The 54,578-nt window shown below is 71.3% G+C and carries 56 protein-coding genes and 3 pseudogenes (2 of these 59 cut by a window edge); 32 read left to right on the top strand and 27 right to left on the bottom strand.

Features of this window, described 5'->3' with window-relative positions; translation table 11 throughout:
- On the bottom strand, positions 1–619 hold the 5' portion of the coding sequence (locus ACIG87_RS02925; RefSeq protein ID WP_396847548.1) for a Clp protease N-terminal domain-containing protein. It extends 131 nt beyond the left edge of the window; only the first 619 of its 750 coding nucleotides appear in the window; the start codon lies at positions 617–619; the stop codon falls past the left edge of the window.
- A 363-nt stretch (positions 620–982) separates the two neighbouring features.
- Here ACIG87_RS02925 and ACIG87_RS02920 point away from each other — a divergent pair, with 363 nt between their 5' ends.
- The 7 genes and pseudogenes from ACIG87_RS02920 to ACIG87_RS02890 form a co-directional block, all read left to right on the top strand.
- The gene (locus ACIG87_RS02920) at positions 983–1,729 is read left to right on the top strand and encodes a class II aldolase/adducin family protein (RefSeq protein WP_396847546.1); all 747 of its coding nucleotides are present in this window, start codon (positions 983–985) and stop codon (positions 1,727–1,729) included.
- A gap of 47 nt (positions 1,730–1,776) precedes the next feature.
- Positions 1,777–2,784 carry an ABC transporter substrate-binding protein gene (locus ACIG87_RS02915; protein WP_396847544.1) on the top strand — a complete coding sequence of 336 codons (1,008 nt, stop codon included), beginning with the start codon at positions 1,777–1,779 and terminating at the stop codon, positions 2,782–2,784.
- Positions 2,781–3,599 (top strand): ABC transporter permease, encoded by an 819-nt coding sequence (locus ACIG87_RS02910; RefSeq protein ID WP_396847542.1) that lies wholly within the window; start codon positions 2,781–2,783, stop codon positions 3,597–3,599. The genes ACIG87_RS02915 and ACIG87_RS02910 overlap by 4 nt, the downstream gene beginning before the upstream one ends.
- Complete coding sequence (locus tag ACIG87_RS02905) at positions 3,596–4,408, top strand: ABC transporter permease (RefSeq protein WP_396847540.1); 813 nt, start codon at positions 3,596–3,598, stop codon at positions 4,406–4,408. The genes ACIG87_RS02910 and ACIG87_RS02905 overlap by 4 nt, the downstream gene beginning before the upstream one ends.
- Positions 4,405–5,238 (top strand): ABC transporter ATP-binding protein, encoded by an 834-nt coding sequence (locus tag ACIG87_RS02900; RefSeq protein WP_396847539.1) that lies wholly within the window; start codon positions 4,405–4,407, stop codon positions 5,236–5,238. The genes ACIG87_RS02905 and ACIG87_RS02900 overlap by 4 nt, the downstream gene beginning before the upstream one ends.
- A complete protein-coding gene (locus ACIG87_RS02895) occupies positions 5,235–6,194 on the top strand; it encodes an MBL fold metallo-hydrolase (protein WP_396847537.1) in 960 nt (319 codons plus the stop codon). The genes ACIG87_RS02900 and ACIG87_RS02895 overlap by 4 nt, the downstream gene beginning before the upstream one ends.
- Positions 6,194–7,087: pseudogene (locus tag ACIG87_RS02890) on the top strand (amidohydrolase family protein); the annotation flags it as partial. The gene ACIG87_RS02895 and the pseudogene ACIG87_RS02890, both read left to right, overlap by 1 nt.
- 123 nt (positions 7,088–7,210) lie before the next feature.
- Here ACIG87_RS02890 and ACIG87_RS02885 read toward each other — a convergent pair.
- A complete protein-coding gene (locus ACIG87_RS02885; protein ID WP_396847535.1) occupies positions 7,211–7,870 on the bottom strand; it encodes an HNH endonuclease family protein in 660 nt (219 codons plus the stop codon).
- A 256-nt stretch (positions 7,871–8,126) separates the two neighbouring features.
- Between ACIG87_RS02885 and ACIG87_RS02880 the strand changes: the two genes are divergently transcribed.
- The 6 genes and pseudogenes from ACIG87_RS02880 to ACIG87_RS02855 all read left to right on the top strand — a co-directional run.
- Positions 8,127–8,882, top strand: a complete 756-nt coding sequence (locus ACIG87_RS02880; protein WP_396847533.1) for a dienelactone hydrolase family protein — start codon at positions 8,127–8,129, stop codon at positions 8,880–8,882.
- 150 nt (positions 8,883–9,032) lie between these two features.
- The gene (locus ACIG87_RS02875) at positions 9,033–9,302 is read left to right on the top strand and encodes a GlsB/YeaQ/YmgE family stress response membrane protein (RefSeq protein ID WP_396847531.1); all 270 of its coding nucleotides are present in this window, start codon (positions 9,033–9,035) and stop codon (positions 9,300–9,302) included.
- A 123-nt stretch (positions 9,303–9,425) separates the two neighbouring features.
- Positions 9,426–9,695, top strand: coding sequence for a metal-sensitive transcriptional regulator (locus ACIG87_RS02870; protein WP_357767769.1), 270 nt, complete (start codon positions 9,426–9,428; stop codon positions 9,693–9,695).
- Positions 9,696–9,821: 126 nt separating this feature from the next.
- Positions 9,822–11,222, top strand: coding sequence for a rhodanese-like domain-containing protein (locus ACIG87_RS02865; RefSeq protein ID WP_396847529.1), 1,401 nt, complete (start codon positions 9,822–9,824; stop codon positions 11,220–11,222).
- 199 nt (positions 11,223–11,421) lie between these two features.
- Positions 11,422–12,021: a rhodanese-like domain-containing protein gene (locus tag ACIG87_RS02860; protein ID WP_396847527.1), complete on the top strand. Its 600-nt coding sequence runs from the start codon at positions 11,422–11,424 to the stop codon at positions 12,019–12,021.
- Positions 12,018–12,818 (top strand): annotated as a pseudogene (locus ACIG87_RS02855) (sulfite exporter TauE/SafE family protein); the annotation flags it as partial. The gene ACIG87_RS02860 and the pseudogene ACIG87_RS02855, both read left to right, overlap by 4 nt.
- An 89-nt stretch (positions 12,819–12,907) precedes the next feature.
- Here ACIG87_RS02855 and ACIG87_RS02850 read toward each other — a convergent pair.
- Positions 12,908–14,149 (bottom strand): PucR family transcriptional regulator, encoded by a 1,242-nt coding sequence (locus tag ACIG87_RS02850; RefSeq protein ID WP_396847525.1) that lies wholly within the window; start codon positions 14,147–14,149, stop codon positions 12,908–12,910.
- Between the two features lie 83 nt (positions 14,150–14,232).
- Here ACIG87_RS02850 and ACIG87_RS02845 point away from each other — a divergent pair, with 83 nt between their 5' ends.
- Together ACIG87_RS02845 and ACIG87_RS02840 are read left to right on the top strand one after the other, a co-directional pair.
- Positions 14,233–15,324: a ferredoxin reductase gene (locus ACIG87_RS02845; protein WP_396847523.1), complete on the top strand. Its 1,092-nt coding sequence runs from the start codon at positions 14,233–14,235 to the stop codon at positions 15,322–15,324.
- A gap of 14 nt (positions 15,325–15,338) precedes the next feature.
- Positions 15,339–16,484, top strand: coding sequence for a fatty acid desaturase family protein (locus ACIG87_RS02840; protein WP_396847521.1), 1,146 nt, complete (start codon positions 15,339–15,341; stop codon positions 16,482–16,484).
- A 91-nt stretch (positions 16,485–16,575) separates the two neighbouring features.
- Here the strand turns inward: ACIG87_RS02840 and ACIG87_RS02835 are convergent, their stop codons facing one another.
- From ACIG87_RS02835 to ACIG87_RS02825, 3 genes are all read right to left on the bottom strand, one after another.
- Positions 16,576–17,580 (bottom strand): Acg family FMN-binding oxidoreductase, encoded by a 1,005-nt coding sequence (locus ACIG87_RS02835; RefSeq protein ID WP_396847519.1) that lies wholly within the window; start codon positions 17,578–17,580, stop codon positions 16,576–16,578.
- 94 nt (positions 17,581–17,674) lie between these two features.
- Positions 17,675–18,562 carry a hypothetical protein gene (locus ACIG87_RS02830; RefSeq protein ID WP_396847517.1) on the bottom strand — a complete coding sequence of 296 codons (888 nt, stop codon included), beginning with the start codon at positions 18,560–18,562 and terminating at the stop codon, positions 17,675–17,677.
- The gene (locus ACIG87_RS02825) at positions 18,547–18,690 is read right to left on the bottom strand and encodes a hypothetical protein (RefSeq protein WP_396847515.1); all 144 of its coding nucleotides are present in this window, start codon (positions 18,688–18,690) and stop codon (positions 18,547–18,549) included. The genes ACIG87_RS02830 and ACIG87_RS02825 overlap by 16 nt, the downstream gene beginning before the upstream one ends.
- A 212-nt stretch (positions 18,691–18,902) precedes the next feature.
- On the opposite strand from ACIG87_RS02825, the gene ACIG87_RS02820 reads away from it, so the two are divergent.
- Complete coding sequence (locus tag ACIG87_RS02820) at positions 18,903–19,223, top strand: DMT family transporter (RefSeq protein ID WP_396847609.1); 321 nt, start codon at positions 18,903–18,905, stop codon at positions 19,221–19,223.
- Positions 19,224–19,311: 88 nt separating this feature from the next.
- On the opposite strand, the gene ACIG87_RS02815 is transcribed toward ACIG87_RS02820, so the two are convergent.
- Both ACIG87_RS02815 and ACIG87_RS02810 read right to left on the bottom strand, forming a co-directional pair.
- A complete protein-coding gene (locus tag ACIG87_RS02815) occupies positions 19,312–19,491 on the bottom strand; it encodes a hypothetical protein (RefSeq protein ID WP_396847514.1) in 180 nt (59 codons plus the stop codon).
- 149 nt (positions 19,492–19,640) lie between these two features.
- Entirely contained in the window at positions 19,641–20,369 is a 729-nt protein-coding gene (locus tag ACIG87_RS02810) for a spermidine synthase (protein WP_396847512.1), read from the bottom strand.
- A 260-nt stretch (positions 20,370–20,629) separates the two neighbouring features.
- Between ACIG87_RS02810 and eccB the strand changes: the two genes are divergently transcribed.
- Positions 20,630–22,015, top strand: a complete 1,386-nt coding sequence (gene eccB, locus ACIG87_RS02805) for a type VII secretion protein EccB (protein WP_396847510.1) — start codon at positions 20,630–20,632, stop codon at positions 22,013–22,015.
- Between the two features lie 119 nt (positions 22,016–22,134).
- On the opposite strand, the gene ACIG87_RS02800 is transcribed toward eccB, so the two are convergent.
- Positions 22,135–22,740, bottom strand: coding sequence for a class I SAM-dependent methyltransferase (locus ACIG87_RS02800; RefSeq protein WP_396847508.1), 606 nt, complete (start codon positions 22,738–22,740; stop codon positions 22,135–22,137).
- A gap of 83 nt (positions 22,741–22,823) precedes the next feature.
- Entirely contained in the window at positions 22,824–23,438 is a 615-nt protein-coding gene (locus tag ACIG87_RS02795; RefSeq protein ID WP_396847506.1) for a methyltransferase domain-containing protein, read from the bottom strand.
- A gap of 610 nt (positions 23,439–24,048) precedes the next feature.
- Between ACIG87_RS02795 and ACIG87_RS02790 the strand changes: the two genes are divergently transcribed.
- A complete protein-coding gene (locus ACIG87_RS02790) occupies positions 24,049–24,867 on the top strand; it encodes a sugar phosphate isomerase/epimerase family protein (protein WP_396847504.1) in 819 nt (272 codons plus the stop codon).
- A gap of 170 nt (positions 24,868–25,037) precedes the next feature.
- Entirely contained in the window at positions 25,038–26,369 is a 1,332-nt protein-coding gene (locus ACIG87_RS02785; RefSeq protein WP_396847608.1) for an MGH1-like glycoside hydrolase domain-containing protein, read from the top strand.
- A 133-nt stretch (positions 26,370–26,502) separates the two neighbouring features.
- Here the strand turns inward: ACIG87_RS02785 and ACIG87_RS02780 are convergent, their stop codons facing one another.
- Both ACIG87_RS02780 and ACIG87_RS02775 read right to left on the bottom strand, forming a co-directional pair.
- A complete protein-coding gene (locus ACIG87_RS02780; RefSeq protein WP_396847502.1) occupies positions 26,503–27,903 on the bottom strand; it encodes a hypothetical protein in 1,401 nt (466 codons plus the stop codon).
- Between the two features lie 41 nt (positions 27,904–27,944).
- Positions 27,945–28,460: an NUDIX hydrolase gene (locus ACIG87_RS02775; protein ID WP_396847500.1), complete on the bottom strand. Its 516-nt coding sequence runs from the start codon at positions 28,458–28,460 to the stop codon at positions 27,945–27,947.
- 42 nt (positions 28,461–28,502) lie between these two features.
- Between ACIG87_RS02775 and ACIG87_RS02770 the strand changes: the two genes are divergently transcribed.
- From ACIG87_RS02770 to ACIG87_RS02755, 4 genes are all read left to right on the top strand, one after another.
- On the top strand, positions 28,503–29,345 hold the full coding sequence (locus ACIG87_RS02770) for a class I SAM-dependent methyltransferase (protein WP_396847498.1): 843 nt from the start codon (positions 28,503–28,505) through the stop codon (positions 29,343–29,345).
- Between the two features lie 93 nt (positions 29,346–29,438).
- Positions 29,439–29,858 (top strand): YciI family protein, encoded by a 420-nt coding sequence (locus ACIG87_RS02765; protein WP_396847496.1) that lies wholly within the window; start codon positions 29,439–29,441, stop codon positions 29,856–29,858.
- A 5-nt stretch (positions 29,859–29,863) separates the two neighbouring features.
- On the top strand, positions 29,864–31,150 hold the full coding sequence (locus ACIG87_RS02760) for an RNA polymerase sigma factor (protein ID WP_396847606.1): 1,287 nt from the start codon (positions 29,864–29,866) through the stop codon (positions 31,148–31,150).
- A 30-nt stretch (positions 31,151–31,180) separates the two neighbouring features.
- Positions 31,181–31,675 (top strand): type II toxin-antitoxin system PemK/MazF family toxin, encoded by a 495-nt coding sequence (locus ACIG87_RS02755; protein ID WP_396847495.1) that lies wholly within the window; start codon positions 31,181–31,183, stop codon positions 31,673–31,675.
- Positions 31,676–31,718: 43 nt separating this feature from the next.
- Here the strand turns inward: ACIG87_RS02755 and ACIG87_RS02750 are convergent, their stop codons facing one another.
- The gene (locus tag ACIG87_RS02750; protein ID WP_396847493.1) at positions 31,719–32,369 is read right to left on the bottom strand and encodes a GGDEF domain-containing protein; all 651 of its coding nucleotides are present in this window, start codon (positions 32,367–32,369) and stop codon (positions 31,719–31,721) included.
- Positions 32,370–32,639: 270 nt separating this feature from the next.
- Here ACIG87_RS02750 and ACIG87_RS02745 point away from each other — a divergent pair, with 270 nt between their 5' ends.
- The 4 genes and pseudogenes from ACIG87_RS02745 (at position 32,640) to ACIG87_RS02730 (ending at position 35,872) form a co-directional block, all read left to right on the top strand.
- Positions 32,640–32,879, top strand: a complete 240-nt coding sequence (locus ACIG87_RS02745; RefSeq protein WP_396847491.1) for a DUF397 domain-containing protein — start codon at positions 32,640–32,642, stop codon at positions 32,877–32,879.
- 147 nt (positions 32,880–33,026) lie between these two features.
- A complete protein-coding gene (locus tag ACIG87_RS02740) occupies positions 33,027–33,908 on the top strand; it encodes a helix-turn-helix domain-containing protein (RefSeq protein ID WP_396847604.1) in 882 nt (293 codons plus the stop codon).
- Between the two features lie 97 nt (positions 33,909–34,005).
- Positions 34,006–34,359, top strand: a pseudogene (locus ACIG87_RS02735) (SAM-dependent methyltransferase); the annotation flags it as partial.
- Positions 34,360–34,414: 55 nt separating this feature from the next.
- Complete coding sequence (locus tag ACIG87_RS02730) at positions 34,415–35,872, top strand: recombinase family protein (RefSeq protein ID WP_396847489.1); 1,458 nt, start codon at positions 34,415–34,417, stop codon at positions 35,870–35,872.
- A 1,153-nt stretch (positions 35,873–37,025) separates the two neighbouring features.
- On the opposite strand, the gene ACIG87_RS02725 is transcribed toward ACIG87_RS02730, so the two are convergent.
- Entirely contained in the window at positions 37,026–38,717 is a 1,692-nt protein-coding gene (locus ACIG87_RS02725; RefSeq protein WP_396847487.1) for a replication-relaxation family protein, read from the bottom strand.
- An 803-nt stretch (positions 38,718–39,520) separates the two neighbouring features.
- Here ACIG87_RS02725 and ACIG87_RS02720 point away from each other — a divergent pair.
- Positions 39,521–40,387 (top strand): hypothetical protein, encoded by an 867-nt coding sequence (locus ACIG87_RS02720; RefSeq protein ID WP_396847485.1) that lies wholly within the window; start codon positions 39,521–39,523, stop codon positions 40,385–40,387.
- A 13-nt stretch (positions 40,388–40,400) separates the two neighbouring features.
- On the opposite strand, the gene ACIG87_RS02715 is transcribed toward ACIG87_RS02720, so the two are convergent.
- The 5 genes from ACIG87_RS02715 to ACIG87_RS02695 form a co-directional block, all read right to left on the bottom strand.
- Positions 40,401–41,054 carry a hypothetical protein gene (locus ACIG87_RS02715; protein WP_396847483.1) on the bottom strand — a complete coding sequence of 218 codons (654 nt, stop codon included), beginning with the start codon at positions 41,052–41,054 and terminating at the stop codon, positions 40,401–40,403.
- A 110-nt stretch (positions 41,055–41,164) separates the two neighbouring features.
- A complete protein-coding gene (locus ACIG87_RS02710; protein ID WP_396847481.1) occupies positions 41,165–42,238 on the bottom strand; it encodes a hypothetical protein in 1,074 nt (357 codons plus the stop codon).
- A 70-nt stretch (positions 42,239–42,308) separates the two neighbouring features.
- Positions 42,309–42,944, bottom strand: a complete 636-nt coding sequence (locus tag ACIG87_RS02705; RefSeq protein ID WP_396847479.1) for a hypothetical protein — start codon at positions 42,942–42,944, stop codon at positions 42,309–42,311.
- A 66-nt stretch (positions 42,945–43,010) separates the two neighbouring features.
- Positions 43,011–43,553: a hypothetical protein gene (locus tag ACIG87_RS02700; protein ID WP_396847477.1), complete on the bottom strand. Its 543-nt coding sequence runs from the start codon at positions 43,551–43,553 to the stop codon at positions 43,011–43,013.
- Positions 43,554–44,004: 451 nt separating this feature from the next.
- A complete protein-coding gene (locus ACIG87_RS02695) occupies positions 44,005–44,907 on the bottom strand; it encodes an FkbM family methyltransferase (RefSeq protein ID WP_396847475.1) in 903 nt (300 codons plus the stop codon).
- Between the two features lie 76 nt (positions 44,908–44,983).
- On the opposite strand from ACIG87_RS02695, the gene ACIG87_RS02690 reads away from it, so the two are divergent.
- On the top strand, positions 44,984–45,484 hold the full coding sequence (locus ACIG87_RS02690) for an AAA family ATPase (RefSeq protein WP_396847473.1): 501 nt from the start codon (positions 44,984–44,986) through the stop codon (positions 45,482–45,484).
- Here ACIG87_RS02690 and ACIG87_RS02685 read toward each other — a convergent pair.
- The 7 genes from ACIG87_RS02685 to ACIG87_RS02655 form a co-directional block, all read right to left on the bottom strand.
- Entirely contained in the window at positions 45,421–46,326 is a 906-nt protein-coding gene (locus tag ACIG87_RS02685; RefSeq protein ID WP_396847471.1) for a glycosyltransferase family 2 protein, read from the bottom strand. The two genes, ACIG87_RS02690 and ACIG87_RS02685, sit on opposite strands and share 64 nt — an antisense overlap.
- Positions 46,286–47,563: a hypothetical protein gene (locus ACIG87_RS02680; RefSeq protein WP_396847469.1), complete on the bottom strand. Its 1,278-nt coding sequence runs from the start codon at positions 47,561–47,563 to the stop codon at positions 46,286–46,288. The genes ACIG87_RS02685 and ACIG87_RS02680 overlap by 41 nt, the downstream gene beginning before the upstream one ends.
- Positions 47,560–48,252, bottom strand: a complete 693-nt coding sequence (locus tag ACIG87_RS02675; protein ID WP_396847467.1) for a hypothetical protein — start codon at positions 48,250–48,252, stop codon at positions 47,560–47,562. The genes ACIG87_RS02680 and ACIG87_RS02675 overlap by 4 nt, the downstream gene beginning before the upstream one ends.
- The gene (locus ACIG87_RS02670; protein ID WP_396847465.1) at positions 48,249–49,436 is read right to left on the bottom strand and encodes a hypothetical protein; all 1,188 of its coding nucleotides are present in this window, start codon (positions 49,434–49,436) and stop codon (positions 48,249–48,251) included. Before ACIG87_RS02670 ends, ACIG87_RS02675 begins: the two co-directional genes overlap by 4 nt.
- A 256-nt stretch (positions 49,437–49,692) precedes the next feature.
- Positions 49,693–50,451 (bottom strand): helix-turn-helix domain-containing protein, encoded by a 759-nt coding sequence (locus ACIG87_RS02665; protein WP_396847602.1) that lies wholly within the window; start codon positions 50,449–50,451, stop codon positions 49,693–49,695.
- A 2-nt stretch (positions 50,452–50,453) separates the two neighbouring features.
- Entirely contained in the window at positions 50,454–51,038 is a 585-nt protein-coding gene (locus ACIG87_RS02660; RefSeq protein WP_396847463.1) for a hypothetical protein, read from the bottom strand.
- Between the two features lie 184 nt (positions 51,039–51,222).
- Complete coding sequence (locus ACIG87_RS02655) at positions 51,223–51,477, bottom strand: hypothetical protein (RefSeq protein ID WP_396847461.1); 255 nt, start codon at positions 51,475–51,477, stop codon at positions 51,223–51,225.
- Positions 51,478–51,852: 375 nt separating this feature from the next.
- Here ACIG87_RS02655 and ACIG87_RS02650 point away from each other — a divergent pair, with 375 nt between their 5' ends.
- A complete protein-coding gene (locus ACIG87_RS02650) occupies positions 51,853–52,704 on the top strand; it encodes a helix-turn-helix domain-containing protein (protein ID WP_396847459.1) in 852 nt (283 codons plus the stop codon).
- On the top strand, positions 52,701–52,895 hold the full coding sequence (locus tag ACIG87_RS02645) for a DUF397 domain-containing protein (RefSeq protein WP_396847457.1): 195 nt from the start codon (positions 52,701–52,703) through the stop codon (positions 52,893–52,895). The genes ACIG87_RS02650 and ACIG87_RS02645 overlap by 4 nt, the downstream gene beginning before the upstream one ends.
- Positions 52,896–53,096: 201 nt before the next feature.
- On the opposite strand, the gene ACIG87_RS02640 is transcribed toward ACIG87_RS02645, so the two are convergent.
- Positions 53,097–53,921, bottom strand: a complete 825-nt coding sequence (locus ACIG87_RS02640; protein ID WP_396847455.1) for a DUF2637 domain-containing protein — start codon at positions 53,919–53,921, stop codon at positions 53,097–53,099.
- Positions 53,922–54,179: 258 nt separating this feature from the next.
- On the opposite strand from ACIG87_RS02640, the gene ACIG87_RS02635 reads away from it, so the two are divergent.
- Positions 54,180–54,578: the 5' portion of an SAM-dependent methyltransferase gene (locus tag ACIG87_RS02635; RefSeq protein ID WP_396847453.1), read on the top strand. Its footprint extends 96 nt past the window's final position; the window shows 399 of its 495 coding nt (coding positions 1–399); it begins with the start codon at positions 54,180–54,182; its stop codon lies off the right edge, out of view.

Here is a 54,578-nt window from a genome sequence, read left to right as displayed (position 1 = left end):
AGAGCGCGGACAGGACGGCCGGGGTGACGGCCTCGGTGACGCCCACCTGCCGCAGCACCTGACCTGCGGCACCCGGATCCTCCAGCAGCCCGAGCAGCAGGTGGCTGCCGGCGGTGACGGTCGATCCGTGGGCGCGGGCCTGGGCGGCGGCGACGGCCAGGGCCGCGTGGGTCCCGGTGGCCATCGTGGGGGCGTCCCCGCCGGCCGAGGAGCCCGGCGGGCCCTGCCCGGCGGCGGTGGTCCGGGCGTCGACCTCGGCGGTGACGGCGGCCTGGATCGAGGCGACCGGGAAGCCCAGCAGCTCGACGGTGTTCAGCACCAGGCTCTCCCCCTCGTCGAGGAACGCCTGCAGGACGTCGGTGGTCTCGACGGCGGCGGAGCCCCGGGCCGCGGCGACGTCGTAGGACTGGCGCAGGATCGCCGCGACGTGGTGGTTGGGCGGTGGTGTCAGCGCCACCTGTTCCGGGAGCGCGAGCTCGGCGGGTGCGTCGTGCGCGGCGTTGTCGTTGCCGTCCAGCGCCTGGGTCAGCGCGACCTGACAGATCCGCGAGACCGGTAGTCGTGCCTCCCGTACCCGGTCGGCGAGGGCGTCCGGCAGATAGACGTTGATCTTCGGCACGTGCTGATCCTGTCACGAGGGGTCGGCGGCGGTGACGTGGGTGGGGCGTAGATCACGGGTGGCTGCATCTTGATTGCCTACAAATCCTAGGGGCATACTGGGGTTATGTCGACGCTGCTGACCGCCTGCCGGGCGGTCGACTACGGCCGCACCGGCAGCGCGCTCTGTTGTAGCCGCTGACCCGGCCGGCCATCCCGGCCGGACCACCGAGCCACGACGTCGCCGTCGACCCCGGCCCCGCTCACTCCTCCCGTGCCAACGCGTGGGGTCCGCGTGCCCGCGATCCGACGATCGCGAGCACGAACTCCTCCTTTCCCCGTGTGAGTCCGCACGACCGCCTAGACGACAGGGTGTCGCCCCGCCATGACCGAATCCCACCCTCCCGCCATCCCGACCGGACGCTCGACGTTCGCCGCCGACGAGTTGGCCGCCGCCAGAGCCGGCCTGACGACCGGCATCAACCGGATCTTCGCTGCCTCGGCGATGTCCGCCAGCGGACACGGCAACATCAGCGTCCGGCTGCCCGGCCACGACGATCTCCTCGCGATCAACGCCGGTGAACTGCTGCGCCCGTGGCCGGCCGACGACCTCCGGGTCGGGCAGTCGGGCCTGCGTACCGTCAACGACGAGGTCGTCGTCGTCGACCTCGACGGCGAGGTCCGCTACGGCACGCCGAGCCCGTCGGTGGCCGCGATCCTCAAGATGCACGTCGGCGTCTACCGGACCCGACCGGACGTCAACGCGGTCATCCACACCCACTCCCCGTACGCCACGAGCTACGCGCTGGCCTCGGTCAGCCTGCCCGCCCGGTACGAGGCGCTGCTGGTCCACGGTCAGGCCGTCGACCTGCCGGTCGCGCCGTGGGCACCGCGCGGCACGGCCGAGGCCGTCCGCGCCATCGCCGAGACCTACCGGGCCCACCCACGGACGTACGGGGTGCTGCTCGGCAACCACGGCCTGCTCGTCGCCGGCGACTCGGCCACCCACGCCGCGAGCCTGGTCGTGGCGATCGAGGAGGCGGCCGTGTCGAGCCTCGGCGCGCTCGCCCTGGGCGGGCCGACGCCCTTCCCCGACCACGTCCGCGACCTGGACCTACGCCTGCGCTTCTGACCCGAACAGCCGCTGTCTGAACCCCCCTGCCGAAAGTGAGAACGACCGTGTCACCGACCTCCTTCACATCCCTGCGCTCCCGTCGCCGCTCCGGACGCGGCCTGGCCGGCCTGCTGACGGCCGCGCTGCTCGTCACCCCGCTCGTCGCCTGCGGCGAGGAGGACGCGGCCGCCGGTGCCGACGCCGACGGCCTGACGACCGTCACGTTGGCCTCGGCCCCGCTGGCCCACCTCGCCCCGATCTACCTCGCCCAGGACAAGGGCATCTTCGCCAAGCACGGTCTGCGCGTCGAGGTGGACACCGAGACCTCCGACCTGACGTCCGTGCCGTCCGTGCTCGCCGGCAAGGTCACCTTCGCCACCGGCGACCTCACCACGCTGATCGTGGCCCGGTCCAAGGGGCTGGACGTCAAGGCGGTGCTGCCGGCCTCCGCGTCGACCGGCAAGGCGGGTGCCGACTACGGCGCCCTCGTGGTGGCCGGCAAGTCCGGGATCACCAGCCCGAAGCAGCTCGAAGGCAAGACCGTCGCGGTCAACATCCTCACCAACATCGCCGCCGCGGCGGCCCGCGAGTCGATCCGGGCCGACGGCGGCGACCCGACGAAGGTGAAGCTCGTCGAGATCCCGTTCCCGCAGGCGCCGGCCGCCCTCAGCGAGGGGCGCGTCGACGGCGCGTGGGTGGTCGAACCGTTCCTGTCGGCGGCCAAGGCCCAGGGCGCGGTCCCGATCGGCTGGGGCTTCACCGACCTGGCCGAGGACCTCACGGTGTCGGCCTGGTACGCCTCCGGCGCGTACGCCCGGCAGGAGCCGAAGGTCACCACGGCGTTCCGGGACGCGGTCCGGGAGGCGTACGCCTACGCCCGCGAGCACGAGGACGAGGTCCGGGCGAAGATCCCGACGTTCACCCAGATCACCCCCGAGGTCGCCAACCGGATCACCATCACCGGATGGCGGGACCAGGTCAGCCGCCAGGCGGCCGAGAAGCTGGTCGGGTACGCGCAACGCGACGGCCTGATCACCGACGCGCCGAACCTCGACGAGCTGATCCTGCCATGACCACCCCCGGCCACGGCGATCCGCCGGCCGACCGGCGCGACGGCGGCAGGTGGAGCCACCGACAGCTGCTGGGCGCGGTGGGGCTGGCGGCGACGGCGGTGACGTACGAACTGGTGAGTCGAACGTTCTTCTCGCCGCTGCACGTGCCGCCGTTGACCGCCGTCGTCCCGGAGGCCGTCGGTCTGCTCACCGGGGCGAGGTTCTGGACGGCGACCGGCCGTACCCTGCTGGCCGCCGTCGAGGGCCTGCTGATCGCGGTGGTCGCGGGGATCCTGGTCGGGTTCGCGGTCGGCTCGGTGCCGGTGCTGCTCAGGGTGACCTCGTCCACCCTGGACTTCCTGCGACCGGTGCCGTCGATCGTGCTGATCCCGGTTTTGATCCTGGTGCTGGACGTCGGGCAGATCACCGTGCTGCTGGTCGCCGTCTCCTGCTTCTGGGTGGTGCTGTTCCAGGTGCTGTACGGCCTGCGCGAGGTCGACCAGGTGGCCGTGGACACGGCCCGCAGCTTCCGGCTGGGCCGGCTGCGGCGGATCGTCCACGTCACCTGGCCGACGGTGCTGCCGTACCTCGGCACGGCGCTACGGCTGATCGTGTCGGTGGCGCTGGCGCTGGCGCTGACCGGCGGGCTGGTGATGGGCGCCGCCGGCCTCGGTGAGCTGATCTGGAGCAGCCAGGAGTCCGGCGAGTCGACCGGCATGTTCGCGCTGGTGCTGCTCACCGGCGGCATCGGGGTCCTGCTCGACCTGCTCGCCCGGCTGGCCGAGCGGCGGCTGCTGCACTGGCACGTGGCCACCCGACGGGAGCTGGCCCGGTGAGCGCCGAGGGTCGACGGCGGGCGGTCCGGGCCGATCTCGGCCGGGGCGCGTCCGCGGTGGGTCGCGCGCTCGGCCTGCCCGTCGTCCTGCTGGTGCTGTGGTGGGTGGCCAGCGCGAACAGCACGAACATCTTCCTGCCGCCGCTGCGTGTCATCGTCGCGGCGTTCCGCGAGGTGTGGCTCTCCGAGGTGTTCCTCCGGGACGTCGTACCGAGCCTGTGGCGGCTCGCCGTCGGCTACGGCGCGGCGCTGCTGCTCGGCGTCGCCGCCGGGTACGTGATCGGGCGGTGGTCGGTCGTGCGCGACCTGACCGGCCCGCTGCTGGCGTACTTCCGGGTGCTGCCGTCGCCGGTGCTGATTCCGGTGCTGCTGGTCGCGGTCGGCATCGGCGACGGCACCAAACTGATCGTCATCGGGCTGGGCGCGCTCTGGCCCGTCCTGCTCAACACCGCCGACGGGGTCCGGGCCGTGGACGACGTCGGGCGGGAGACCGCCGCCGTGTTCGGCCTGCCGAGGTGGACCCGGCACCGGCTGCTCCTGCACGCGGCCCTGCCGCAGGTCTTCGCCGGCGCCCGCCAGGCGCTCGGTGTCTCGATCATCGTGATGGTGGTCAGCGAGATGCTGATGAGCACCGACGGGCTGGGCTTCACCGTGATCCGGTTCCAGCGCAGCTTCGCGATCCCCGAGATGTGGAGCGGCGTGCTGCTGATCGGCGCGCTCGGATTCGGCCTGGCGAAGCTCCTGGAACTGGTCGAACGCCGGGCCCTGCGCTGGCATCGCGGCGCCACCGGACGAGAGGGATCATCATGACCACACCAACCGGCGACACCCTGCTGAGCATCGTCGACCTGGGCCGGTCGTACCGCTCCCGGGAACGCACCGTCGACGCGCTGACCGGGATCACCCTGTCGATCCGCGACGGCGAGTTCGTCGCGGTCGTCGGGCCGTCCGGTTGCGGCAAGACCACCCTGCTGAAGATCGTTGCCGGGCTGCTGCCCGCCTCGGTCGGCGCCGTCCACCTGGGCGGGCAGCGGGTCACCGCGCCGCCGGCCGACCTCGCCGTGGTCTTCCAGGAGTACGGCCGCAGCCTGTTCGCCTGGAAGACCGTCCGACAGAACGTCGAACTGCCGCTGCGGCACCGGGGCTTCACCCGGGTCGAGCGCCGGGCCCTCGTCGCGGAGGCCCTCGACGCGGTGGGGCTTGCCGGGGCCGCCGACGCGTACCCGTGGCAGCTCTCCGGCGGCATGCAGCAGCGGGTCGCGATCGCCCGAGCGATCGCCTACCGGCCCCGACTGCTGCTCATGGACGAGCCCTTCTCGGCCGTCGACGCCCAGACCCGGGGTGAGCTGGAGGACCTCCTGGCCGGGCTGTGGCAGCGGTACGGGATGACCGTCCTGTTCGTCACCCACGACATCGACGAGGCGGTCTACCTCAGCCAGCGGGTCGTCGTCCTCGGCGCGTCCCCGGCGGGCCTGCGGGCGGACATCCCGATCGACCTGCCGGCCGCGCGCGACCAGCTCGGCACCCGTTCGCTGCCCCGGTTCGCCGAACTGCGGGCCCAGGTCCACACCCAGGTCCGTGGCGTGCCGCAGCATCCCGACAAGCAACCATCCGACCGACTGGAGAACGTGGCACCGTGAGCACACCAGCAGCAGACCGGCATGGGCACACCGACGCGTCGACGGACCCCCGGTGGGTCGACACCGGCGGGGGAACGGGCCCGCTGTGGTCGTTCCACGTCGGCGAGGTCGAGGTCTTCCCGATCCGGGAGGTCGACTACTTCCCCGTGCCGACGGACTTCTTCCCCCAGTTGGAGTCCGAGTCGTGGACCGAGGGGGCCTTCTACACCCGGGAGCCGTTCACCCACCAGGGGCGGCTGCGGCTCAACCAGGAGGCCCACCTGCTCCGGACCGCGGACCGGCTCATCCTGGTCGACGCCGGTGGCGGCAACGGCAAGCCGCGCCGGGGCGGCGTGTTCGACCGCGCGGACCGGCCGTTCCTGGAACAGTTCGCCCGGGCCGGGGTCTCCCTCGCCGACGTCGACACGGTGGTCTTCACCCACCTGCACGTCGACCACGTGGGCTTCGCCACCAGCGCGGACGGGGCCGGGGGCTGGGTGCCGACCTTCCCCAACGCCCGGTACCTGGTGGTCCGGGAGGAGTTCGAGTGGTGGACCGGCCCCGAGGGCGCGGCGGCGCTGGAGCGGACCGGGGACTACCTCGCGGACAGCATCCTGCCGCTGCGCGACGCCGGGGTGCTCGATCTGATCCCGGCCGATCAGGTGCTCACCCCGGAGATCCACCTCGTCCCGGCGTTCGGCCACACCCCCGGCAACGTCTACCTGGTCGTCGAGTCGGCCGGGCAGCGGGCCCTGTTCGCCGGGGACATGCTGCACCACGGCGTCCAGCTGGAGCGTCCGGAGTGGAGCATCCGGTACTGCGTCGTGCCGGGCGACTCGGCCGACCAGCGCCGTCGGCTGCTGGAGCGGGCCGCGGACTCCGGTGACCTGCTGGTGCCGGCGCACTTCCCGTTCCCGGCCGCCGGCCACGTGCACCGGGCCGAGCGCGGCTTCACCTACACCTTCATCGAGGTCTGATGGGCGCGGAGGGTGCCGGGCCGTTGTACGTCGCCGACTTCCACACCCACCACGCCGCTGCGGACTACCCGGCGCTGCCGCCCCGCAACAGCGCCGTGGAGCTGGCCGGGCAGTGGCGGGTGCTGGCCCGCCGGATCGCCGACCTGGACGACCTGCTCGCCGAGTCCGATCGGTACGGCGTCGACCTGCGGGTGCTGAGCGCGCCACCGGCGTTGGTGACGCCGCACGGCGAACGTACCCGCCCGGCGGATCTGCGGCGGCTCAACGACCGTCTCGCCGAGACGGTGGCGACGGCGCCGGACCGGCTCAGCGGGCTGGCCACCATCGACGCGTTCGGCGGCGACGCGGCGGCCGAGGAGGCGGTCCGGGCGATCCGGGAGCTGGGGCTGTCCGGGCTGGTCGTCGACTGCGCCACGGACGGACACCTGCTCGGCGCGGCAGCAGCCCGACCCACCCTGACGGCGGCGGCCGAGCTGGGGGTGCCGGTCTTCGCCCACCCGGTTAGCCCGGAGCTGTTGACGACGGCCTTCGCCGGCCTGGGCAGGTTCGGTACCTCGCTGGCGCGCGGCACGGTCAACGCGGCGGCGCTGCTGTCGCTGCTGCACGACGGCGTCCTCACCGAACTGCCCGAGCTGCACGTCGTCTTCCCGATGCTGGGGCTGGCCGGCCTGGCCCTGGCCGCCGCCCACGACGAGGGGGCGCTGCTGACCGTCCGGACCCCGGGCGCTCCCCGGGCGCACGTCTACCTGGACACCATGGGGTTCGCGCCGGCCGCGATCAGGTTCGCCGTGGATCTGCTCGGCGCCGACCACGTGCTGGTCGGTGGGGACTGGCCGATCGGGCTCCGCAACACGACCCGCGAACGGGTCGGGACGGCGCTGGCGGCGGCCGGGCTGGACGAGGCGGAGACCCGACTGGTCGCCGGGGCCAACACGCTGCGGCTGCTGGGCCGTCCGACCCCGTCACCACCACCGGCCCGCCCCGGCGGGTACGGGGCCGGGCCGGCGTGGACCTCGTCAGTACGCGTAGGTGACCGAGATGGTGGCGTTCGGGCAGCCGCTGGCCAGGCTGGTCAGGGCGCTCTTCTCGGCGCTGTCGACGGTGAGCCGCCAGCGGGTCTTGGTGGCGACCCACTCGTTGACGTACCGGCACCGGGCGGAGGTGTACGGCGGCAGCCAGGTCGCCGGGTCCTGGTCGCTCTTGGCCTGGTTGACGTTGTCGGTGACGGCGACCAGCGGCCGGCTGTCGCCGAGGTCGTTGGCGTACGCCTGGCGGCGGCTGGTGGTCCAGCTGCGTGCGCCGGAGTCCCACGCCTCGGCGAGCGGCACCATGTGGTCGATGTCGAGGTCGCCGGTGAGCGTCCAGTAGGCGTTGTCGTAGTAGGAGTACCAGCGTCCCCCGCTGAGAGTGCAGGTGCCGGTGACGGTGGGCGCGCTGACCGCCTCGGCGAGCAGCACCTCGTTGCGGGTGTCGCAGCCGTCGCCGTCGGCGTCGATCCAGTGCGGGAAGAGGTCGCGGCTGTAGCCGGTGCGGATCTCGCTGGCGACGGCGAGGTTGGCGACCGCGCTGGTCAGCGGGGCGGAGTAGCCGGCGGCCTCGGCGGGGTGGGCGAGGCCGCCGGTGGTGGCGAGGACCGCGGTGAGGATGGTCGCGGCGGCGCGCAGGGGTCGGTTCATGGTGCTCCGTCCAGGTGAGGTGAGTTCTCCCTGGCACATGTATAGACGTACGTAAAAGTGTTGGTCCAGGTTGGATTCCGTGAACGGTGGACCGTGCGACCAGCCGGACCCCCGATCCGTGACAGCTCCGGCCCGATTCGCCCCGGGCCGGCCTGCCGCCCCGCACTCGCAGACGGTCCGCCGCGCTCCGCCGGCCGGTGCGCTGCGGGGTAGCGTTCCCGCCGTGGGTGCGCCGACACCCGGGTGAGGAGAGACCATGGCGGACACGACGACTGTGGAGGTTCCGACCAGCGACGGCGCGGCGGACGCGTACCTGGTCCGGCCGGCCGGCGACGGGCCGTTCCCGGCGGTGCTGTTCTTCATGGACGCCTTCGGTCTGCGCCCCCGGCTCGTGGAGATGGCCGAGCGGATCGCCGCGCGCGGCCACCTCGTGCTGGTGCCGAACCTGTTCCACCGGGCCGGCCGGGCACCGCTGTTCGACCTCCGCGAGCTGGCCGACCCGCAGCGGCGCGGCGAGTTGTTCGGGCGGATCATGCCGCTGATCGGTGCGCTCACCCCGCAGGTGGTGGCCCGGGACACCGGGGCGTACCTGGACTTCCTGGCTGCCCGCGACGACGTGCGGCCCGGACCGGTGGCGGTCATCGGGTACTGCATGGGTGGCACCACCGCGCTGCGCGCGATCGAGGCGCACCCGGACCGGATCGCGGCGCTGGCCAGCTTCCACGCCGGCCGGGTCGTCACCGACGCGGCGGACAGCCCGCACCTGGGCGTCGGCGCGGTCACCGGTGAGCTGTACTTCGCCCACGCCGACCAGGACGGGTCGATGACCGCCGAGCAGATCGCGACGCTGGAGCAGGCGCTCGACACCGCCGGGGTCACCTACCGCTCCGAGGTGTACGCCGGCGCCCCCCACGGCTTCACGATGGCCGACACCCCCATGTACGACGAGCAGGCCACCGAGCGTCACTGGGCCGCCCTGTCCGACCTGCTGGACCGGACCTTCGGTCGGTGAACGGCGTCGGCGCGGCGGCCGGATGACGGTCGGCGCACGGCTTCATGACAGTCGCGTGACAAATGGCCCCAGGCGGTGCCCGGCGGTTTCGCCACCCGGTCGCCGGGGGCAGCAGCCAGGTCGACAGCGACTCGTGGAGGGACGACACACATGGAAGTACAGGGCTTTTTCACCGCCATCATCATCGGCCTGATCATCGGTGCCCTGGGCCGGCTCGTGGTGCCGGGCAAGCAGAACATCTCGATCTGGCTCACCCTGGCCATCGGTGTGGTGGCCGCGATCCTCGGCACCCTGGTGGCCGGGGCGCTCGGTGTCGACGACACCGCCGGCATCGACTGGATTGAGTTGCTCATCCAGGTGGTCTTCGCCGCCATCGGTGTCGCTCTCGTCGCTGGCACGTACGGCCGCCGCCGACACTGAGGTGAACCCTCGGCCGGCCCGTCCCCTCCCCGGGGCGGGCCGGCCGCGGCCGTTCTCGGGCTCCGGGTGGGACGGGTGGCGGGCCGGGTACCCCGGGGGGTATGTTCGGTGCGGGAGGTGCACGTGAAGCTGCGACCGGAGATGACCGGCGACGCGCTGACCCGGCTCAAGCGAGCCCGGGGGCAGCTCAACGCCGTGATCGAGATGATGGAGAACGGTGAGGACTGCCGGGAGGCGCTGACCCAGCTCGCGGCGGTCTCGAAGGCCATCGACCGGGCCGGCTTCAAGATCATTGCCTCCGGGATGCGGCACTGCGACGCGGCCCGCGAGCGCGGTGAGACCCCCGAGATGACCGAGGCGGAGCTGGAGAAGCTCTTCCTGGCGCTCGCCTGACCCGGAACTGGATCCCGTCCGCGTCGCCTGAGGGCGGCCCGGGTGGGTAAGCCACACCCGAGCCCGGGTGCATCCGTCTGCCACCTGCATACCCCCGGGGGTATGCGCGGAAAAGGAGTTGTTGTGATGACAGTCGAGATTTCGGTGCTCACCACGTCCTCGCTCGGTGACCGCAGCTACCTGGCCTCCGACGGCCGGGTGGCGATCGTGGTCGACCCGCAGCGCGACGTCGACCGCGTCCTGCTCCTGGCCGGCCAGCAGGGTGTCCGGATCACCCACGTGGTGGAGACGCACCTGCACAACGACTATGTCTCCGGTGGCCTCGAACTCGCCCGGCTGACCGGGGCCCGGTACCTGGTGGCCGCCGCCGACCAGGTCGGTTTCGCCCGGACCCCGGTCGCCGACGGCGACGAGGTGCCCGTGTCTGCCACCCTGCGGCTGCGTGTGGTCGGCACCCCCGGCCACACCTTCCACCACCTGTCGTACGTCCTCGACACCGCGACCGACCACGGCTGGCAGCCGGTCGGCGTCTTCACCGGTGGCTCGCTGCTCTTCGGCACCACCGGCCGCACCGACCTGCTCGGCCAGCGGCACGCGCACGACCTGGCCCACCGGCAGCACGCCTCCGCCCGGCGGCTGGCCGACCTGCTCCCCGACGGCGCGCAGGTCTGGCCCACCCACGGCTTCGGCAGCTTCTGCTCCGCGACCCAGGCCGACGCCCCCGACTCCACCATCGGCCGGGAACGGCAGGCCAACCCGGTGCTCCGGCTCGCCGCGGACGACTTCGTCACCGACATCCTGGCCGGCCTGGACGCCTACCCGGCGTACTACGCGCACATGGGGGCGGCCAACACGGCCGGACCGCTGCCGGTCGACCTGACCCCGGTGACCCGCGCCGACGCCGGGCAGCTGCGCGAGCGGATCGCCGCCGGCCAGTGGGTGGTCGACCTGCGCCACCGCAAGGCGTACGCCGCCGCCCACCTGGCCGGCACGGTCAGCCTCGGCCTCGACGGACCGATGTCCACCTGGCTCGGCTGGCTGATCGACTGGGGGACTCCGCTCACCCTGCTCGCCGAAACCCCGGAACAGGTCGCCGAGGCCCAGCGGGAACTGGCCCGGATCGGCATCGACCGGCCCGCCGCCCAGGCCACCGGTGAACCCGACGGGTGGGCCACCGACCCCGGCCAGCTACGTGAGCAGCCCACCGCCGACTTCGCGGCGCTGGCCGCCGCCCGCACCGGGAACCCGCCTCCCGGGCTGCCCGCCCCGCAGATCGTCCTCGACGTGCGGATGACCAACGAGTGGCGTGCCGGCCACCTCGAGGACGCCGTGCACATCCCCCTGCCCGACCTGCCCGGGCGGCTCGCCGACGTCCCGGACGGGGCGATCTGGGTGCACTGTGGCTCCGGCTACCGGGCCAGCGCCGCCGCGTCGTTGCTGGCCAACGCCGGCCGGACGGTGGTCGTCATCGACGACCGGTTCGACCGGGCCGCGCAGGCCGGCCTCACCCTCGCCACCCCTGCCTGACCGTTGCCCTGCCTGGCCGGTTCCCGTATCTGACCGGTTCCCCCGCCTGACCGGTTCCCGGCCCAGCCCGCGATGCCCTGACGCGGGCCGGTGCCGCCTGCCCACCGCCGCTTTCCCGGACGGGTGATGCGTCAGCGTCGTCAGCTCCACAGGACGCGGACGGACCACACCACACCGGCGGACCCCGAAACGAGGAGACATGGACCGTACCGATCCCACCCGCATGGCCACCGTCGACGCCGCCGCCCTGCGCGCCCTGGTCGACGCCGGCCGGGCACCCCGGCTGCTGGACGTACGCACCCCGGCCGAGTTCGAGACCGCGCACATCGCCGGCGCCTACAACGTCCCGCTCGACCTGCTCCGCGAACACCGCGACGAGCTGCGGCGGCACCTCGACGAGGAGGTGGTGCTGATCTGCCGCTCCGGCACCCGGGCCGGCCAGGCCGGGCAGGCCCTCGCCGGAGCCGGCCTGCCCCACCTGCGGGTCCTCGACGGCGGCATGCTGGCCTGGCAGGAGGCGGCAGCACCGGTCGAAAGGGGCGTCCCGCGCTGGGACCTGGACCGGCAGGTACGCCTGGTCGCCGGGTCGGTCGTGCTGGTCAGCATCCTCGGCTCGGTGCTGGTGCCGGGGCTGAAGTGGGTCGCCGCGCTCATCGGCGCCGGGCTCACCGTCGCCGCCGCCACCAACACCTGCGCGCTGGGCATGCTGCTCGGCCGACTGCCGTACAACCGGCGTGCCGGCGGTGACCTGGACACCGTCGTCGCCCAACTGCGCGGAGACACCGGACGGCAGGGGTGAGCGCTACCCTGTTGCTGACCGTCGGGCTGGCCGTGCTGATCGGGGTCAGTCTCGGGCTGCTCGGCGGCGGTGGCTCGATCCTGGCCGTCCCGCTGCTGGTCTACGTCGCCGACCTGCCGGTGCGGGAGGCCATCGCCACCTCGCTGCTCGTGGTCGGCGTCACCAGCCTCGTCGGTGTGCTGCCGCACGCGCGGGCCCACCGGGTCCGCTGGCGTACCGGGCTGGTCTTCGGTCTCGCCGGCATGGCCGGCGCGTACGTCGGTGGACGGCTGGCCGGTCACCTGCCGCCGACCGTCCTGCTCACCGGCTTCGCGATGATGATGCTGGCCACCGCCGTCGCCATGATCCGGGGCCGGCCTGTCGCCGCCGACGGGCCGGCCGGGCTGCCGGTGGCCCGGGTGCTGCTCGACGGGGTGGTGGTCGGTCTGGTCACCGGCCTGGTCGGGGCCGGCGGCGGGTTCCTCGTCGTGCCCGCGCTGGCGCTGCTGGGCGGCCTGCCGATGCCGGTCGCGGTCGGCACCTCGCTGGTGGTCATCGCGATGAAGTCGCTCGCCGGCCTCGCCGGTTACCTCTGGACGGTCGACATCCACTGGGGGCTCGCGGGCGTCGTCACCGCCGCCGCCGTGCTGGGCAGCCTGCTGGGCGGGCGGCTCGCCGGCCGGGTGCCGGCCGACGTCCTGCGCCGGTCGTTCGGCTGGTTCGTGGTGGTGATGGGCGGCTTCGTCCTGATCCAGCAGCTGCCGGGTGGCGTCCGGACCGACCCGGCGCTCTGGACCGGGCTGGGCGGTGTCGCGGTCGGTGCGGTGCTCGCCGCGATGGCCTGTGCCCGACAAAACCCGGGGGCGCCGGTCGGTGTCGGCCCGGGGCTGGCCTCGGTGCCGTCGGGTCAGCGGTCGGTGGGTTCGTCGTCCCCGGCGGGGGGCGGGAAGGCCAGCGCCACGGTCAGGTCGAGCACCAGGTCGGGCTCGTGGAGGCGGTCGCCGTACAGCTCGCGCAGCCGACCCATCCGGTAGCGGACCGTCTGCGGGTGCACGAAGAGATCGGCGGCGACGTCGTCGCGGCGGCCCTGGTGCAGCAGCCAGGAACGCATCGTCTCGGCCAACCGCTGGGCGGTCGCCGGGGAGAGCGTGTCCAGCGGTGCGAGCACCTGGGCGCGCAGGTCGGCCAGCGCCTCCGGGTCGGTGTGCAGCACCAGCCGGGCGAGATGCCGCTCGGTGTCCAGGGCGGCCCCGTCCGCCGGTCGCTCCACGCCGAGGGCGAGCGCCTTCAACACCCGCTGGTACGACCGGTTCACCGCGACCCAGGGGCGGGCCGGCCCGAGCACCGCGCGGTGGCCGTGCAGCGCCGCGGCGAGCTGCCGGCGTCGCCCGCCGTGCATGTCCGGTACGAGCAGCAGCGCCGCCTCCTCGGCCCACTGCGCCCCGGGCAGTTCCTCGCCGCTCTCCAGGGTGTGCGGGTGCAGGGCGGCGAGCACCCCACGCAGGCTGCTACGGGGCAGCACCGCCACGGTCAGGGTCTGCGGCGGGGGCCACTCGGCCCGCGCGGCGCTGCGTCGCAGCACCTCCTCCGGATCACCGGCGAGCAGTTGCTGGGTGAGCCGGTCCAGGTCGCGTCGCCGCACCCGGCCGACGTTGGCCAGCTCATCGGAGTGGCCGGCGACGCTGGCGGCGGAGAGTTCGTCGATGTAGGCGAACATCAGCTCGGCGAACTCGGCGACGGTCTCGGCGGAGAGCCCGCTGCGTACGGTGGTGGCGGAGACCTCCCGCCAGGCCACCCGCGCCCCCACCCGGTACGCGGCCAGCAGCGCGTCCATGCTCCGCCCCACCCGGGCCTCCCCGGCGCCCAGCGCGTACGCGGCCTCCAGGGCCCGGCTCAGCGGAGTGCTCGGGTCGGCCGCCCCGGCCCGCTCGATGAGCTGGAGGAAGGTGCCCAGCGCGATCCGTACCGCGTTCTCGATCTTCTCGCGCATCTGGCCGGTGAGGGTGCCGGAGTAGGCGGGCACCTCGGCGGTGATGGTGGTGACGGTGTGTTCGGCGACCATCGGCAGCCGGCCGCGTAACCGCTCGGCCACCTGCGCGTCGAGTTCCAGCCGGCCGCCCAGCTGCCCGGCCGCCCCCGATTCCGGCATGTTGTTCCCCTCGAACAAGAAACCGCCTCCGATTCACCTTCCTTGGTCAAGATGTTATGCGACAGAGCGAGCATTCTGGGGTCATGACCACCACCGTCCCGCGTCCCCCGGTGAAGACATCCGTCCGGGACCGGCTCCTGCGGCTGGCCGAGACGGTCACCACCCCGCTGCTGCCGGAGGACTACCTCGACCTGGTCGCGCCGCTGCGCGCCGGTGCCGCCCTGCGCGGGCGGATCGTCGCCGTCGACCCGGAGACCCGGGACGCGGCCACCCTGACCATCCAGCCGGGTCGCGCCTGGCGCGGCCACACCCCCGGCCAGTACGTCCGCCTCGGCGTCGACGTCGACGGGGTACGGCAGTGGCGGGCCTACTCGGTGACCTCCGCCCCCGACCGCCCCGACAGCCGGATCAGCGTGACCGTCAAGGCCATCCCGGACGGCAAGGTCAGCAACCACCTGGTCCGCCGCACCCGGGTCGGCACCGTCGTCCAGCTCGACCAGGCGCAGGGCGATTTCGTCCTGCCCGACCCGGCCCCGGCCCGCATGCTGTTCCTCACCGCCGGCAGCGGCATCACCCCGGTGATGGGGATGCTGCGGGCCGGCGCGCACACCCGGGCCGACGTGGTGCTGGTGCACTCCGCGCCGACCCCGGACGACGTCGTCTTCGGCGCGGAGCTGCGTGCCCTGGCCGCGCAGGGCGGAATCCGGCTGGTCGAGCGGCACACCGACGCGCACGGCCTGCTCGGGGTCGACGAACTGGCCGCGCTGGTGCCCGACCACCTGCAGCGGCAGACCTGGGCCTGTGGCCCGGTCGGCATGCTCGACGCGGTGCAGGAGCACTGGGCGGCGGCCGGCGTCGCCGACCGGCTGCACACCGAGCGGTTCCGGCCGACCGTCGTCACGCCCGGGGAGGGCGGCACGGTCACCTTCACCCGCGCCGGCCTGACCGTCGCCGCCGACGGTGCCACCCCGATCCTCGACGCCGGGGAAGCCGCCGGGGCGCTGATGCCGTCCGGCTGTCGGATGGGCATCTGCTACGGCTGCGTCCTGCCGCTGCGCCAGGGTGCGGTGCGGGACCTGCGCGACGGCACACTCACCACCGCCGTCCCCGGTGACGGCGTGCTCATCCAGACCTGCGTGTCGGCGGCGGCCGGTACCTGCGACATCGATCTCTGACCGGGAGGCCGGACGTGACCGTCATCCAGAAGAAGCCCGACAACCCGATCGCCCACCTGAGCGCCGAGGACATCGAGATCCTCGGCAAGGAGCTCGACGCCATCCGGGACCGGGTGCTCGCCGAGCGTGGTGAGAGCGACGCGACCTACATCCGCAAGGTGATCAAGACCCAGCGGACGCTGGAGATGAGCAGCCGTGCGGTGCTGCTCTTCTCGCTCTTCCCGCCGGCCTGGGTGGTCGGCACCGCCGGCCTGGCGGTGGCCAAGATCCTGGAGAACATGGAGATCGGCCACAACATCCTGCACGGCCAGTACGACTTCATGCGCGACCCGAAGATCCACTCCACCACCTGGGAGTGGGACCACGTCTCGCCGGCCGAACAGTGGAAGCACTCGCACAACCAGCTGCACCACACGTACACCAACGTGCTCGGCAAGGACAACGACCTCGGCTACGGCATCATGCGGGTCGACGAGGACCAGAAGTGGTACCCGCTGCACCTCGGCCAGCCGCTGTGGAACCTGATCAACGCGTGCTTCTTCGAGTACGGCATCGCCGCGTACGACCTGGAGCTGGGTCGCAACCTGCGCAAGGGACGGCACAAGGCCCCCGAGTTCCGGGCCCGGCTGCGCGCGGTCGGTCGCAAGATCCGCCGTCAGGTGCTCAAGGACTACGTCATCCACCCGCTGCTGTCCGGCCCGTCCTTCCTCAGCACCCTGGCCGCCACCTTCACCGCGAACCTGATCCGCAACCTGTGGAGCCACTCGGTCATCATGTGCGGGCACTTCCCGAACGGGGTGGAGACGTTCGCGAAGACGTCGATCGAGGGGGAGACCCGGGGCGAGTGGTACCTGCGGCAGATGCTCGGCTCGGCCAACATCAGCGGCAGCCGGCTGCTGCACATCATGACCGGCAACCTGTCCTTCCAGATCGAGCACCACCTCTTCCCCGACCTGCCCAGCAAGCGTTACCAGGAGATCGCCCCGCAGGTGCGGGCGTTGTTCGACCGGTACGGGCTGAAGTACACCACCGGCCCGCTGCCCAAGCAGGTCGCCTCCGCCTGGTGGAAGGTCATCCGGCTCTCCCTGCCCAACCGGGAGGCCGCCCGGCCGACCACCGACGAGCGCCCGGCCCGCGCCCTGGCCACCTCCGGGGTCTGACCCGCCACCGACGCCGCCCACCCGGCCCGGGTGGGCGGCGTCGCCGTCCCAGCTGCTGCACCCACGCGCGGCGACGCCGGACCAGACGGAGTCAGTCGTCGCCGTCGACCTGGATCACCTCGGCCGCCGGACGGCGCGGTGCCGCCGGCAACTCCTCCGCCGGTGGACCCCACCCCACCCGGACCACCAGGTACGGCTCACCCACGTCGGCCAGCAGTTCCCGCATCATCCGGCGGGGCCAGGCCAGCTCGATGGTGTCGCTGATCGGGGCGGTGGCCAGTCCCGCGGCGGTCGCGGTGAGCAGCAGCGCCGACAGCGCCTCGCCGCCGCGCAGCCAACCCGTCGGGTCGTCCCGGTCACCGAAGAGGAGCACGTACGCCGCACCCCGGTCGAAGTCGGTGCCGGCGGCCAGCCCGGCGGCGTCGCCCGGCGCGTAGTCGCGCAGCGGCACCCGACGCGGCGCCGGCCGGACCGCCGTGGTCGGCGGCACCCCGTCGCCGCTGCCGGCCGGACGATGGGTCCAGTGGTGCAGCTCCGCCCGGTAGGCGGGGTCGGCCAGCTCGGCGTCGGCGGCCCGGCCCGTCGAGACGGCCAGCATCGGCATCTGGTCGGCCCGGACCAGGTGCAGGTGTGCGCCTTCGGCCTCGACCGCCGCCCGCAACCCGGTCAGCAGCTCGCCGGGGACCGGCCGGTCGCCGTACGCCCGCCGGTCGGTGCGCCGGGAGGGGATCACGTCGGTCAGCCGGGCAGCGGCCAGGTCCAACCCGCCGGGCCCGGTGGCCCGCAACCGGGCCAGCAGCTCCGGGGCGTCCGGGTCGGGCAGCCGGTCGACGTCGACCCGCCAACCCGCCGCGGCCAGCGCCATCCGGGCGTGGTGCAGCGCCGCGCCGCAGCTCAGGGTGAGCAGCCGCCCGTCCGGGTCGGTGGTGGCGAGTTGCCGCTCCGGGTCGGCGCGCAACTCCAGCCGCTCCGGGGTGACCCGCCACCGCCACGGCTGGGTGTTGAACACCGACGGGGCGTACCGGGACAGCTCGGCAGCGGCGGTCAGTTCGCGTACGGTCGGCGCCTGGTCCGGACGGGTGGACGGCGGGATCATCGCAACACCTCCTGGTCGCTTTGCCCTCACCCTGCGCCGACCCGCCGGACCCGGACAGGGCCGGACGGCCCGACCGGTGGGACCGGAGGCCCCGTCAGCAGCCGGTCCAGCGCGCCGGGGTGACCCGGTCGCCGAGGAGCCAGCCGACCACCGTGCCGTTGTCCGCGATCGACTCCGCCCGGAGGCCGCTGACCCCGGGTTTCGGTCCCGACAGGGGCGTCCACTCCCGGTCGCCGTGCCCCACGCCCGCGTCGCCGAGCACCGCGCCGCTGGGCGTCACGCCGTTGATCCGCCACCCCACGGCCGGGTGGACCGGCGTCGCCGCCCCGGTGCGCAGGTCCCACCGCTGCGGCGTCCCGTCGCCCTCCTCGGGGGTGTCGTCCACCCCGCCGGCCGCCCAGTTGCCCCGGGCCGCGACCGCCCAGGCGCGCGGCTTGCCGGGCACGGTGAGCCAGCTGATGCGTCCGTCCGGCCGCAGTACCCAACCGGCGGAGTCCGACAGGTCGGTCGGTCCGGCGGAGGTGCCGACGACAGTGCCGTCGTCCAGGATCGCGTCGGCCGTCGCGTAGGCCGGGCCGATCGTCTCGACCGTGCCCGGCCGGTCCGCCGGCCACCGCAACGCGATCTGCCTGTCGACCGTCTTCAGAGAGCCGCGCCCCACGATGTCGCCGCGGGCGTTGATCCCTGCGGGCCAGCCGTCCGAGACGGTTTCCGGTACAGGTAGCGTCGTCAGCTGGCCGTCCTGGTAGCGCCATGGGCGGTACGACGAGCCGACGACCGCGTCGCCGATCACCACACCGGCCGTGTTGACGGCGGTGACCGACTGTAACAGCGGGGTGGACACGGCGGTGACCCGGCTGCCCTGCCAGAGCAGCAGCATCGGTTCCCACACCCCGTCGGTGATCCGGGTGCCGGTGCCCGCGATGAACCGGTCGCCCGGGTCCACCGCCTCGGCCAGGCCGCGCGTCACGTCGGCCGGCATCGGCAGCGGATGCAGGGCGCATGGTCGACGCTGTCCTGGCGCGGCCCGGCAACGGCCACCCCGGGCAGGCCCAGCGCGGCGGTGAGCAGACCGACGGCGGCCCCGGCGAGCATCCGGTGGCAGATCATGGCGGCTCCGATCGAGGGTGGACGGTGGCGGTTTCCCGCACCCTGCATCCAAGCACGCCATCGGGCAGGATTGATGGCTTCGCTCCGGTACGGCCTGCGGGAGCGGGTTACGGTGTCCGATACCTGACCGGACACTCGACGGCCGGCCCGGCGCCGGACACTGCCGGACCCGTCGGCGGGTGAGGATCATGAGCCCTACCGGAGGGGAAGAGATGGCCTACGTGTTCCTGTTGATCGCGATCAGCGCCGAGGTGGCCGGCACCAGCCTGCTCAAGGCGACGCAGGGGTTCACCCGGCTCTGGCCCTCGCTCGGGCTGGCCGCCGCCTACCTGCTGGCCTTCGGCATGCTCGCGCTGGCGGTCCGGGACATCCCGGTCGGGGTGGCATACGCGATGTGGTCCGGGCTCGGCACCGCCGCGATCGTCGCGATCGGCGCGGCCTTCCTCGGCGAGCCGTTGAGCGTGTCGAAGGTGATCGGGGTGGGGTTGATCATCGGGGGAGTGGTCGTGCTCAATCTCGGCGGGGCGCACTGAGCCGGCCGCCCCGGAGTGTGGGGTCGGCCGGCTCAGCCAGCGGTCGACGGCCTCCGGCGCGGTGCCGGTGCACCGTGCCGTGCGCGTGCTAGCGGCGGCCGGCGGAGTGCCGGTGCACCGTCTGGCGTCCCCGCAGGAACGCCAGCACGATCACCACCAGCAGCGCGATGAGACCGATGATGACCAGCCAGCGGACCGCCTCCAGCAGCAGCCCGAGCAGGATGAGCGCGCCGCCGACGATACCGACGACCCAGAGCATGGCCCGCATGTCCACCTCCTCTGACAGCTTCGACCGGGCGGCATTCCCGTTCCCTGCCGCCGCATGCCTCGACGGCGGGCCGGGTGCGGAGCGGGCCGGTGCCGGGTGGCGGGAGGGTCGGTGCCGGATCGGTGCGGTGCGGTGCGGTGCCGGGAGGGTCAGTGCGGGACGGCGCGGTGCCGGGCGACGTAGACGGTGTTGGCGGACTCGCCACCGGTCAGTGGGTTGCTGAACGGGACGACGTGGGCCTGCCAGGTCGGGAAGACCTCGGCGAGGACCTGGCCGAACGCGGCGTCGGGCGGATCGTCCGACCAGAGCGCGAAAACCCCGTCGGGCAGCAGCAGGTCGGCCAGCCGGCGCAGGCCCTCAGAGGTGTAGAAGGCGGCGTGGCTGGGGTGCAGCACGTTGCGGGGGGAGTGGTCGACGTCGAGCAGCACGGCGTGGAAGCGGCGGCCCGGCTGGTCCGGGTCGAAACCGGTGCCGTCGGCGACGGCGGCGAAGAAGTCCGCCCGGACGAACCGGGTCCGCGGGTCCGGGGCGAGGCCGGCGGCGAAGGGGAGGAGTTGCCGGCGGTGCCAGTCGATGACGTCCTCGATCGTCTCCACCACCAGCACCGAGCGCACCCGGGCGTCCTCCAGGGCGGTGCGGGCGGTGTAGCCGAGGCCGAGACCACCGACCACCACGTCGAGGGGCTCGTCACCCAGCGGGGCCAGGCCCAGGCGGGCCAGTTCGATCTCGGCGACCGGGAAGAGGCTGGACATCAGGTACTCGTCGTCCAGTTTCACCTCGTACACGTCGACATCGAGGGCGGGGTCCCGCCGCCGGCGCAGACTGATGGCGCCGATCGGGGTCTCCCGCCAGGCCAGTTCCTCGAATCGCGCGCCCACCCGGCCGCCCTTCCACCGTCGTCGTGCCGGGATGGTACCGGGGCGACCGGTTCCGGCCGATGTCGGCTCGCGCGCCGCACGTCGCGGAGGCGGGCCCCGGCGTGATCGTCGGCCGGGCCCTGCCGACGTCCATGCTCGGGTGACGGTCATGCGACCCGCCGGCGGGTCGACGCCGAGAACGCACCAGGTCGCGACGGAGGGTCTACGGGACATCGACGCAGCGCATATCCTGTCCGCCGAGGACTCGCGGAAGGGACACCATGCCGTCGCGGCAGGATCAGCTCCACTCCTACCAGTTCACCGTGCAGCGGGCCGTCGCCGCCCTGGTCATGCGGGAGACCGACCCGGCGCGTTCGCCGTTTCGCCGGCTGGCCGGAGCCGGGCTGGCCAGCGTCCTGGTGGCGGCGATCGGGCTGGGCGGCTTCGCCCTCTACGGGCTGTTCGCCGGTGGCGGGTCGAAGTGGCGCGACGCCGGCGCGGTGATCGTGGAGAAGGAGTCCGGGGCCCGGTTCGTCTACCGCGACGGCAGGCTGCACCCGGTGCTCAACTACGCCTCGGCGCTGCTGATCGTCGGGGCGGACCGGTCCCGCACGGTGCTGGTGTCGCGCCGGTCCATCGAGGGGGTGCCGCGCGGGCTGCCGTTGGGCATTGCCGACGCACCGGACTCACTGCCGGCCTCCGGCCGGCTCACCACCGCGCCATGGACGGTCTGTTCGCTGGAGCCGGCCGAGGCCGCTCGGGCCGCACCCCGCTCGGCGCTGCTGATCGGTCGGGAGGCGACCGGTGGGCGGCGACTCACCGAGGAGGCGGTGCTGGCCCGGCACCCGGACGGCGCCCTCTACCTGATCTGGCACCAACGCCGGCACCTGCTGCGGGACACCGCCCGGGTGCTCGCGGCGCTGGCCGCCACCCGGGAACGAGCGGTCCCCGCCGCCCCGGCGCTGCTCAACACCCTGCCTGCGGGCATCGACCTGGCCCCGCCCGCGCTGGTGGGGCTCGGTGAGCCCTCGTCGGAGGTCGCCGGTGCCGCGATCGGGGATGTCTATCTGGTCCGCAACTCCGGCGGTGGCCGGCAGTACGCGGTCGCCGAGCGGGACGGCCTGGCCGGCATCACCGAACTCCAGGCAGCCCTGTTGATGGCCCGCACCGGCCAGGACGAGCCGGACCCGATCACCCTGGGCCGGTTCGCCGCGCTGCCCAAGGTCCCCGATCTGGTGCCGACCGGCCCGACCGCGCCGCCACCGGCCCCACCGCGCCTGGCCGGCGCCGAAGGCGGCGCGCTCTGCGCCCGGGTCGGCAACGACGGCGTGGTCCGCGACGTGCAGGTCGGCACGGCCGTGCCGGACCTCAGCGCCGCCGCCCGTACCGTCGACGGCACGGGCGGGGTGCGCGTCGACCACGTGCTGGTCGAGCCGGGCCGGGGTGCGGTGGTCGAGTCGGTGGCCGCGCCGGGTGCCGACGGTGGCACCGTCTCCGTGGTCACCGACCTGGGCCGCCGTTACGTGCTCGCCGACGGTGAGGTGCTCGGCATGCTCGGCTACCAGGGGGTCACGCCGATGCGGCTCCCCGCCGGGCTGGTCAGCCTGGTCCCCGCGGGCAGCACCCTCGACCCGGCCGCCGCCCGAGCGGTCGCCGCCCCGTCCTGACCGACGCCGCCCAGGTGGTGACCGTCGAGGCCGCCCGGGTGGCGGTCGGGCCGGGCGGAGCGGGCCCGGTCGATCGGGCCCGGGGTCGGGGTTCGGTCGGTGGGCCGGGTGGCGCAGCTTCAGTCGGGCGGGCGGCGCAGCAGGCTGACCGCGAAGTCCGCCTCCTCCCGCCAGGGGCGCAGGTCCCAGGTGGCGAAGCGCTGTTCGAGCTGGAGGCCGGCGGCGACCACGTCGCTGTCGAAGTGGTCGAGCCGGTAACCCCGGTCGAGGCCGAAGCCGACCAGCACCACCCCGTCGGGGCGCAGGTGGCTGCCGATCCGGGCCAGCACGGTCGGTTCGGTGCCGGCGGCGACGAAGGCCATCACGTTGCCGGCCACCACGGCGGCGTCGAAGGGCTCGGCCTCGCCGGCCCCGGCGAGATCCAGTTCGACGAGGTCGGCGACCAGCCAGCGGGGACCGGGGTGGTCGACCCGAGCCGCCTCGATCAGGGCGGGGTCGGCGTCGACCCCGACCACCCGGTGCCCCCGCGCGGCGAGCGCGGCACCGACCCGGCCGGTGCCGCAGCCGGCGTCCAGGATCCGGGAGCGGGGGGCCACCACCGCGTCGACCAGCCGGGCCTCACCGGCCAGGTCGGCGCCCTCGGCGGCGAGCCGGCGGAACCGGTCGATGTACCACTGCGAGTGTTCGGGGCCGGTCTCGGTCGCCCAACGGGTCGGGTTGGTCATGCCGCCACGGTAACCGGCCCGCCCGGCGCGGCGCGGCGTTCACGGCACCTCGGGGCGCGGCTCACCGCACCCCGACCCGGGGCTCAGGGCAGTTGGGCCACCGTGACGAACTCGTTGTAGGTGAAGACCTTGCCCATCGACCGGGGGAACGGGAAGGAGTACTGCTTGACCACCGTCATGCCGAGATCCCGGGCGGCCTGCGCGGCCTCGTCGAAGCCGACGAACCGGACATGGGTGGCGTCGCTGGCGTAGCCACGCTCCTGCGGGGTGATGAAGACCGCGGTGCCGCCGGAACGCAGGAACGGCAGGTAGCCGGCGATGACCTCCAGGGCCGCCTCGGCGGGAAGGTGCTCCAGCAGGTGGGCGGCGAGCAGCGCGTCGAAGGCGCCGGGCCGGGCGTGCGGGGACCGGTGGAACTCCTCGATCGTGTACGCCTCCAGCCCGGCGGCCCGGGCGTGCGCCACCGAGGTCGGGTTGTGGTCCACCCCGACCGCGCCCTCGCCCAGGTTGGCCAGGTTGCGGCCGAGCCCGCAGCCGACGTCGAGGGTACGGCCCAGGTCGAGCCGCTGGAGGTTCCACCGGTACGGCGCCTGTACGTCGAGCACCTGCTTCCAGCGCGCGCCACCGAGGCGTTGCAACCGCTGGGTGTAGTCCTCACCCTCGGTGCCCGCCGCGGTGTCCTGCTCTGCTCGACTCATCGCCGGCCCCTCTGCCCGTCGCGGAAACGTCGCCACCCGGCAGCGTGCGAAAGGACGCCGCCGGCCGTCGGGTGCCCGCACCGACGCGGGCACCCGACAGATGCTACGGATCCGGACGGACATCGTCAGCCCCCGGGCGCGGCGGTTTGGCACCGGGCCGAGCCTGGTCGCGTTGGGTGAGCCTGGGGTCGACCCTGGGTGCCGGTCGGTCCTGCTCCACCCCCGGCTGGTCACCACGATGGACGCGGAGAGGCGGACCGCCAGGAACGGCCCGTCGACCTGGTGGCGACCGAAGGGGCGCGGCCGGGTCACCGGCTGCCGGCCCACTACCCCGCACCCGGTCACGCCGCGTACGCGCCGGGGATCGCCCCCGCCGGGTCGGCGTGTTAGCTGCCAGCACGAAACGGGCGCAAGGTGGATTCAACTCTTTCAATGATCAATAACAAGATATAGACCGATTTTTTGGTACGATCGAGCCCGGTACTCCCCGGAAGTGACGCCATGGGTGACCGGATTGTCTCTCCGGCCGGGCCGCGGCGGGTCAGCCTCGAGTCCCGGTCCTGCTCGACCACGGTCCCGGTGATGTCCTCCACGTCGTGCTGAGGTTCTGATGTCGATTCCACTGGCCTGCCAGGAGCAACTGCTCCCGGGCACCGACCTGGCCCAGAAGTTCGCCCTCGCCGTCGCCCTCGGCTACGACGGCATCGAGCTGCGCGGGCGGGGCGACCTCGCCTTCGCCGGCCGGCTGCCGGAGCTGCGCCGGGCCCGCGCCCGAGGGGTGGTGATGCCGACGGTCTGCGTGGAGATGGACCACTTCATCGGCGACTTCGACCCGGCCCGCTCCCGGGACGCGGTACGCAACCTGCGCTCCCAACTCACCGTCATCGCCGAACTCGGCGGCGTCGGCGCGATGACCCCGGCCGCCTGGGGGATGTTCTCCCGGCGGCTGCCACCGTTCGAGCCGCCCCGGCTGCCGGCCGGTGACCGTCAGGTACTCGTCGACGCGCTGGGCGCCCTCGGCGAGCACGCCCGCGCCGAGGGGGTCACCCTCTTTCTGGAACCGCTCAACCGGTACGAGGACCACATGGTCAACCGGCTCGACGACGCGGTGGCGCTCTGCGCGGCCGTCGGCCTGCCCTCGGTGCGGGTGGTCGCCGACACCTTCCACATGAACATCGAGGAGGACGACGTGCACGCCGCCCTGCGTTACGCCGCGCCCTACCTCGGGCACGTGCAGGTCAGCGACTCCAACCGGCACCAGCCGGGGGCCGGGCACCTGGACTGGCCCGCGCTGGTGCGTACCCTGTGCGACCTCGGCTACCCGGGCTGGCTGACCCTGGAGTGCCGGCTGCGCGGCGATCCGGTCCGCGCGTTGCAGCAGGCGGCCACCGTGCTGCGGCACGCCGAGCCGAGGCGGGCGGTGGCGTGAGCGCCGACCCGACCGATTCCACCGATGCCGTCGAGCCGGTGGCGTCGGCCCGGCCCGGTGCCGTCGGCCCGGTCGATCTGGTGGGCTCGGTGCGGCCCGGTGGTGGTCCGGTCGTGCCGACCCGGCCTGTCGTCGACCCGGCAGTTCCGGGGCAGCCCGGTCCGGCGCGGATCGGGGGTGCCGCGCGGGCGGGGGCGGCACGGACGGAGGCGCTGCGTCGACTGGCGATCGGCACCCTCGAGGCCAACTGGGAACACGACCACACGGTGCCGTCTCGCACCCTCTACCCGCACCAGTGGAGCTGGGACTCGGCATTCATCGCCGTCGGACTGGCCCACGTCCGGCCCGACCGGGCCTGGCGGGAGCTGCGGAGCCTGTTCGCCGCCCAGTGGGCCGACGGCCGGGTGCCGCACATCGTGTTCCACCCGGCGCTGCCGGTCGGGTCGTACTTTCCCGGGCCACAGTTCTGGGCGTCCACCGTCGCCGACGGTGCGCCGGCCGTCGCGACCTCCGGGATCGTCCAGCCTCCGGTGCACGCCCCGGCCGCCTGGCTGGTCCATCGGCGTGCGCCGTCCGAGGCGTCGGTGCGGCAGTTGCGTCGGCTCTACCCGAGGCTGGTGGCCCAGCAGCGGTACCTGACCACCCGGCGGGACCTCGGCGGTGGCGGGCTGGCCTGCCTGGTGCATCCCTGGGAGTCGGGACTGGACAACAGCCCGGCCTGGGACGCCCCACTGGCGGCGGTGCCCGCCGACCTCGCGGTGATGCGGGCGTACCGGCGGCACGACACCGCCCAGGCCGCCGTCGCGCACCGCCCGACCGACCTCGACTACGCGCGGTACGTCGCGTTGGTCGGCTCCTACCGCCGCCGCGCCTACGTCGACGCCGACCTGACCGACCGGCACCCGTTCCTGGTGGAGTGCCCGCTGTTCAACGCCGCGCTCGGCGCGGCCGAACACGCCCTGGCCCGGATCGCCGACGTGGTCGGTGCCGACCCGGGCCCGCACCGGGACCGGGCCGCGCGGATCACCCGGGCCGTCGTCGACCGGCTGTACGACCCGGTCACCGGCGCCTTCCACCCGCGTGACCTGCGTACCGGACGGCTGCTGCCGGTTCGGACGGTGCTCGGGCTACTGCCCCTGATCCTGCCCGACCTGCCTCCCCGGCAGGTGGACGCGGTGCTGGCCGAGGCGTGTTCGCCCCGCTTCGGACTGGCGGCCCGGATGGCCCGCCCGCTGCCCAGCCACGACCGGACCGCGCCCGACTTCGAGCCGGTGCGCTACTGGCGCGGCCCGGCCTGGCTGAACATCGCCTGGCTGCTCTGGCAGGGGCTGCGCCTGCACCGTCGACCCGACCTGGCGGCCGGGCTGCGCGAGTCGATGGTGTCCACGGTCGCCACCGGTGGCTGCCACGAGTACTTCCACCCGGACACCTCGGCCGGGCTCGGCTCGGCGGCGTTCAGCGGGACGGCCGCGCTGCTGCTCGACGCCCTGGCCGAAGAGTGAACCGGACCGTCAGGCGATGCCGGCGGTAGTGCCGCTCCCGCGCCAGGCGGTGGGAGAGCAGGTGCCGCCGCAGGTACGCGACCCGGCAGCGGGGCCGACGCGATCGGCCCTGAGGCCGTCCGGCCGGGTGCCCTCAGGCCGGCTCGGGCGGGTCGGCGAGGTCGGCCTCCGTCGGTTCCTGCGGCTCGGCCACCCAGGCGGAGAAGACCGGCACCCCGTGCCACGGTCCGGTCCCGCCGTCGCGCTGGTCGGTGGCCACCGCCAGCACCGCGTACGGGTGCCCGAAGCGCAGCTCGGCGGTTCGCCGGACGCCTTCCGGTGGGAGACTGACCAGGGCGAACGCCCCGGTCACCGCCGCGGCCTCGAAGCCGTACCGGCCGTAGTGGGCCACCGCCGCCTGGCGGGCCTCGACGCCCACCTCCGTGCCGAGCAACCCGCCCAGTGACCGGGCCAGCGCCGGGAAACCCAGGCCGGGGGCGGTCAGGTCGTGCTCGTCCTGCGCCGACCAGCAGGGCAGCACCGCATGATGGCGCTCCTCCCGGCCGTCGCGGGCGTAGGTGCGGACCCGCTCCTCGCGGAGTGTCCCGAGCGGTCCCGCACCCAGCGGCAGGTCGAACAGCGACCGGCGACCCGGCTCACCGTCCACCGCTGCGCGGGCCAGCTCGTAGCCGGCGGCGAGCACGTCGGCCGGCCGGACCGCCGGGTCGGCGACGACCGAGAGCACCACCAGTCCGGCCCCGTCGCGCTCCACCGCCGCGACGGCGTGCACGGCGACGTCACCGGCCGCCCCGGTCGACGCGATCCAGGCCCGGTGCCCGTGCTCCGGGGTACGCAACGCCCGGCTCAGCCGGCCGGCCCAGCCGCCGGGCCGCTGCGGGCCACCGCCGTCCCCGGTGGGCCGGTCCGGGCTGCTACCCGTGCCCGCGGGCCTGTTCCTGTCGCCCGTCCTGTCGCCCGGCCCGGTTCCGCGTCCTGGCCTACTTCCGTCGCCCTGCTCGCTCCCGTCGACGGGCCGGTCGGCGTCGAGCGGGTCGCGGCCGAGCGCCGAGCCGGGCACCAGGTCGAACGGGGCGGCCCAGGAGATCCGGGTGGCCAGGACGCCGGCCAGCGCCAGCAGCACGCTGGGGGAGACGGTCAGCGGGAACCGGTCGATCAGCCCGAGGGTGTGCTCGCGGGCCCAGGCATCCAGGCCCGCCTGGTCGGGCAGCGGGCCGGTGGCGGTGGCCCGGGGCAGCCCGTCCTGCCAGCCGGTCAGCTTCCCGGTGTCGGTGCCGGGGCGGTGCCAGACCGCGGTGGCCGACGGCGTCAGCGGGTGCGGTCGGTCCAGCAGCGCGGCGGCCGTCGCCGCAGCGGTCTCCGCGTCGACGCCGAGCACGTCGACCAGCTCGGACCGGACCGGGCCGGTGGCGGCCGGCGCGGCGAGCGCCAGCAACAGCCAGGCGCCGAGCGGGGAGGCGACGTGGTGCCGGTCGCCGATGTCGGCGTGCAGCCGGGCGGCGTACCGGGCCAGCGGGGCGTACGGGATCGTCGTCATGCCTTCCACTGTGCCCACCGTTCGCGCCGGTGGCACCCGGGTCAGGACCAGAGTTCGAACGGTTCGTCGATCTGGTCGCCGGCCAGGAAGCCGGTGAGCAGTTCGGGCAGCCGCCCCGGGTAGAACCGGGCGGTGCTGGCGACGATCTCCCCGGCCGTCCACCAACGGAAGCCGAAGTAGTCCTCCACCTCGTAGTCGAGACGGGCGGCGCCGTCGATGTCGGGTGCGGCGGCGTCGAGCCGTACCGTCAGCACCACCTCGTCCTGGACGTGCCGCAACCGGCGGTGGATGAAACTGGCCCGCCGCCGCCAGGTCGGCGGGCCGAGCTGCGCGGCGGTGACCACGAAGCCGGTCTCCTCCCGCAGTTCGCGCAGTGCGGTCTGCGCATACGTCTCACCGGGGTCGACGCCCCCACCGGGCAGCTCCCACCAGGTGCCGAGCCGGGGGTGCTCCGGGTCGCGGGTGTGGAACAGCAGGATCAGGTCGTCCCGGTCGCAGACCACCAGCCGGACGGCGGTGCGTTCGATCACCGGCAGGTCCCGGGGCAGTTCGGTCATGCGTCTCCCTCGACGGGGCACCGTCCGGGCGGTGCCGGTGCGATGATGCTGATCATGGCGGAGGTCTTCGGTGAGGTGGCGGCCGACTACGACGAGGCTCGGCCGGGTTATCCGGTCGCGCTCGCCGAGGCCATCCTCGCCTATCACGGCGGGCCACCGGCCGGGCTGGTCGAGGTCGGCGCGGGCACCGGCCTGGCCACCGCCCTGCTGGTCGGCCTTGCTGCCACAGCCGGCGGGACCGAACCGACCCGCCGCGACGCGGCCGGCGGGACCGAACCGACCCGTGACGCGGCCGGGCCGGAACGTGCCGAGCCGGCCGGGGTGACCTGTGTCGAGCCGGACGCGCGGATGGCGGCGGTGCTGGCCGCCCGGTTCCCCGACGTCGAGGTGGTGGTGGCCCGGTTCGAGCAGTGGTCGCCACCGCCCGGCGGGGTGCCGCTGCTGGCCTGCGCGCTGGCCTGGCACTGGCTCGACCCGGCCACCCGCAACCGGCGGGCCCACGACGCGCTGGTCCCCGGCGGCACCCTGGCCGTCTTCGCCCATCGCTACGACTACGTCGACCCGGCGCAGGCGGCCGCGATCCGGGCGGCCTTCGAGTCGGTCGACCCGGTGCCCCACCACGACCAGCCGGAGGACTGGTTCCACGCCGACATCACCGCCAGCGGGCTCTTCGCCGACGTGCGGTCGGTGGCCTTGCGCCGCGCGGTGCCGCTGAGCACGGCGGCGTACCAGCGGCTGGTCGGCACCTTCTCGCCGCAGCTTCGCCGGCCACCGGAGCTGCGGCGACGGGTCCTCGCGGCGATCGGGGACACGGTCGAGGGCTTCGGCGGCACGGTCACCCTGGACCTGCGTACCACGCTGGTGCTGGCCCGCCGGCCGGCGTGACGAAACCGGTGGGCGCGTCGTGTCGATCCACGCCGTTCCCGTTCGACCTGAGGGTGAGAGGGTCGAGCGGAGACCCGGCAGCGAGGAGCGAAGATGGCGAAGTTCATGCTGATCATGCGGGGTACGGACGAATCCGTCGCGAAGATGATGGAGACGCCCTTCGAGGAGATGCTGGAGACGGTGGGGCGGTTCAACGAGGAGCTGATCCGCGCGGGCGTGCTGGTGGCCGCCGAGGGCCTGGAAGATCCCGCCCAGGGCGTGGTGGTCGACTACAGCGGTGAGACGCCGGTGGTCACCGACGGCCCCTACGGCGAGACGAAGGAGCTGTTCGGCGGCTTCTACCTGCTCGACGTGGCGTCGAAGGAGGAGGCCGTCGAGTGGGCCCGGCGGATGCCGGCGATCAGCGGCAGCAAGTGCGAGGTCCGCCGGGTGCCGGGCATCGACGAGTTCCCGCAGGACAACGAGTGGATCGTCAGGGAGCGGGCGTGGCGCGAGCGGACCGGCCAGCTCTGACGCCCGTGGCCACCGGCGGCCCGCCGGGTGCCGAGTCGGCGCGGCGGGCCGTCGAGGCGGTCTGGCGGATCGAGGCCGCCCGGATCGTCGGGGCGCTGGCCCGCTACACCGGCGACTTCGCGCTCGCCGAGGACGTCGCGCAGGAGGCGGTGGCGGAGGCGCTGGTCGGCTGGGCGCGTGACGGCGTGCCGGCGAACCCGGTGGGCTGGCTGCTCACCACCGCCCGGCGGCGCGCGGTCGACAGTTTCCGTCGGCGGGCGGCGCTCGACGCGCGGTACGCGGTGCTCGCCGGCCAGCTCGCCGAGGGTACGAGTTCGGGCGGGCCGTCCTCCGACGACCTACCGTGGGATCCCGACCGGGTCGACGACGACGTCCTCGCGCTGATGTTCGTGGCCTGCCATCCGGTGCTCTCGCCCGAGGCCCGGCTGGCCCTGACGCTGCGGGTGGTCGGCGGTCTGTCGAGCGAGGAGATCGCCCGGGCGCTGCTGGCGCCGGTGCCCACGGTCCAGGCACGGATCACCCGGGCGAAGAAGACGATCGCCGCGGCGGGGGTGCCGTTCGCGCTGCCCCCGGCACCGGAGCGGCGGGAGCGGCTCGGCGCGGTCCTGAACGTGCTCTATGTGATCTTCACCGAGGGGTCGACGGCGACGACCGGTGACCAGCTGCTCCGCCCCGACCTGGCGTACGAGGCGATTCGGCTGGCCCGGACACTGGCCGCGCTGCTGCCCACCGAGCCGGAGGTGCACGGTCTGCTCGCCCTGTGCGAGCTGACGGCCGCGCGGTTCCCGGCCCGTACCGGGCCCGACGGTGAGGCGGTGCTCCTGGCGGATCAGGACCGACGTCGGTGGGACAGGTCGGCGATCCGGCGGGGACTGGCGGCGCTCGGCCGGGCCTCGGCGCTGGGGCGGGGCCTCGGACCGTACGGGTTGCAGGCGTCGATCGCCGCCTGCCACGCCCGCGCCTCCTCGGTGCCGGAGACCGACTGGGCCCGGGTGGTGCTCCTCTACGAGGCGCTCGGCCGGGTGGCCCCGTCGCCGGTCGTCGAGCTCAACCGGGCCGTCGCCGTGGCGATGGCCGACGGGCCGCAGCAGGCGCTGTCCGTGGTGGACGAGCTGGCCGCTGCCGGCCGCCTGGCGGGGTCGTACCTGCTGCCGAGCGTGCGGGGCGAGCTGCTCGCGCGGCTCGGCCGGACCGCCGAGGCGCGGGCCGAGCTGGACCTCGCCGCCCGGCTGTGCCGCAACGTGCGGGAGCGGTCGGTGCTGCTGCGCAAGGCGGACGCCCTCGGCAGGTGATTCCGGCGGGGTGGCGGTAGGCTGCCCGCCGTGGCAGGTCTGTTGAGGAACATGGCGGCCCGGCTCGGTCGGGCGACCGGCGCGGTCGGCGCGCAGCGGGGCACCCCCGGTGCGATCCCGGCGCAGGTGGCCCGGCGGCGGCAGGTCAGCGCCCTGCAACGACGGGAGCTGTCGTACGCGCCGGAGCCGGACGGGCAGGCCGACCCGGGGGAGATCGTCTGGACCTGGGTGCCCTACGAGGACGACCCGAAGCAGGGCAAGGACCGCCCGGTGCTGGTCGTCGGCCGGGCCAGCCGCACCCTGTTCGGGCTGATGCTCTCCAGCCAGAGCGAGCGGGACGGCCAGCGGCACTGGCTGGCGCTGGGCCCGGGGGAGTGGGACCGCGACGCCCGCCCCAGCTGGGTACGCCTGGACCGGGTGCTCACCATGCGGGAGGACAGCATCCGCCGGGAGGGCGCGGTGCTGGACCGCGGTCGTTTCGACCGGGTCGGGCAGGCGCTGCGGGCCGGTTACGGCTGGCGCTGAGCCGCCGGCACGGTCTCCGCCTGCTGCCGTGACGGGGTGCGCTTCAACACTCGGCGAGGCGGGCCGCGTCGAGCAGTTGCCGGGGTGACTGCCGGCTGGTGACGCCCTTCGCCCGGTACATTGCGGCGTCGGCCCGGCACAGCGCGTCGGCCAGTTGGGTGGGGCCGGTGACCGGGGCGAGCCCGACCGAGGCGGTGACCCGGACGCTGCACGGGCCCAGCGGGATGGGGGCGGCCAGCGCCTCGCAGAGCCGCCGGGTGGCGTGGTCGATCCAGCGTCGGTCTACCGACGGGCTGGCCAGCAGACCGGCGAACTCGTCGCCGCCGAGCCGCGCGACCAGGTTGTCACCGGCGAAGGCGGCCAGCCGCTGGGCGACGCTGATCAGCACCTGGTCACCGGCGGCGTGCCCGTAGCGGTCGTTGACCTGCTTGAAGTCGTTGAGGTCGAGGACCACCGCGATGAGGGGCTGCCCGCCGGCGTCGGTGAGCAGGGCGGCGGCCAGCCGGTAGAAGGCCCGCCGGTTGGGTAGCCCGGTGAGTGAGTCGTGGCTGGCGGCGTGCCGTTCGGCGGCCAGTTCGGCCTGGAGGTGCTCCAGTTCCGCCTCGGCCTGTAGGGCCCGGCGGCGCAGCTGCCACACCGAGACCAGGGCCCCGGCTGCGGAGACGCCGGACGCGACGGTCAACGGATCCGGCACGGGTCCTCCCTCGCGGTGTCGGCGTACGGCCCGCGCGGCGGCGGCCGTCGTGCCGCGCCGGGCCCTCGTTTCCCCAGGTGAATGCCCTGGTGGTAGTAACCCAAAGTGAACGGATAAGTACCGCGCACGTTGGGTTATCATGCTCGCTGTCCGATGCAGATGCAATAGCAGATGCACGTGCAGCACGGCCGGATCTGATGTCGCGCAGCCCCTCCAACCCTGCACCATCCCTTCGCGACAGTGGGTCCGCACCTCGACAGAAAGACATCCATGCAGCAGCCTGAGAACGGCGTCCCCACCACCCAGCTGCCCCCCCTGAGGTGGGAGAAGAGCCGGCGGAGCAACCCCAGCGGCAACTGCGTCGAGTTGGCGGAGCTTCCCGGCGGGGCCGGTATCGCCATGCGTAACTCACGCCACCCGGAGGGGCCCGCGCTGATCTACACGGTGGACGAGATAACGGCGTTCGTCCTCGGCGCGCGGGACGGCGACTTCGATCACCTGATCGACTGACGGCGTACGGTCCCGCCCACGGGACCGTATCCGTCCGGAGGATGTTCACCTCACCGTCGGTCCATGGCATGCTTACACGTCGGTCGGGCGGGGGCCCGGAGACCGTGATCGGGTGTGGGGATGCGCGGAGGGGCGGGGCACGTGACGATGGTTGCCGCCGAGGGGGGACCGGCCACCGGCCCCACGGTGTTGCGCATGCTGCTCGGCGCGCAGTTGCGCCGGCTGCGGGAGGCCAGCGGTGTCACGCGTGAGGGTGCCGGCTGGGAGATCCGTTCCTCGGAGTCGAAGATCAGCCGGATGGAGCTGGGTCGGGTCGGCTTCAAGGAACGCGACGTCGCCGACCTGCTCACCCTCTACGGGGTCACCGCCGTCGCCGAGCGGGACGCGTTGCTCAAACTGGCCCGCGACGCCAACAGCCCCGGCTGGTGGCATCGCTACGGCGACGTGCTGCCCGGCTGGTTCCAGTCCTACCTCGGCCTGGAGGCCGCCGCCGCGTTGATCCGCAGCTACGAGGTGCAGTTCGTTCCCGGTCTGCTCCAGACCCCGGAGTACGCCCGCGCGGTGGTCCTGCTCGGGCACCGGGGCGCTGCGGTCGAGGAGGTCGACCGTCGGGTGGAGCTGCGCATCCAGCGCCAGCAGTTGCTGCGCCGATCCGATCCGCCGCAGCTCTGGGCGGTGATCGACGAGGCCGTCCTGCGCCGGCCGATCGGCGGTCCCCAGGTGATGCGGGGGCAGTTGACCACGTTGATCGAGGTGACCCGTTCGCCGCACGTCCGACTGCAGATCATTCCGTTCGACGCCGGTGGCCACGCCGCGGCCGGTGGGGCCTTCACCATCCTGCGGTTCGGCGACGACGACCTGCCCGACGTCGTCTACATCGAGCAGCTGACCAGCGCGCTCTATCTCGACAAGCGTGAGGACCTGGACTACTACGCCGCGGCGATGGAGCGACTCTGCGTCGAGGCGACCCCGCCGGAGCAGACGCCGGAGGTCCTCACCCGACTGCGCGACGAGCTGTACCCGGAGTGACAGGCGACCGAGCCGCCGGGCCCACTCCGGTGACCTCTACGATGGTCGGAACCGGAGACAGTGGACGGACGCCATCGGTGGTAGATGGCGCGGAGTCATGGAGGACCCTGTGACCACCGATGCCCCGATGGGCACCGCCCAGCACCCCAGCGACCGCATCGACACCTCGGTAGCGCACCCGGCCCGCCGGTACAACTACTGGCTGGGAGGCAAGGACAACTTCCAGGCCGACCGCGAGTCCGGGGACGCGATGGCGGCGGCCTTTCCGACCGTCCGCACCGCCGCCCTGGAGAACCGCCGGTTCCTGCAACGCGCGGTCGCCTACCTGGCCGGCGAGGCCGGCATCCGGCAGTTCCTGGACATCGGCACCGGCATCCCGACGGCGAACAACACCCACGAGGTGGCCCAGGCCGTCGCCCCGGAGTCCCGGGTGGTCTACGTCGACAACGACCAATGGATGTCGGGTAGTATGCACATGTAGCTGGTTCTCCTGAATGGGGCTAGGCATGGCGCTCGGCGCAGGGTTCGTACGGGTCAGCACTGGTAGTCAGGACGAGGCGTCTCAGGTCAAGGTGGTCGAGGCTGACGCCGCCGAGCGTGGCATCACGATCGTCAAGTGGTTCAGGCTCCATGGTTACTCGGCGAGTCATGGGACGCAAGAGCCGGCGTTGCGTGAGGTGATCGCGGACATTCAGCGTGGCGACTACTCGACCTTGATTGTCACCGAGTCGTCTCGTCTTGACCGGCGGGAGGATTTGGACGCTCAGGCAGAGATTCTGCTGGCTATCCGGTCCGCTGGTGGCGACATCGTCTCTATCAGTGAGCCGCAGTTCGGACGGACCGATTTTGCGGGTCGTATCGTGACGCTTGTGGCGCAGCACGCGAATGCCGAGAAGTCCAAGTCGATCAAGCGTGACACGTATCGCGGAGTCATGATGATCCGTGACAACAAGGCGCACCATGGGCCGTTGCCCGCGTTCTGGGCGACGGAGGGTGTTCGGTACGCCAAGCAAGCGCGGTGTCAAGACCCTGCTGCTGTTGTGGACATCTACGAGCGTGTCGCTAACGGCGAATCTCTTTCCAGAGTGGGGCGCGCCTACGACCTTTACCCGAATTCGGTCAAGAACGTCATCCGTTTCACAGCGAACCACACGGGCGTTGTCGAGTGCACCTATACACACGAGGGTCAAACCGAGACGTGGGCGCACGCGGTTGAGCCGGTTGTCGATTCCGCGTTGTGGTGGCGCGCGAACAAGGTTCTGGACGCGAACATGGGCGAGAGCCGCGCCAACAAGGGTGGTCGGCCGGTCGCCAGTCCGGCGAACTGGATCTCCGGCATTCTCGACTGCCCCGAATGTGCGGGGAAGTTGTTCCTCAATGCTGGCCTGACACCGGCGAAGGACGCGCGTACGGGCAGGCCACGCGTGCAGAAGCCCCGCACGCCGAAGCTCCGCTGTGGTGGTCATGCCAAGCGACGCCTGTCCTGCGGCGAATTCAGGGGAATCGACGCTCAACCCGTCATCGACGTCGTTTCCGGCATGTTCGCCAGCGACACGACGGACATTCTCGCGTTCCAGCGAGTGGCGGGAAACGCGCACGAGTTGGACGAGATGCACGCCGGGCTCCGCAAGATACAGGCTCGACTGTCCGCCACCGAGGACGATGACGAGCTGGACACACTGGTGGCAGAGCGCAAGGCGATCAAAGCGCGCATCGAGGGACTCGTGATCGTTCCCGACAGCTTCGACTACGCACCCACGGGGCAGACGGTAGCCCAGATGTGGAATGCCGGTGATGACACTGTCAAGCGCGCGATGGTCCGCGCGGTCAAGGCATCCTGGGGAATGGTTCTAGCGGAGCATGATGGGCGGTGGGGAATCGCCGTCGGGACGGTTGACCGAGACGGTCCGACGGGCGCGATGGAGATCGTCGACCTTGGCAACGGCTTGTGTTTCCGGCGTTAGCAAGCAGAACGGCAGAGGCTCACCCGGCACTTCTCCGGGTGAGCCTCTGTTCGTTGCCGCTCGACGGTTAGTCAGGGTCGTTGTCTTGCGGAATGACGAGCACGATCTTTCCTGCCTCGATGTGCCTGAGCACGTTAGGGAGCCTGAAATCCCGAGGTTGGACGATCACGGTCGACGTCCCTGAGTTGTCCGCCGCCTCCTCGGTGCGCGCGTCGATGTCTGTCCGCCGGTCACCCGTGGTCCGGCGTTGCCGGGGCAGGCCGGGAGCGGGCATCGCCGCGAGCCGGGCTTGCATGATCGCCCGGTCCGCCGCTGACACGCCTGGCGTCGCCGGTCGTGTCGGTGCTCGGTTCGTTGTGGTGGAGGGGGGTTGGGCCAGCGGTGATGTCCCCCGTGCGTGGGGCTGGCCGGTCAGGGTGGGGGTGGGGGTGGGGTCGCTGTCCGGCTTCGCCGCGCTGTTCAGCGTCCCCCGGTCGCCTCGTGGGCGACGGCGCGGGTCAGGTGTCGTCTGGCTTGTGGCCATCGTCCTCCACAGTCGGTTCCGCTGGTTTCCGGTGTGCTGCGGTCATCGCTTTGCCTTTCCTTCGTTTGAGAATGACGCGGAGGCGTTACCACCCCCGCTACCCGTAGCCGCCGGTAACGGCCGCTTCCGGCACCAGGCGGAACAGGACGGAAGAGCCCGGAACAGGCCGGGAAATAGGGTGTGAGGAAGCTGACACTTTCCTGGCGCCTCATTCGCGCGACACGAGTTCCCGCACCGGGGCGTTACCGCCGTCGGTCGAGGGCTACGGGGCTACCGGTAGCGCTCAAACAGGCCGAGCAACGGCGTTACCAGCACGGCGGCACGGATGTGGCCCTGTCACCCGAGCGGACCGGCGGAACCCCGCGACACGCCCGTGGTGCTATTGGCGACCCGTTCCACGTTGTACCGTTTCGTATCGCGTCGTTCGCGACCCGTAGCGCAATGACGGTGACCATCCCCGTATCGCCGGCCTCGGACGAGCAAGCTGTAGTACCGGTTACCACATCTGCGCACGCGCGTTTCGGCGCGGAGCAAGATATGGCCTTTGGCCGCCAATCTCGCGGAGCAAGATATGGCGATTGCTTATCGATCTCGACCGGGCGCGGTCGAGATTCCGGGTGGCGAGCGTTGTCAGGGGTCGCCGGTTGTCTTGGCGAGTAGTGCGGTGATGAGGTCGGTCAGGGGGGTGGTGGTGTGGCGTTGGTGGTGGGGTAGACGTTCGTGGTGGTGGCAGCCGGGGCAGTCGGCGGTGTCGTTGGTGGGGATGGCGAGTCGGCAGCGGGCGCAGGCGGTGAGGTGTTCGTCGTCGAAGGCGGCAGCGAGGGTGGTGCGGTCGGTGCGCTGGCGTTGCCACCACGACAGGTTGCTCCACTGGGTGCTGGTCTGCTGGTCGCGCCACTGTGGGTACGTCGGTGGTGGTGTGTGGTCGCGGTGGTGGTCGGGTGGTTGCCAGTACGCCCATACCTGGGCTTGGGCTTGCTCGCGGGTGGGGGGTTGGTCGAGGCGGTGGTGTTCGGTGGGGGTGAGGAGGCGGTGTCCGGCGAGGCAGGCAGCCGCGTGGTACCAGGCGGGTCGGTCGCCGTGGGTGGTGGTCAGGTGGGCGAGGTGACGGACCTGGTGGGACCAGGCCGTGTGGTGCAGCCGGGTGAGGGTCGCGCGGAGGGTACTGGTGGTGTCGTCGTCGGGGTGTGGGTTGTTCTGTGACCAGGCGGCGACGGTGGTGAGGATCGTGTCGGTGTCGAGGTGAGGTGTGAACGGGTCGGCGCGGCGGGTTCGCGAATCCAGGAGGTAGCCGACGAGGTCGACGGCGGCGGGGCCGAGGAGCGGTCCGAGTTGTCTCAGCCGGTGGTGCAGCCGGCCGATCATGTGCTCCCGGTGCCGGCGGTCAGCGGCGTCCCGCTGGCGCTGGTAGGCGGGTTGGGCGGCGGCGCTGACGGTGGCGCGTTCGGTGAGGATGGCGGTGAGGGTCGTCTCGGCGGCTTCCGGGTCGGTGAGGGTCCAGACATGCTCGGCGGCGGTGCGGGCGGGGTCGCGGACGAGGCCGTTCGCGGCGATGACGAGCCGGGCGTGTTCGGCGATGAGGGCTTCGTCGTCCATCACGCGCCGGTAGTGGGCGGGTGTGTCGTCCTTGAGGTGGCGGGCGGTGGTGCGGGTGAAGGTGACGGCCCGGTGGGCGGTGGTGGTGAACAGCAGCAGGGGTGGGCAGTGCGGGAACCGGGTACGCCATGCCTCGTCGCGGGCGTAGGCGCGGTAGCGGTCGAGTTTGGCTCTGAGTTGGGTGTGGGTCATGGAGGCGAGGTCGATCTCGATGAACGCCGCGGTCGTCTGTCCGTCGGGGAGGGTGGCCTGGTAGACGGCGTCGGGGGTGAGGCGCTTGGTGGTGGTGCCGCCCCATGCGGAGGTGCGGCCTTCCCATTCCTGCCAGCAGGCCCGGTCGGTGGCCCACCCGGTCATGGTGAGTCCGGCGGGTGGGCCGTGGTCGCGTAGGGCGAGCCATACCTCGGTGATCGTGGCCGAGTGGGCGCTGAACATGGCCGAGGGACGGCGGCCGTCACCGGGAGCGGTGCCGGTGACCAGGCGGGCACCAGCGGGGCGCAACCACCAATGATGCGGTGCGCTGCCGCTCTGCCGTCCGGGCCGGTCGAAGTCGACCAGACCAGCGGCACGGAGCTGTTCGAGCCGGTACAACACCGTCCGCGCCGGGGTGCCCGTGGCGCGGGCGGCCTGGTCGGTGGTCATGACCCGGTGGTCATTGAGCAGGAGCAGAAGGGCTTCGCTGGGGCCACCGGAGGCCCGCAGCCGGTGAGACACACCGGAGGACATCAGCCTTGCTCCTTTCGCTGTAGCGCTGATATAGCGCCCCTGGGGGAAGAGAGATGACATCTATGTCAGTCGCCGGTCCGACAATGACCGACGAAGCAGGGGTGACCTGCGTGTTCACCGCCTGTCGGGTTGCCGATCGGGTGCAGAGCAATCCGCAAACCCTGACAGACCGGGAAGAGGTGACACGAGCGTCAACCCCCACGGAGTTGACTTCTGTCAGAACCTGCACCAGGGCAAAACGCTCGAAGCGTGCTGTTCAATACCGAAACATGCTGTTCAATCCTTAATAGGACATGCCTCCAGTCGACGTCTTCTGTCAGGCCGGGCCGGTGACAGACACCGCCCGGCCTGACAGCTCCCCCCGATGGCCATCACCGACGCGGCCCAGGGTCGGCTGTTGGGCGGGGTGAGGGGTGGGCTGTTGGGTGGACAACGGTTGACCTCCCGAGCGTGCGGCGGCGTCTCACCTCTCATAGAGGGATTACAAAATCAGGCCGCCGATTGGAAAACGCCAGGCCAAAGGCCCTGCGATCAGCGCCGGCATGCGCCGGGACCTCGCGAGACGTCCGACCGTCACCCACCTCACCGGACCGGGCGGCTACCTCCCTCTACCTATAGAGGGGAAGCCCGGGTGGTCGAACTTTCCGTCTCGTGAGAAGAGAATCTTGACGGCAGCCGGCGTAGGCTCGCGACCATGGCCGGCGCTATAGGGGTCTACGCCCGGCGAGCAGCGACGGACGGGAACACGGGAATGACACCAGCAACCCGCAGCGGCAACCAGCCTCGCTGACAGGACCCCCGCCGTGCCCACCTTCCCCCCGCCGACCGCGACACCACAGGCCGGGCCGGAACCGGTACGACAACGGGCCGACCTGACGGTCCTCGGCCAGATCGAGACCCAAGCCCGCACACGGCTCACGCTGACCGTCCCGAGCAGCGTGATCGACCCGGACACACCACCGGCCCCGCTACCCATGATCGACTTTCGCCTGCACGTCATGCGCGCCGCCGGACACGTCCGAGACCGGGCATGGCGACACCTCGCCGAAGCGGCCCGCGCCCATCGCGGCGACTGGAACCTCTACGCCCTCGGCATCGCCTACCCGAAACTGCGCGCCCAAGCTAACAAGCTGACCGCGTACCGCGCCGCCGGCCCGGCCACCCAGGCACACTTCACCCTCGCCATCGAGTTCCTGTTCGCCCTACACCGCCTCGACCTGACCACACCGCAGGTCTTCCCCCGACTCATCGACGCCGCCTACACCCACGCCAGCGGACGCAAACGACAGCACCCACCACCTATGTACGACCTGGACGCGCTGCCCGACGACCGCATACCACGCTCCGAGCACGGCAACCCCGAACACGACACCGAGCTGCACCAGGCCAACCACGAGACCGTGCACGCCGTACTGGACCGCCTCACCACCCAGGCCAACACCAGCCCCGGCAGGCAGGCGATCAGCGACACACAGGCCACCCTGATCCGCCGCACCTACCTCGACGGCGAAACACTACGCACCGTCGCCGCCGAGCTGAACCTCAGCGAACCCAGCGCCTCCAAACAACGCAGCCGCGCCGCCACCACCGTCGCGAGACTCCTCGGACGGCACCACCTGGCCGAACCCACGTCCCACCGCCTCACGCTCTACTGCTCCGAGCAGAGATAGCCCCGCTTTGAGGTCAGTCCGGGGGGAGACTGCCGTTGGCGATCAGCGTCGCGCGGGTGGCGAAGGCCAACTCCATCTCGGTACGCAGGCGCTCCAGCGCCTCCCGCGCCTGCGGGTCGTCCTCGGAAATCCACATACAGTGATCATCTAGGTCATCCACGCACACCAACACCGGTCCGATGAACGGCTCGTACGGGACGACCAGGCTCCAGTCGTCCACACCACCTTCGAGACAGTGCACATACACGATCACGCCACCGCGCCCCTCGACACGACCGAACTCGCCGCCCAAGGCGATAACACGCGACGCATGGTCGAAGGCCGTGTGAGCGTCAATGGCCGAGGCCCAGCGGACCCGCATCGCGGTCGCCGCCACGAAGTCACCAAGCGCGCTACGCGAGGCGTCCGGGTTCGGATGAGCCAGGTCCCACGCCAACCGCTCCGCCAACCCCCGCCGACGCCGCTCAGCAGCCCGCCACCGGTCGACATCACCCATGATGGCCTCCGGCGGCCCGGCCGGCAGCAGCACACTCCACCCAGCCAGCTTGACACCCTCGGGGCCGACCACGCGACTCTGTGAGAGGACCACTTCATACCGGGGTTCTGCGTCTTTTCCTTGCACCGCAACGGGTTCGGGCGTGTCCGCACCGACCACCACGGCGACCACCCACCGCACTCACGCCGTTACGCGGAAAGGCTCACTGCCCTCCACGTAGACCTTGCAGCCCTGACCACCTGACCTCCAGAGGAGCGTCGGGATGCTACTCCCTTAGGCGCTTATTCGTGCCAGTGAAGGTAAGAGCCTCCTGCTCGCAACCACTTCGGGTCAATGGAAAGCCGACTGACTTCGCCTGGCTTCACTGCGATTACCGTAAGCGGAGGCTTCGATTGCTTCGCTCTCTCGAGTAGCGCCGTGTTGACAGCTTCCTTGACCTTGTCCCGAACCGATGCATTCGAAAGCAGGAATACGATGACCGATCGGAAGGGGCGACGAACCTTACCCTCCGCACTATCCTTCACCTTATCCTGACCCCGAAAGGCGACTTCTGCCTCAAACAGGGCAGCGCCTGCCGAGAATGCCTTTAAGCTCCTTACTCCGACAATCAGATTGGGGAGTAATTCATCGAATGAGGTGAATATGGCGTCGGCTTCCTCGTCTCCAAAGCGCACGCCGTGCGCAATCTCGACTTTACTGTACGGCATGGCCAAGCGCTCAAAGATCTGCTCTTCCGTTACAAAGAAATCAATGACACTCTTAACTCCCGGAGGGGTGTTCGACGGTATATGAAGAGAGTCCACCCAACCGCCGGAGGTGTTGCTCGCTACGATGCCCTTTCTCGCCTCAGGATCTCCGTGGTCTGTAGTGAGTTTTGCATCGGAGGGTGGGGGTCGATCGTCATTGCCTGCATGGAGCTTCTGCTCCACCGACATGACCTTCTGTTCGATTGGCATTTGGTGTGATCGAATATACGATGCGGCCTCCTGCGTGAGCTTGTGCTCCTCCGCGTTTATCCGTTTAATTTCGGCGCTTTCGCGGTCGTCTAGAATGCCCTGCCGATTGCGCCAGACTGCGGCTCCGCGCAACACGAGTCCCAAGCCTAGGAACAGAAGTACCGCTGATATCACTGGCCAAGCCTTGAGTAGCCAGAGAATTTGTTCTTCCTGAAGAACTAACGCCTTCCGCGATGCTGGGTCAAGCTTCACTAGGTCTTCGGTTTTGACTGTGAGAACCTTTTGGCTCTTCAACAAGAAGAGGGGAAGTGCTGTTGCGAGTCCCATCGAAAGCCCACCGACACTGACGAGAAACTTGTGGTACTCGGTGAACTGAAGGCTCGGCAGCACATCGGGCACGGTACCGAGCCGGTGCAATCCCTGGATCTTCCCGGCTGGCGGCGCGGTGCCAGCAGCCGGCAGGGCTGTGTCAGGCGTTGGCGAGTGGGTCGGGCTGGGGCAACATGCGTAGTTCTGCCGTCATGACGGCGTGCTGAGGTCCGGTAACCATGACCAACGAGGTGCCGACATGGCCTCCGCAGGCAGCCAGTGGCGCTCCGGTGGTCATGTCCTGGCAGGCGAGGTAGACCCACTTCGTTGCCTCGCTACCGCCCACGGAGAGTGTGCGGGTTCCTGTGGGCTCGGGCGGGTTGTTGGTGTCGAGCCGGTCGATGTACTGCGGCGGTGGCGGGCCACTGCCCCAGGGAGGCGCGCCTCGGCGTCCTGCCAGTGCGAGCTGGTAGTTGATCAATGTCGTCCACAGGTGGTGCGTTACAGAGGCGCCACCGGTGTCGTCGCGGAGTGTGGTGACATCGACGGTGGTGTCGTCGTCGAGTTCATGGCCGATGCGGACCTCGACAGGTCGTGGCCGGCCCAAGTCACGGGCCACACCGTGCACGTCGGCATTGGTGGTCTCGCTGTACCAACCGACCATGTGGGCGCGGTAGTGGGGGGCCTCCAGCATGGCGAACCGAACCCCGAGCCAGTCGTAGATCTCCTCTGGCGTGGGCGGTGTCGGCCCTCCGCTGGGGTCGTGCTGACCTGACTGTTCGGGGATGTGCGCCATGGTGGAGGCTCCCTCACCTGTCCGTGGTCTCGTGCCGCAGCCTACACGCTGCCGCGCCTCGGGTGATTACAGGTATGCGCTGGTGGAGGGGCCGTGGGAGTAGCAGATGGTGCCGTTGGCAAGAGTAGCGATGCTACCCAGGAGAACGTCGGCGTACGCGTAACCTGGTCCGCTGGAGGTGAACCCCTTGCTCTTCGCCCAGAAGTGCGTTGGCGTGGACGGGTCGTTCCAGGTCTTGGTGCTCGACCCGTAGTTGTCGATCACGCCGACAGCCCAGTTCGTGTAGATCGCGCCGGGCCAACTGGTGTTGATGGAGTAACCGGTGTAGATGGACGCGTAGTGCTTGCTCGTGTCGACAGCGTTGAAGTAGACGAATGAGCTTCCGCATTCACCGGGAACCGTGTCGAGCGTGGTGATCTCACCCTTCTTCACGGCGTACTCGACACCGTTGTCGTCGACGCGAACCTCGTAGCCGTTGGCCTTGGCGATCTTGTGGTTGACGCCAACACGCTTCATCGGCGTGACGATGTAGGTGGACGTCGGGTCGGGCTGCGTGGTGGTCGCGGCGGCATGGGCGGCGGCTGGCGACAGGCCAGCGACTATCGCCATACCGGCTACCACCACAGCAGCACGTAGACTTACTCGGAACCGCATAGGTCCTCCTTGTGAACAGGGGCAGGGCTTCGCGCGGATACGGTGGCTGCGGTGCCCAATCACCGCAGCCACCCGTGCGATCCGGGCATGACCTTGGTATCAGAGAATCGACAAGTTCTGCTGCCCCGGCTCCTGCTTCAACGACGGCAGGCGTGGCTGGCGTCGGCGATGGTCGTAGCTCAGAGTTAACATCACTCCAAGCCCCCACTCGCCCAGAGCAATAACTTCTTCACTCTACGTGACCGCCGGAAGCTCGCCGATCCGTTTCGTGATGCGGGTCACAATCAAGCCCTGCGGGGCACTGTAGAACGTGGACCCACCGTTCCAAGCCATCGCTTGCGCGCGGCAATGGCATGGAGAGTTGGTGCCGCCATCGCCGTACACCTCACTATCGAAGGTCTTCGGGTCACGGCAGGGTGGCAGCGTCCGTGCGCGAGAAGATGATGTCGCTCATGTCGGTGATCGGGTTGGTCAGTCGTCGGGGAACGGTGGGGTGGCGTCGGGCGTGTGGGTAGCTCGTGGCGGCGTAGTTGTTGTCGAGGCGGTAGGCGTGGAAGCCGGCTGCGGTGAGTGGGGCGGTGACGTCTGCGGTGGTCAGCCCTTGTTTGGCGAGTAGTCGTGGGGTGACTTCGATGATGAGTTCGGCCGAGGGGTGGAGTTGGTTGATGGCGGGGGTGAGTCCTCGGATGACGGCGGCTTCGGCTCCTTCGGCGTCGATCTTGATGATGCGGGCCTGCGCGAGTTCGTTTGTGGTGGTGAGGTCGGGTAGGGGTCTGGCCTCGGCTTGGAACGCGGCGACGGCCGAACCATCGGGCCGGACCTGTGTGGTGTTGCCGAGGTTGGCGGTGTCGGGTGTGTAGAAGGCGATTTGCTCGGAGGTGTCGGAGGCGGCGGCGCGGACGATGCGGATGTTGTCTAGCCGGTTGGCGTGTGCGGCGGTGGCGAGGGCTCGGGTGAAGGTTGGGGAGGGTTCGACGGCGACGACGCGACCGGTCGGGCCGACGAGGTGGGCGGCGAGGAGGCTGTAGTAGCCGATGTTCGCGCCGATGTCGATGACCGTGCCGCCTGGGGTGAGGCGTCGGCGTATCCAGGCGGTGAGGTGGGGTTCCCAGGTGCCGAACAGGTAGAGGTAGCGCTGGATGATGTCGGTGGTGGTGAGGGTCGGGAACGTGATGCCGTCGACGGTGCGGGCGGTGGCGGTGATCGGGTGGCGGGTTAGGTGGTCGTTGAGGCGGGCTGCGAGTGGGGCACCGCCGGGTCCGTGTCGGAGGTAGGCCCGGAGGGTGTTGACAACAAGAGGTTCCAACATTGACGCGGCTCCTGGGGTGTCGGGTGGGTGGCAGACTGTCACGGTGGTCGGGGCGAGTGACGGTGAAGGGGGCCCGATGGGCGAGCGGGTGCCGGTGGTGTTCTTCTTGGTGGGGTTGACCGGTTCGGGTAAGACCACATACGCGAAGCGGGTGTTGGAGCCGGTGGGGGCGGTGCGGCTGTCGGTGGACGAGGAGGTCTTCGCCCGGCATGGGCGGTACGGGGTCGACTATCCGGAGTACGAGTACTTCGAGCGGGAGGCGCCGGTCGTGGCCGAGGTGCGGGATCGGCTGGTGGGGCTGGTGGCCGAGGGGCGTGATGTGGTGCTCGATCACGGGTTGTGGCTTCGGGCCGATCGGGACGCGTGGAAGAAGCTGGTGGAGATGGTCGGCGGCCGGTGGCGGCTGCTGTATTTCCCGGTTCCCCGGGAGGAGTTGCTTCGCCGGCTTGCGGCCCGCAACGAGGAGGAGAACGCCAACGCGTTGACGGTGACCGAGAGCGCGCTTGATGACTTCTACGCCCGGTTCGACGTGCCGGACGGTGAGGGTGAAGAGGTCGTGCCGGTTGGTTCGTTCTGAGGCGGTGGCCGCCAGGTGTCGATGATGTGGGCCGCCTCTTGCGCCCACCAGGCGGGGAGCGCGTCGAGGGTCACCGGGCGCAACCGCAGGGTGGGTGAGTCGACGGCGACGTGTCCGCCGTGGCGGGCGAGGTGGTCGAGTAGGCGTCGGGATTCCCGTAGCAGGGCGGGGCTGCTGCTGCGCCACGTGCCGTCCGCGAGGTGGTTGACGCGCTGTTGGAGGTAGGTGTCGACCCCGTGACGCCACTTGAAGTGGTGGACCACGACAGGTGGCCGGTTCACTGGTCGATGGCCGGGGGCACGGTGGTTGCCGCTGGCGACCGGGACGGTGGAGTGTGCCAGGACGATCTTTCGCGGGTCACCGCGCAGGAGGTAGTGGGTGAGGAAACCGCCGAGCGGGTAGGCGGGGTCGACGCCCTGGTGTGGGGTCCACGGCCGGAGGTGGCCGTCTGCGGCGATCCGGTCGAGCATCAGTCCCCCGACCGTGCCGATGCCGGCGTGGGCCGCTTCGTGCAGCGTGTCGACCAGGCCGTTCGGGTAGGTGTGGAACTCGTCGGCGTCGGCGAGCAGGTGCCAGCCGGTGCCAGCGAGGGTGCGCAGTCTGTCGCGGAGGCGGGTGTTGGTGTGCTCGTGCCAGGGACCGACGTTGACCAGGGCGGGACTGATGTCGAGATCGCGGCAGGTGTCGAGCAGGTGGACCCGTTCATCGCTGCCGACATGGTCGGGGAAGTGGAAGGCGAGCAGGAACCGGTGCACGCCGTGGGCGCGGTAGTGCCCGACGAAGGCGGTGAGCAGGTCGGGTTCAACCGGCCCGATGACGGCGATCAGTGGCGGGGTCGGCATCGTGTCGACTCTTTTCGAGGTCGGTGGTCAGGTCGGTCCAGTACGCGAGCGTGGCCGCCGCGGTGGGCAGGCCGAGGTGTGCCGCCTCGCCCGGTTCGGGGCGAGGCAGCGGCCGGCGGGTCAGGTCGGTGATCGCTGCGGCGAGGTCGGCGGGGTCGGCGGTGCGGAACAGGCGCACCCACGGCCGGTTGTCGAGCAAACCGGTGGTGGCGGGGTCGTGGTCGGAGACCAGCAGCGGCACGCCGAGAACGGCGCAGTCAGCGATCAGGCCGCTCTCCTTGCCGACACCAGTTCGGCGGGCCACGATCGCGGCGTCGGCGGCGGCGTAGACGCGACGGACGTGCCAGCGAGGTGCCACCCCGGGAAGCGCGTGCACCCGGCCGTCCACGGCGGCAGCGAGGTCACGCAGTAACACCGGATCGACGGGACACCCGGCGACGAACACACAGACCGGACGGGGCAGCCGGGCCAGGGCCGCCGCGACGGTGGCGATGTCCTTGTGGGGCCACCACCCGCCGACCAGGGCAAGCGCCGTGTCATCGGGCTGGAGCCCGAAGTCGGCCCTGGCAGCGGTGCGCTCGGCATCGCTGATGCGCGGTTCGGCATCCGCGAGCGCGAACGGCCGGACTCCGACCGGCAGCCCGGGGAACAGGTGTGCCAGCCGTGCCCGGATCGCCTCGGTGGGGCACACCACGCGGACCTGGTTGAGGTTGGCGGACGCGAGCTGGCCGATGAGGCGTAACGCCCGGTCTTCGGTCGTGGGCACCTCGTGTACTACCCGGATATGGGCTCTGCCGGACAGCGCGGCGGCGAGACGGTGCAACGCGCCGCTGGCCGACAGCACCACCACAACCGGCCTGTCGGCCGGGACGCGACGGGTGCCCGCCCGCAGCGCCGCCGCTTCGTCCAGACATTGGGCGAGAGCACTCATCTGGTGTGGTAGCCGGCGGTGCCGCGCCAGCCGGCCCGTGAGCTGGCTGGCGCGACCGAGCAGCCGACTGGCCACCCACAACGAACGCTCGGCAGGTTCACGGCCGGCACGTCCGACGACGCGGGCTCCCGCGCGGTGCAGCGCGGCGCGGGCGGTCGGCTCGATACCACCGAGGGCGACGACCGTGCACGCGCGTCCCTCGGCGGCGCACTGCCGGGCCAGGCGGATAGCCGCCTGGAACCAGTGGCCGCCGACCGAGCCGGCCGCCGGTTCGATGAGCACCAACGGCCCGGCAGCGCTGTTCATCGGCTGGCGGCGTAGCGCCGGGCGAGCCACGCCGGGTCGTTGAGGTTCTGCCACATGCCGTCGTCCGGCGGCGTGTCGGCGGCGAACGCCACCCCGGCCCGCGCGCCCCTGCGCGCGTCCTCGGCGTACGCACCGGTGCCGGTGCGAGTCCACACCTCCAGGCGGGCCTGCGCTTCGGCGCTGGCGGTGCCGTACTCGCAGCCTCGGGCGAGCATCGCGCACTCCCGGAACCCGGCCCGCCAGGCGTGCCAGGCCGACTGGTTGAACCGGGTCCGGCCCGCGACGGTCGGGGTGAACTCGATCCTTCCCGGCAGGCCGGCAAGGACGTCAACAGCGTCGTCTCGCATGTCGCGCAGGGCCTGTCGGCGGCACAACTTGAGACCGCCGTGGCCGTAGACGAGACCGTTGACGGCGTTGACCGTGCGCCATACCCGCATCGCCACCCCCGCATCGAGAGGGCCTGCCTCCGAGGGGTTGTAGTCGGCCGCGACCTCGAAGTCAGCGTCAGCGATGAACAGGAAGTCGCCGTTGACCATCTCGGCGGTCAGTTGGTAGGCACGGCGCATTCCGTGGACGCCGTGTAGCCGCTTCACCCGACCGAACGTGTCGCTGAGTCGGGCGTAGAGCGCGTCTGCGAGCGGTTCGTCGTAGGAGAGGAACACCACGTCAAACGGCGAGGGGGGCGTCATCGGGTGATCGCCTTCACGTACGCGGTGGCCACGACATCGGGGGCCAGGCCGGCGGTCGAGCGGACCGCACGATCGGCGGCTGCGGCGGCGAAGCCGGGGTCCGTCACCAGACGCCGCACGATCGTCACGGCCTCGGCAGGGGTATCGAACGTCAACTCCGGGTCGCCGATTTCGTCCAGCCAGCCCAGCCGGCGGGTCAGCAGAGGCAAGCCCATGGAGAGGCAGTCGACCACGGACATCGACCAGATGGTGCCCGGTCGGAAGGGGGCGAACGCGAAGGTGGCTCCGGCGAGCAGCCGCCGGTAGCGCTGGCGCTCGACGGTATCGGCAACGATCTCGACGTTGTCCAGTGCACCGAGTTGAGCCAGGTAGCGCTCCGGGCTGTCGTCGAGTCGAATCCGGTCAGGGCGGCGCTGGCCGAGAAGGTCGGTGACCCGCAGCCGGGCACCGACACCCGCAGCGCTCATCTGCCGCGCCAACTCAAGGAACTCCCCGGTGCCGTAGTGCTCGTACAGGCGGTGGTTGTAGATGCCGACCGGCAGCCCTGGATCGGGCACCTCGCCTGCCCTGCGGACCAGGTTCGGGTCTGCCGGCGCAGGGACGATCCGCACACGGTCACCGAGGTCCAGGCCGAGCCGGGCTGCGGTTTCGGTCACCCAATTCTCGGCGGTGACCGAGTGCACCATCACCCGGTCGCAGGCCATCAGCCCGGCAAAGAACGACAGCAGCACGGGATGCCCGAGACCGGCGTCGTTCAGCGACGGGTCCAGGCGCAGGTGACCAGCCGGGTCGAGGTGGAACGGCAGATAGTGGCAGTAGCCGGCCAGCAGCGCGTCACTTCCGGCCTCCAACATCGCCGCCCGCACGCCGGGCGCGGCCTCGATCTGGTTGGCGACCACGACCTCCGGGCGCACGCGACGCAGCAACCCGGCGCACGCGTCGACATCGAAGGCGAACCGCGCCCGGTACTTCGTCGTGGGCGCGGACACCTCAATGAGAGCGGCCCGAGGATCGGAGACACCCACCGGCCCCGCGACAGTGAACCGAACGCCCTGGTCGAGCAATGCCGGCGCGAGGATGTCCGCGAACAGCAATCCCGAGTCAGCCGACAGTCGCCCCGGGTTGGTCACGTTGAGCAGGTACAACAGCGACAGTCGCGCCGGTGCCCCGGCGGGTCGCGGCATCTCATGCCCCGCAGTGCTCGTTGCATCGACGTGGTTTCTGAGCGGCGGTTGGGTGAGTACCGTCTGGCCAGGCATCATGCCCTCCTCAGATCAGGGGTGACGATATGAATAGGCGACCCGGCCGAAGGACGCTCATCACAAGAGCCCTGCACTGCGCGGGCCGTCGAAGCCCAAAGGTGTACCCTGATCGAGATCTGAACTGGCTCGGACTCTGAAAAACGTTTCATTCGCGGCGCGGTGACGGCCGGGGCTTCGTTTAGCTCCGGTACGCGCGCGAGATCGTGGTAGGGGCGGGCGTGTCTGCCGTAGAGGGGCTGTCGTTTGCGCCGGGTATGGGGGCGTCGGGATTGTCGAGGAGCAGTCGGAAGCGGGTTCTGGAGTCGGTGTCAGCGAGTCTGAGGGCCTGGTCCAGCGCTGACTGCTCCGGGAGCGCTGGGATGGCTTGGTGTTCCCATCCGGCTACCGTCGCCGCAGTCATGCCGAGGTGCTCGGCGAAGGCGCACACGCTCATCCGGAGCGCCTCGCGCAACGCGCGGACCTCCCGCCCGGTCCACCGGCCGATGACCGTCGGCCCGCGCCCGCACTCCCCTGGGCAGTCGGTCACTGGCGAAGTGAACGGGGGCGGTGGCGTCGCGGTCTTTTGGCGTTCCTGGTCGCGTGCGCGTTCTCTTTGTGCTTGGAAGCCCCGCACAAGCGCGTGGAGCTGGTCGGACATGGCCAGCAGGGTTCCGGATGCACCGAGAGCGGTGTCGGCGTTGTGCCAGAAGACGCGGGTGGTGTTGTCCCGACCGGCCTCGATGTTGGCGATATGGGTTCGGGAGTAGCAGACCAGTTTCCCTAGTTCGTCCTGCCTCAGCCCGGCGCTGACACGCCACTGAGCCAGATACCGGCCGAGCTCCCTACGTGCCCTGGTCAGCTGGTCAGGGGTGATCCCCCCTGACACGCCGGAACGGTGCGGCGCTGGAGGCAACTGCTGAGCCTTTCGCTCCTGCTGGCGGAGTTGGCTGGTCGCCATCACTACCGTGCCCATCGGTCAACGATCGAGTACGCCTGAGCGCCGTCCGCGACCGGTGCACCGGCGGCAGCCAGGCCACGGGTGGCCGGTTCGGTGCCGCAGGTATCGATCAGCACCTGGACCGGCCCGGCCACCACCGCGACGGAGCCAGACGACCCGTCATGGCAGACGACCGTGACCGCCTCACCGGGGATCGCCCTCACCTGAACTACCGCCACGCAAGCCAACTCGACCGGGAATCCACCGCCCACCGCGCCGGCAAGCGCGTCCTCTGGGGCTGCGGAGACGACCGGCGGCACCCCTGCGAGGAAACCGGTGGGTGCGGCATCGGAGGCCTCGGAGGGTGCCGCCAGCTCCACCTGGTTCACGTCAGGATCGTTGGCGTGTCCCTGGATGACGAAGAAGCCGAGTTCGGCATCCGTAGCCCTACCCAGCACCGCGCGCAACGCCATGCGGTAGTGCGCGGACGGCCATCGAGTCTGGCCTCTTTCCAGAGTGCCGATGTAGCGTGCGTGGATTGCGGACATGCGCCCCGCGTGCTCGTACAGGTACGCGTTGATCGCCTCGGCCAACTCCTGCCGCGACATCGGCCGACCCGATCCCGACGGGGACCGCAGCGCCAGCCGCGCCGCCCGGACTAGGTCGTTCGGTCCTGGTCGATACGCCACGATGTGAACCCGTTCCTGATCTCTACTCGTGCCGGCGGGAACAGGGGCGAGGCGAGTAAACGGTTGCGCGCCCCGCAGTGATGCCGCCACAACGGCCGACACCTCAACCCGCCGCTCGCGCCGACAACCAACCGAAGCCGCCTCGCCCGACACCCATCAACTCCGGACGCGTCGCACCGGGCTGCCGCCGAGGCAACCGAGCCGACAGCCGAAACACCTTGGCCGCCGCCTCATTGACGCGGCACGGGCCGAGCACCCTGCACTCCACACACAACCCGTCACCACTGGACACCGCGTGCCGGTCCAACATCGCCTGCGCTTGATCGAGCTGCTGACCGCCGTGATAGATCGTCGTCATGTCACGCGCCCCGACCCGATTGGGGATGCCCGACATGCTCGTGGACAAGATCGCTCGTAGTCGCGCCGCAACACGGGCACCACCGACTCTTGACCTTGAAAGACCACAGCCCGGCGAGATAGCCCACCACCAAAGCGGCGAGAACGGCTCCAAACAACATGGTGGGTCGTCCCTTCTCCGGGGCGCTGTTGATCGCGCCGGCAGTTCGGGTCAATTCGCCCGTTGAGTCGCACTTCGGACTTCCGCCTACGTCGCGGCACCAACACTCATAGTGTGCGGCCAGGCAAATTGTCTGGCAAGTTGTCCGGCAAATTTTCTCGAAAGTTGCCCCGAAGCGGGAGGCCAACCACGAGGCCTCACCGTCGAGATGGCAGGATGTCCGCCATGGCTGCTGCCCCCACGGTGCGTAGGCGACGACTCGGAATGGCACTCAGGCGTCTTCGCGACAACGCCGAGATGACGTTGGAGCAGGCGTCCGAGGCTGCCGGCGTCTCCGGTTCCCACGTCAGCAGGATCGAACGTGCGCAGGTCGCGGCCGGAGTGAAGGTGATCAAAGCGCTGCTTGACGCCTACGGTGCCGACGAGCAGACCTCGGCTGAGCTGCTGGAGATCGCCGGAGAGGCGGGCCGCCGCGGCTGGTGGCACCGGTACAGCCGAGGCAACCTCATCCCACCGGAGTACGCGGCACTGATCCAGTTCGAGGCCGCCGCGTCCGAGATCCGAACGTTCGAGCCGATGATCATCCCTGGACTCTTGCAAACCTCGGCCTACGCCCAGGCGCGGCTCACGTCGGGACCGGTGCGCCTGACCGCCGACAGGATCGAGGCACGCGTTCAGGTGCGCGCGGAGCGGCAGCGTATTCTTGATCGTGACGATCCCCCGGTCGTCTCCGTCGTCATCGATGAGGCCGTGATCCGTCGCAAGGTAGGGGGTGCCGATGTCATGCGGCAGCAGCTACTGCACGTCGCCGCACTGGCCGAACGACCGAACGTCGATGTGCAGGTGGTCCCCTTCTCCGAGGGTGCCTACGCTGGCACCAGCCCGTTCGTCATCCTGAGCTTCGAAGGCGAAGGCGACGTCATCTACCTCGAAACCATGGCTGGCAACATCTACCCTGAGAGCGAGACGGCGTACTACAGAGACACCTTCGCGCGGATACAGCAAGACGCGCTCAGCAAGGACAGATCAGTCGACCTCATCAGGAAAGCGGCAGAGGAGTTCAAATGACCGCCTTGGGGCCGGAGTGGCGCAAGTCCGGCCGCTCCGACAGTAACGGCAACTGCGTCGAGCTTCGGGACAGGGACGGCCGGGTGGAGATGCGGGACTCCAAGAACCCGACCGGGCCGATCCTCGGGTTCGAGCACAACGTGTTCGCCGCCTTCATGCACGACGTGAAGGCAGGACGGTTCAACTCGTGAGGTGAGCCCACCAACCCAGTCACGGACGGACGGCGACTCCCATGCATGTTGGGGGTCGCTGCTTGCGCTTCAAAGCAGGCAAGCAGCGACCGAGGACGCTGGGCGTTGACCTCCTGGGCGCGTCGCCAGAGCTTCGGCTCCCACCCTTCCCGATCATCGCAGTAGCACAGAGCACGACCCAGGAGCCAACCTCCGGCGCGGTTACGGAGCTGCGCCCGGCCGTCCGTGCAGGGCCGTAACAGCACCGAGCGAGGTGTCTCCCTCCTCTCGGAGGATCTTCAACAGCAGTGATGCGCGGGCGTTGGACACGCCGTGCCCGTCGTCGCGCATCGCGTCGGCCAGCCCGTTTCGCGACAGCGACCGGCCTTCCCGGGCCAGCACGGAGCGGGCCGCCCGCGCCGCCGGGATGAGGTGAGCGATCGCCCGGATCTCGGCCCGCGCGGGCTCCTTGCCGGACTCGGCCGACTGGACAGGGGTGGAGCCGACCTCGGTCGCGGACGGGCCGTCCTCGCCCGTCCGCCCGTCCGGTGTCGGCCCGGACGACGGTCCCCGGTCCGGGGCTGTCCCCCGGACCGTCCCCGGGGCGGACGGACGATCAGCGGACGGCCGCTGGTCGTCCCGGACCGTCCGTTGATCACCTTCACCGTGGTCGATCATGCTGAACAACAGCTTCACCGACACGAGCATGGACAGCGCCGGCCACCCCGCAAGGGCCTTGCCGATCGGGTCGTGACCGCCGACCGCGACGTTCGCCGCGAGGCTCGCCACGGTGCCGACCACGAGCGCCACCCACGGAACCCAGCCCGTTGGGCGACCGGCCCGACGCTGCGCCACCAGATACAGGCTGGCGACGATCTCCAGACCATCCACGCTGATCGGGAACGCGTACGCCTTCCAACCGGTCTGACCGTGCTCGATAGCAAGTTCGGTCATATGCGCGAACGAGATCGCCCCCGCCACGACGGCCAACCCCGCGACCGTCAGCCCGGTCAACACACGCAACGCCTTGTCCGCACGGCTGCTCATAGCGCCGCCCCCTCACCCGAGGAAGCCGACATCGCGAGCACGAAAGCTGCCGCCGGTAGCAGAACCGCATCGGGCCGTGAACATCCCGAGCAAATCCTACTGGGGTCACAGACAACTGACCATTGCGGACAGAAGGTACTGAAAGCGCCGAGAAGGGAAGCGCTGCATCTCGGAGCGGTGCTTGCCGGCCCTGGCCCTGCATGGCTGGCGGGCAGTGATCGTTCGTGTGTGCACAACGCGGCTTGATATGACCCGATCGTGCTGGCCCACGCCCGGGCGTTGTTGACCAGCTCGGCCGAGGGCGCCACCGCCTACATCGACGCCGACCTGCGCGATCCCGAGAAGATCCTGCACCACCCCGAGCTGCGGCGCACCCTCGACCTGTCGCAGCCGGTCGCCCTGATGCTGGTGGCCATCCTGCACTTCGTGCCGGACCCCGACGACCCGTACGAGGTGGTCCGCCGGCTGCTCGCGGAACTGCCGCCGGGCAGCTACCTGGCCGCGTCGCACGCCACCTACGACCACCTCCCCCCGCAGGTGGCCGAGGAGGCCCGCGCGGCGACCCGGAGCGGTAGCTCGCCCGACGCGATCAGCCTGCGCAGCCGGGACGAGTTCACCCGGTTCTTCGACGGACTGGACGTGGTCGAGCCCGGCCTC

The sequence above is a fragment of the Micromonospora sp. NPDC051925 genome, from assembly GCF_044548625.1.
Taxonomy (GTDB): Bacteria; Actinomycetota; Actinomycetes; order Mycobacteriales; family Micromonosporaceae; genus Micromonospora.
The sequence above is the reverse complement of the archived record's forward strand: the minus strand, read 5'-3'. Positions and strand labels throughout refer to the sequence as shown.

Bases quoted from the DNA above. Each gene is read 5' to 3' on its own strand.
- ACIG87_RS02820 (WP_396847609.1), top strand. From the start codon at position 18,903: ATGGCCTACGTGTTCCTGTTGATCGCGATCAGCGCCGAGGTGGCCGGC.
- ACIG87_RS02660 (WP_396847463.1), bottom strand. From the start codon at position 51,038: ATGTCGCGGCAGGAGTTGGCCGAGGCGATCAACGCGTACCTGTACGAG.
- ACIG87_RS02685 (WP_396847471.1), bottom strand. From the start codon at position 46,326: ATGCCGACCCCGCCACTGATCGCCGTCATCGGGCCGGTTGAACCCGAC.
- ACIG87_RS02745 (WP_396847491.1), top strand. From the start codon at position 32,640: ATGCAGCAGCCTGAGAACGGCGTCCCCACCACCCAGCTGCCCCCCCTG.
- ACIG87_RS02875 (WP_396847531.1), top strand. From the start codon at position 9,033: ATGGAAGTACAGGGCTTTTTCACCGCCATCATCATCGGCCTGATCATC.
- ACIG87_RS02790 (WP_396847504.1), top strand. From the start codon at position 24,049: ATGTCGATTCCACTGGCCTGCCAGGAGCAACTGCTCCCGGGCACCGAC.
- ACIG87_RS02920 (WP_396847546.1), top strand. From the start codon at position 983: ATGACCGAATCCCACCCTCCCGCCATCCCGACCGGACGCTCGACGTTC.
- ACIG87_RS02765 (WP_396847496.1), top strand. From the start codon at position 29,439: ATGGCGAAGTTCATGCTGATCATGCGGGGTACGGACGAATCCGTCGCG.
- ACIG87_RS02860 (WP_396847527.1), top strand. From the start codon at position 11,422: ATGGACCGTACCGATCCCACCCGCATGGCCACCGTCGACGCCGCCGCC.
- eccB (WP_396847510.1), top strand. From the start codon at position 20,630: ATGCCGTCGCGGCAGGATCAGCTCCACTCCTACCAGTTCACCGTGCAG.
- ACIG87_RS02700 (WP_396847477.1), bottom strand. From the start codon at position 43,553: ATGGCGATAGTCGCTGGCCTGTCGCCAGCCGCCGCCCATGCCGCCGCG.
- ACIG87_RS02665 (WP_396847602.1), bottom strand. From the start codon at position 50,451: ATGGCGACCAGCCAACTCCGCCAGCAGGAGCGAAAGGCTCAGCAGTTG.
- ACIG87_RS02695 (WP_396847475.1), bottom strand. From the start codon at position 44,907: ATGTTGGAACCTCTTGTTGTCAACACCCTCCGGGCCTACCTCCGACAC.
- ACIG87_RS02835 (WP_396847519.1), bottom strand. From the start codon at position 17,580: ATGATCCCGCCGTCCACCCGTCCGGACCAGGCGCCGACCGTACGCGAA.
- ACIG87_RS02885 (WP_396847535.1), bottom strand. From the start codon at position 7,870: ATGAACCGACCCCTGCGCGCCGCCGCGACCATCCTCACCGCGGTCCTC.
- ACIG87_RS02670 (WP_396847465.1), bottom strand. From the start codon at position 49,436: ATGCCGCGACCCGCCGGGGCACCGGCGCGACTGTCGCTGTTGTACCTG.
- ACIG87_RS02795 (WP_396847506.1), bottom strand. From the start codon at position 23,438: ATGAGTCGAGCAGAGCAGGACACCGCGGCGGGCACCGAGGGTGAGGAC.
- ACIG87_RS02780 (WP_396847502.1), bottom strand. From the start codon at position 27,903: ATGACGACGATCCCGTACGCCCCGCTGGCCCGGTACGCCGCCCGGCTG.
- ACIG87_RS02775 (WP_396847500.1), bottom strand. From the start codon at position 28,460: ATGACCGAACTGCCCCGGGACCTGCCGGTGATCGAACGCACCGCCGTC.
- ACIG87_RS02650 (WP_396847459.1), top strand. From the start codon at position 51,853: ATGTCCGCCATGGCTGCTGCCCCCACGGTGCGTAGGCGACGACTCGGA.
- ACIG87_RS02740 (WP_396847604.1), top strand. From the start codon at position 33,027: ATGGTTGCCGCCGAGGGGGGACCGGCCACCGGCCCCACGGTGTTGCGC.
- ACIG87_RS02815 (WP_396847514.1), bottom strand. From the start codon at position 19,491: ATGCGGGCCATGCTCTGGGTCGTCGGTATCGTCGGCGGCGCGCTCATC.
- ACIG87_RS02725 (WP_396847487.1), bottom strand. From the start codon at position 38,717: ATGTCCTCCGGTGTGTCTCACCGGCTGCGGGCCTCCGGTGGCCCCAGC.
- ACIG87_RS02645 (WP_396847457.1), top strand. From the start codon at position 52,701: ATGACCGCCTTGGGGCCGGAGTGGCGCAAGTCCGGCCGCTCCGACAGT.
- ACIG87_RS02655 (WP_396847461.1), bottom strand. From the start codon at position 51,477: ATGACGACGATCTATCACGGCGGTCAGCAGCTCGATCAAGCGCAGGCG.
- ACIG87_RS02825 (WP_396847515.1), bottom strand. From the start codon at position 18,690: ATGATCTGCCACCGGATGCTCGCCGGGGCCGCCGTCGGTCTGCTCACC.
- ACIG87_RS02865 (WP_396847529.1), top strand. From the start codon at position 9,822: ATGACAGTCGAGATTTCGGTGCTCACCACGTCCTCGCTCGGTGACCGC.
- ACIG87_RS02900 (WP_396847539.1), top strand. From the start codon at position 4,405: ATGACCACACCAACCGGCGACACCCTGCTGAGCATCGTCGACCTGGGC.
- ACIG87_RS02705 (WP_396847479.1), bottom strand. From the start codon at position 42,944: ATGGCGCACATCCCCGAACAGTCAGGTCAGCACGACCCCAGCGGAGGG.
- ACIG87_RS02690 (WP_396847473.1), top strand. From the start codon at position 44,984: ATGGGCGAGCGGGTGCCGGTGGTGTTCTTCTTGGTGGGGTTGACCGGT.
- ACIG87_RS02880 (WP_396847533.1), top strand. From the start codon at position 8,127: ATGGCGGACACGACGACTGTGGAGGTTCCGACCAGCGACGGCGCGGCG.
- ACIG87_RS02800 (WP_396847508.1), bottom strand. From the start codon at position 22,740: ATGACCAACCCGACCCGTTGGGCGACCGAGACCGGCCCCGAACACTCG.
- ACIG87_RS02910 (WP_396847542.1), top strand. From the start codon at position 2,781: ATGACCACCCCCGGCCACGGCGATCCGCCGGCCGACCGGCGCGACGGC.
- ACIG87_RS02675 (WP_396847467.1), bottom strand. From the start codon at position 48,252: ATGACGCCCCCCTCGCCGTTTGACGTGGTGTTCCTCTCCTACGACGAA.
- ACIG87_RS02830 (WP_396847517.1), bottom strand. From the start codon at position 18,562: ATGCCGGCCGACGTGACGCGCGGCCTGGCCGAGGCGGTGGACCCGGGC.
- ACIG87_RS02730 (WP_396847489.1), top strand. From the start codon at position 34,415: ATGGCGCTCGGCGCAGGGTTCGTACGGGTCAGCACTGGTAGTCAGGAC.
- ACIG87_RS02850 (WP_396847525.1), bottom strand. From the start codon at position 14,149: ATGCCGGAATCGGGGGCGGCCGGGCAGCTGGGCGGCCGGCTGGAACTC.
- ACIG87_RS02680 (WP_396847469.1), bottom strand. From the start codon at position 47,563: ATGAACAGCGCTGCCGGGCCGTTGGTGCTCATCGAACCGGCGGCCGGC.
- ACIG87_RS02770 (WP_396847498.1), top strand. From the start codon at position 28,503: ATGATGCTGATCATGGCGGAGGTCTTCGGTGAGGTGGCGGCCGACTAC.
- ACIG87_RS02640 (WP_396847455.1), bottom strand. From the start codon at position 53,921: ATGAGCAGCCGTGCGGACAAGGCGTTGCGTGTGTTGACCGGGCTGACG.
- ACIG87_RS02845 (WP_396847523.1), top strand. From the start codon at position 14,233: ATGACCACCACCGTCCCGCGTCCCCCGGTGAAGACATCCGTCCGGGAC.